The organism is Rhizobium sp. R711 (assembly GCF_002211365.1).
In the GTDB taxonomy this organism is placed as follows: Bacteria; Pseudomonadota; Alphaproteobacteria; order Rhizobiales; family Rhizobiaceae; genus Rhizobium.
Genome location: NZ_LOKZ01000034.1, coordinates 168,318 through 224,564, shown reverse-complemented (window position 1 = coordinate 224,564; position 56,247 = coordinate 168,318). Strand labels below are relative to the sequence as shown.

Annotated in this window: 55 protein-coding genes and 1 pseudogene (2 of these 56 running past the window's edge); 31 read left to right on the top strand and 25 right to left on the bottom strand. The window is 60.8% G+C overall.

Annotated elements, in window-relative coordinates:
• Positions 1-432 carry the 5' portion of a cysteine hydrolase family protein gene (locus ATY80_RS21745; RefSeq protein WP_088694382.1) on the bottom strand. It extends 126 nt beyond the left edge of the window, so 432 of the gene's 558 nt are visible here — the first part of the coding sequence; its start codon is at positions 430-432; the stop codon falls past the left edge of the window.
• A gap of 68 nt (positions 433-500) precedes the next feature.
• On the bottom strand, positions 501-1,535 hold the full coding sequence (locus ATY80_RS21740) for a LacI family transcriptional regulator (protein ID WP_088694381.1): 1,035 nt from the start codon (positions 1,533-1,535) through the stop codon (positions 501-503).
• Positions 1,536-1,988: 453 nt separating this feature from the next.
• Between ATY80_RS21740 and ATY80_RS21735 the strand changes: the two genes are divergently transcribed.
• The 10 genes from ATY80_RS21735 (at position 1,989) to ATY80_RS21690 (ending at position 14,189) form a co-directional block, all read left to right on the top strand.
• Positions 1,989-3,224, top strand: a complete 1,236-nt coding sequence (locus ATY80_RS21735; RefSeq protein ID WP_088694380.1) for an ABC transporter substrate-binding protein — start codon at positions 1,989-1,991, stop codon at positions 3,222-3,224.
• Between the two features lie 211 nt (positions 3,225-3,435).
• Positions 3,436-4,338 carry a sugar ABC transporter permease gene (locus tag ATY80_RS21730; RefSeq protein WP_088694379.1) on the top strand — a complete coding sequence of 301 codons (903 nt, stop codon included), beginning with the start codon at positions 3,436-3,438 and terminating at the stop codon, positions 4,336-4,338.
• A complete protein-coding gene (locus ATY80_RS21725) occupies positions 4,331-5,266 on the top strand; it encodes a carbohydrate ABC transporter permease (protein WP_088694378.1) in 936 nt (311 codons plus the stop codon). Before ATY80_RS21730 ends, ATY80_RS21725 begins: the two co-directional genes overlap by 8 nt.
• 3 nt (positions 5,267-5,269) lie before the next feature.
• Positions 5,270-6,355, top strand: a complete 1,086-nt coding sequence (locus ATY80_RS21720; protein ID WP_088694377.1) for an ABC transporter ATP-binding protein — start codon at positions 5,270-5,272, stop codon at positions 6,353-6,355.
• A gap of 120 nt (positions 6,356-6,475) precedes the next feature.
• Positions 6,476-8,941, top strand: a complete 2,466-nt coding sequence (locus tag ATY80_RS21715; protein ID WP_088694376.1) for a glycoside hydrolase family 2 protein — start codon at positions 6,476-6,478, stop codon at positions 8,939-8,941.
• Between the two features lie 42 nt (positions 8,942-8,983).
• Positions 8,984-9,745 carry a sugar phosphate isomerase/epimerase gene (locus ATY80_RS21710; protein WP_088694375.1) on the top strand — a complete coding sequence of 254 codons (762 nt, stop codon included), beginning with the start codon at positions 8,984-8,986 and terminating at the stop codon, positions 9,743-9,745.
• A gap of 8 nt (positions 9,746-9,753) precedes the next feature.
• Positions 9,754-10,887: a Gfo/Idh/MocA family oxidoreductase gene (locus tag ATY80_RS21705; RefSeq protein WP_088694374.1), complete on the top strand. Its 1,134-nt coding sequence runs from the start codon at positions 9,754-9,756 to the stop codon at positions 10,885-10,887.
• A gap of 85 nt (positions 10,888-10,972) precedes the next feature.
• A complete protein-coding gene (gene mgrA / locus ATY80_RS21700) occupies positions 10,973-12,004 on the top strand; it encodes an L-glyceraldehyde 3-phosphate reductase (RefSeq protein WP_088694373.1) in 1,032 nt (343 codons plus the stop codon).
• Between the two features lie 95 nt (positions 12,005-12,099).
• Positions 12,100-13,713: a glycoside hydrolase family 43 protein gene (locus ATY80_RS21695; protein WP_088694372.1), complete on the top strand. Its 1,614-nt coding sequence runs from the start codon at positions 12,100-12,102 to the stop codon at positions 13,711-13,713.
• A gap of 164 nt (positions 13,714-13,877) precedes the next feature.
• Entirely contained in the window at positions 13,878-14,189 is a 312-nt protein-coding gene (locus ATY80_RS21690; RefSeq protein WP_088694371.1) for an RcnB family protein, read from the top strand.
• 49 nt (positions 14,190-14,238) lie between these two features.
• Here the strand turns inward: ATY80_RS21690 and ATY80_RS29075 are convergent, their stop codons facing one another.
• From ATY80_RS29075 to znuA, 3 genes and pseudogenes are all read right to left on the bottom strand, one after another.
• Entirely contained in the window at positions 14,239-14,406 is a 168-nt protein-coding gene (locus ATY80_RS29075; protein WP_189637230.1) for a hypothetical protein, read from the bottom strand.
• Positions 14,403-15,606: pseudogene (locus ATY80_RS21685) on the bottom strand (GTP-binding protein). Before ATY80_RS21685 ends, ATY80_RS29075 begins: the two are co-directional and overlap by 4 nt.
• A gap of 79 nt (positions 15,607-15,685) precedes the next feature.
• Entirely contained in the window at positions 15,686-16,672 is a 987-nt protein-coding gene (gene znuA / locus ATY80_RS21680; RefSeq protein ID WP_088694370.1) for a zinc ABC transporter substrate-binding protein ZnuA, read from the bottom strand.
• A 101-nt stretch (positions 16,673-16,773) separates the two neighbouring features.
• Between znuA and ATY80_RS21675 the strand changes: the two genes are divergently transcribed.
• The 4 genes from ATY80_RS21675 (at position 16,774) to ATY80_RS21660 (ending at position 19,294) form a co-directional block, all read left to right on the top strand.
• Positions 16,774-17,733, top strand: a complete 960-nt coding sequence (locus ATY80_RS21675; RefSeq protein ID WP_088694369.1) for a metal ABC transporter ATP-binding protein — start codon at positions 16,774-16,776, stop codon at positions 17,731-17,733.
• Positions 17,726-18,541 (top strand): zinc ABC transporter permease subunit ZnuB, encoded by an 816-nt coding sequence (gene znuB / locus ATY80_RS21670; protein WP_088694368.1) that lies wholly within the window; start codon positions 17,726-17,728, stop codon positions 18,539-18,541. Before ATY80_RS21675 ends, znuB begins: the two co-directional genes overlap by 8 nt.
• Positions 18,538-18,936 carry a Fur family transcriptional regulator gene (locus ATY80_RS21665; RefSeq protein WP_088694367.1) on the top strand — a complete coding sequence of 133 codons (399 nt, stop codon included), beginning with the start codon at positions 18,538-18,540 and terminating at the stop codon, positions 18,934-18,936. Before znuB ends, ATY80_RS21665 begins: the two co-directional genes overlap by 4 nt.
• A gap of 157 nt (positions 18,937-19,093) precedes the next feature.
• A complete protein-coding gene (locus ATY80_RS21660) occupies positions 19,094-19,294 on the top strand; it encodes a hypothetical protein (protein WP_088694366.1) in 201 nt (66 codons plus the stop codon).
• Between the two features lie 152 nt (positions 19,295-19,446).
• Here ATY80_RS21660 and ATY80_RS21655 read toward each other — a convergent pair whose 3' ends face one another.
• Together ATY80_RS21655 and ATY80_RS21650 are read right to left on the bottom strand one after the other, a co-directional pair.
• A complete protein-coding gene (locus ATY80_RS21655; RefSeq protein WP_088694365.1) occupies positions 19,447-19,974 on the bottom strand; it encodes a gamma carbonic anhydrase family protein in 528 nt (175 codons plus the stop codon).
• A gap of 12 nt (positions 19,975-19,986) precedes the next feature.
• Positions 19,987-20,682: a fumarylacetoacetate hydrolase family protein gene (locus ATY80_RS21650; protein ID WP_088694364.1), complete on the bottom strand. Its 696-nt coding sequence runs from the start codon at positions 20,680-20,682 to the stop codon at positions 19,987-19,989.
• Between the two features lie 166 nt (positions 20,683-20,848).
• On the opposite strand from ATY80_RS21650, the gene dusA reads away from it, so the two are divergent.
• Positions 20,849-21,877, top strand: a complete 1,029-nt coding sequence (dusA, locus tag ATY80_RS21645; protein WP_088694363.1) for a tRNA dihydrouridine(20/20a) synthase DusA — start codon at positions 20,849-20,851, stop codon at positions 21,875-21,877.
• Positions 21,878-22,282: 405 nt separating this feature from the next.
• Here the strand turns inward: dusA and ATY80_RS21640 are convergent, their stop codons facing one another.
• The 3 genes from ATY80_RS21640 to ATY80_RS21630 all read right to left on the bottom strand — a co-directional run bounded on the left by ATY80_RS21640 (position 22,283) and on the right by ATY80_RS21630 (position 23,716).
• Positions 22,283-22,495 carry a cold-shock protein gene (locus ATY80_RS21640; RefSeq protein WP_007533154.1) on the bottom strand — a complete coding sequence of 71 codons (213 nt, stop codon included), beginning with the start codon at positions 22,493-22,495 and terminating at the stop codon, positions 22,283-22,285.
• A 433-nt stretch (positions 22,496-22,928) separates the two neighbouring features.
• On the bottom strand, positions 22,929-23,132 hold the full coding sequence (locus ATY80_RS21635) for a hypothetical protein (RefSeq protein ID WP_088694362.1): 204 nt from the start codon (positions 23,130-23,132) through the stop codon (positions 22,929-22,931).
• A 104-nt stretch (positions 23,133-23,236) separates the two neighbouring features.
• Entirely contained in the window at positions 23,237-23,716 is a 480-nt protein-coding gene (locus tag ATY80_RS21630) for a hypothetical protein (protein WP_088694361.1), read from the bottom strand.
• Between the two features lie 628 nt (positions 23,717-24,344).
• Between ATY80_RS21630 and ATY80_RS21625 the strand changes: the two genes are divergently transcribed.
• Together ATY80_RS21625 and ATY80_RS21620 are read left to right on the top strand one after the other, a co-directional pair.
• Entirely contained in the window at positions 24,345-25,451 is a 1,107-nt protein-coding gene (locus tag ATY80_RS21625; protein ID WP_088694360.1) for a transposase, read from the top strand.
• Between the two features lie 364 nt (positions 25,452-25,815).
• Positions 25,816-27,315, top strand: a complete 1,500-nt coding sequence (locus ATY80_RS21620; RefSeq protein WP_088694359.1) for a mechanosensitive ion channel family protein — start codon at positions 25,816-25,818, stop codon at positions 27,313-27,315.
• 608 nt (positions 27,316-27,923) lie between these two features.
• Here ATY80_RS21620 and uvrB read toward each other — a convergent pair.
• The 6 genes from uvrB to ATY80_RS29755 all read right to left on the bottom strand — a co-directional run bounded on the left by uvrB (position 27,924) and on the right by ATY80_RS29755 (position 34,774).
• The gene (gene uvrB, locus ATY80_RS21610) at positions 27,924-30,851 is read right to left on the bottom strand and encodes an excinuclease ABC subunit UvrB (RefSeq protein WP_088694358.1); all 2,928 of its coding nucleotides are present in this window, start codon (positions 30,849-30,851) and stop codon (positions 27,924-27,926) included.
• Positions 30,852-31,012: 161 nt separating this feature from the next.
• Complete coding sequence (locus ATY80_RS21605; RefSeq protein ID WP_245306916.1) at positions 31,013-31,951, bottom strand: hypothetical protein; 939 nt, start codon at positions 31,949-31,951, stop codon at positions 31,013-31,015.
• A complete protein-coding gene (locus ATY80_RS29765) occupies positions 31,842-32,324 on the bottom strand; it encodes a hypothetical protein (protein WP_245306915.1) in 483 nt (160 codons plus the stop codon). Before ATY80_RS29765 ends, ATY80_RS21605 begins: the two co-directional genes overlap by 110 nt.
• A gap of 462 nt (positions 32,325-32,786) precedes the next feature.
• Complete coding sequence (locus ATY80_RS21600) at positions 32,787-33,185, bottom strand: VOC family protein (RefSeq protein WP_088694475.1); 399 nt, start codon at positions 33,183-33,185, stop codon at positions 32,787-32,789.
• A gap of 355 nt (positions 33,186-33,540) precedes the next feature.
• Positions 33,541-34,176: a hypothetical protein gene (locus ATY80_RS29760; protein ID WP_245306914.1), complete on the bottom strand. Its 636-nt coding sequence runs from the start codon at positions 34,174-34,176 to the stop codon at positions 33,541-33,543.
• A gap of 73 nt (positions 34,177-34,249) precedes the next feature.
• Positions 34,250-34,774, bottom strand: coding sequence for a hypothetical protein (locus ATY80_RS29755; protein ID WP_245306913.1), 525 nt, complete (start codon positions 34,772-34,774; stop codon positions 34,250-34,252).
• Positions 34,775-35,042: 268 nt separating this feature from the next.
• On the opposite strand from ATY80_RS29755, the gene ATY80_RS21590 reads away from it, so the two are divergent.
• The gene (locus ATY80_RS21590; RefSeq protein WP_088694357.1) at positions 35,043-35,396 is read left to right on the top strand and encodes a DMT family protein; all 354 of its coding nucleotides are present in this window, start codon (positions 35,043-35,045) and stop codon (positions 35,394-35,396) included.
• Between the two features lie 27 nt (positions 35,397-35,423).
• Here the strand turns inward: ATY80_RS21590 and ATY80_RS21585 are convergent, their stop codons facing one another.
• The 3 genes from ATY80_RS21585 to ATY80_RS21575 form a co-directional block, all read right to left on the bottom strand.
• Positions 35,424-35,756 (bottom strand): metalloregulator ArsR/SmtB family transcription factor, encoded by a 333-nt coding sequence (locus ATY80_RS21585; RefSeq protein WP_189637237.1) that lies wholly within the window; start codon positions 35,754-35,756, stop codon positions 35,424-35,426.
• On the bottom strand, positions 35,749-36,195 hold the full coding sequence (locus ATY80_RS21580; protein WP_088694355.1) for an SRPBCC family protein: 447 nt from the start codon (positions 36,193-36,195) through the stop codon (positions 35,749-35,751). Before ATY80_RS21580 ends, ATY80_RS21585 begins: the two co-directional genes overlap by 8 nt.
• A gap of 211 nt (positions 36,196-36,406) precedes the next feature.
• Positions 36,407-36,793, bottom strand: a complete 387-nt coding sequence (locus tag ATY80_RS21575) for an acyl-CoA thioesterase (protein WP_028744706.1) — start codon at positions 36,791-36,793, stop codon at positions 36,407-36,409.
• Positions 36,794-37,111: 318 nt separating this feature from the next.
• Here ATY80_RS21575 and ATY80_RS21570 point away from each other — a divergent pair, with 318 nt between their 5' ends.
• From ATY80_RS21570 to ATY80_RS21550, 4 genes are all read left to right on the top strand, one after another.
• Positions 37,112-38,929: a methyl-accepting chemotaxis protein gene (locus ATY80_RS21570; protein WP_088694354.1), complete on the top strand. Its 1,818-nt coding sequence runs from the start codon at positions 37,112-37,114 to the stop codon at positions 38,927-38,929.
• 216 nt (positions 38,930-39,145) lie between these two features.
• On the top strand, positions 39,146-40,807 hold the full coding sequence (locus tag ATY80_RS21565; protein ID WP_088694353.1) for an alpha/beta-hydrolase family protein: 1,662 nt from the start codon (positions 39,146-39,148) through the stop codon (positions 40,805-40,807).
• Between the two features lie 718 nt (positions 40,808-41,525).
• Positions 41,526-41,765: a hypothetical protein gene (locus ATY80_RS21555; protein WP_088694352.1), complete on the top strand. Its 240-nt coding sequence runs from the start codon at positions 41,526-41,528 to the stop codon at positions 41,763-41,765.
• A 143-nt stretch (positions 41,766-41,908) separates the two neighbouring features.
• Entirely contained in the window at positions 41,909-43,318 is a 1,410-nt protein-coding gene (locus ATY80_RS21550; protein ID WP_088694351.1) for a pyridoxal-dependent decarboxylase, read from the top strand.
• A gap of 79 nt (positions 43,319-43,397) precedes the next feature.
• Here the strand turns inward: ATY80_RS21550 and ATY80_RS21545 are convergent, their stop codons facing one another.
• Positions 43,398-43,817: a DoxX family protein gene (locus ATY80_RS21545; RefSeq protein WP_088694350.1), complete on the bottom strand. Its 420-nt coding sequence runs from the start codon at positions 43,815-43,817 to the stop codon at positions 43,398-43,400.
• A 125-nt stretch (positions 43,818-43,942) separates the two neighbouring features.
• Positions 43,943-44,989 carry a GGDEF domain-containing protein gene (locus tag ATY80_RS21540; RefSeq protein WP_088694349.1) on the bottom strand — a complete coding sequence of 349 codons (1,047 nt, stop codon included), beginning with the start codon at positions 44,987-44,989 and terminating at the stop codon, positions 43,943-43,945.
• A gap of 276 nt (positions 44,990-45,265) precedes the next feature.
• On the opposite strand from ATY80_RS21540, the gene ATY80_RS21535 reads away from it, so the two are divergent.
• The 3 genes from ATY80_RS21535 (at position 45,266) to ATY80_RS21525 (ending at position 48,662) form a co-directional block, all read left to right on the top strand.
• Entirely contained in the window at positions 45,266-46,597 is a 1,332-nt protein-coding gene (locus ATY80_RS21535) for an extensin family protein (RefSeq protein ID WP_088694348.1), read from the top strand.
• A gap of 380 nt (positions 46,598-46,977) precedes the next feature.
• Complete coding sequence (locus ATY80_RS21530; RefSeq protein WP_088694347.1) at positions 46,978-47,904, top strand: ABC transporter ATP-binding protein; 927 nt, start codon at positions 46,978-46,980, stop codon at positions 47,902-47,904.
• Complete coding sequence (locus ATY80_RS21525) at positions 47,901-48,662, top strand: ABC transporter permease (protein ID WP_088694346.1); 762 nt, start codon at positions 47,901-47,903, stop codon at positions 48,660-48,662. Before ATY80_RS21530 ends, ATY80_RS21525 begins: the two co-directional genes overlap by 4 nt.
• 26 nt (positions 48,663-48,688) lie before the next feature.
• Here ATY80_RS21525 and ATY80_RS21520 read toward each other — a convergent pair whose 3' ends face one another.
• The 3 genes from ATY80_RS21520 to ATY80_RS21510 are packed head-to-tail and all read right to left on the bottom strand — an operon-like array spanning position 48,689 to position 50,403.
• Positions 48,689-49,390, bottom strand: a complete 702-nt coding sequence (locus ATY80_RS21520) for a TIGR02281 family clan AA aspartic protease (RefSeq protein ID WP_088694345.1) — start codon at positions 49,388-49,390, stop codon at positions 48,689-48,691.
• Positions 49,387-49,602, bottom strand: coding sequence for a DUF1289 domain-containing protein (locus tag ATY80_RS21515; protein ID WP_088694344.1), 216 nt, complete (start codon positions 49,600-49,602; stop codon positions 49,387-49,389). Before ATY80_RS21515 ends, ATY80_RS21520 begins: the two co-directional genes overlap by 4 nt.
• Positions 49,603-49,620: 18 nt before the next feature.
• The gene (locus ATY80_RS21510) at positions 49,621-50,403 is read right to left on the bottom strand and encodes an adenosylcobinamide-GDP ribazoletransferase (RefSeq protein WP_088694343.1); all 783 of its coding nucleotides are present in this window, start codon (positions 50,401-50,403) and stop codon (positions 49,621-49,623) included.
• Between the two features lie 138 nt (positions 50,404-50,541).
• Between ATY80_RS21510 and cobT the strand changes: the two genes are divergently transcribed.
• The 3 genes from cobT (at position 50,542) to ATY80_RS21490 (ending at position 53,288) form a co-directional block, all read left to right on the top strand.
• Positions 50,542-51,558 (top strand): nicotinate-nucleotide--dimethylbenzimidazole phosphoribosyltransferase, encoded by a 1,017-nt coding sequence (cobT, locus tag ATY80_RS21505; protein WP_088694342.1) that lies wholly within the window; start codon positions 50,542-50,544, stop codon positions 51,556-51,558.
• 120 nt (positions 51,559-51,678) lie between these two features.
• Positions 51,679-52,059 (top strand): diacylglycerol kinase, encoded by a 381-nt coding sequence (locus ATY80_RS21500; protein ID WP_088694341.1) that lies wholly within the window; start codon positions 51,679-51,681, stop codon positions 52,057-52,059.
• Between the two features lie 653 nt (positions 52,060-52,712).
• Positions 52,713-53,288 (top strand): hypothetical protein, encoded by a 576-nt coding sequence (locus ATY80_RS21490; RefSeq protein WP_088694339.1) that lies wholly within the window; start codon positions 52,713-52,715, stop codon positions 53,286-53,288.
• Between the two features lie 4 nt (positions 53,289-53,292).
• Here the strand turns inward: ATY80_RS21490 and ATY80_RS21485 are convergent, their stop codons facing one another.
• Positions 53,293-54,828: a HAMP domain-containing sensor histidine kinase gene (locus tag ATY80_RS21485; protein WP_088694338.1), complete on the bottom strand. Its 1,536-nt coding sequence runs from the start codon at positions 54,826-54,828 to the stop codon at positions 53,293-53,295.
• 106 nt (positions 54,829-54,934) lie between these two features.
• On the opposite strand from ATY80_RS21485, the gene ATY80_RS21480 reads away from it, so the two are divergent.
• From ATY80_RS21480 to ATY80_RS21470, 3 genes are all read left to right on the top strand, one after another.
• Positions 54,935-55,471: a thermonuclease family protein gene (locus ATY80_RS21480; protein WP_088694337.1), complete on the top strand. Its 537-nt coding sequence runs from the start codon at positions 54,935-54,937 to the stop codon at positions 55,469-55,471.
• Entirely contained in the window at positions 55,465-56,115 is a 651-nt protein-coding gene (locus ATY80_RS21475; protein WP_088694336.1) for a uracil-DNA glycosylase family protein, read from the top strand. Before ATY80_RS21480 ends, ATY80_RS21475 begins: the two co-directional genes overlap by 7 nt.
• A 68-nt stretch (positions 56,116-56,183) precedes the next feature.
• Positions 56,184-56,247 carry the start of an Lrp/AsnC family transcriptional regulator gene (locus ATY80_RS21470; protein ID WP_007533095.1) on the top strand. 425 nt of this gene lie beyond the right edge of the window, so 64 of the gene's 489 nt are visible here — the first part of the coding sequence; its start codon is at positions 56,184-56,186; its stop codon lies beyond the right edge, outside the window.

The window sequence follows — 56,247 nt, the reverse complement described above, 5'->3', positions numbered from 1 at the left end:
GTGGCCGTCGGCAACCAGCGTGACATCATAGCCAAGCGAGACCGCGCGCCTGACAGTCGTGTCGACGCAAAACTGCGTCATGCAGCCGCCGACGATCAGGTGCGTGACGTTCCGTTCTGCCAACCTGTCGGCGAGGTCCGTTTGGAAAAACGAGTCTGAGCTCTTCTTGTGAACGACGGTGTCACCCTTGTCCGGCGACAGTTCCGGCCGGATGGCCCAGCCGTCGGTGCCGACCGCCAGTCGATGACCTGGGTCGCCATCGTGCTGGACGAGGATAACAGGCGCGCCCGCGCGGTGGGCCTCGTCACGAAGTGATTGCAGCCGCGAAACGGTCTCGTCCAGCGCCGCATCGATGATGGGTTGGCGATCGGGCGTGCTCTTGCCTCTGAGAATGGCGTTCTGAACGTCGATGATCAGCAGTGCCGTCGTCATATCCAGTGCGTCTCCGCTGTGATTGTTTGTGCCTCTGCCGCCATCAATAAGGGTTGGCGTGGCGATGTCTACCTGCTCTTCCAGACAGGCTGGCTGATGCTTTGCAACAGTTCCGGTTCGACGCCGTCGATGCGGGCGATGACTGCCTTCGCCATTTCGCGTCCTGCATGGCGGACGTCCTCGTAGGCGGTGATGATCTCGGGACGGATCCAGTTGAGGATCGGCGCCGATTCCTTGGAGACCATGTCGACATCCCGGCCAAGCCGCTTGCCGGCGGCCTCTATACCGGCGTTGACGGCGATGGCGGCGCTTCCGGCCGAGCAAACGATTCCATCCGGTGCGTTCGATGCGCGCATCATGACTTCTACGGCGTTGCGGATTTCCTCCAGCGGATTGTCGATCGTGACGCGCAACGGCACTTCCTCGGCGCCGTAGTCATGTAGTCCGGTCTGAAATCCGATCCGCGTGTGCGTGTAATAGGTCAGCTTGCTTGGAGGCTGGAGCAGGGCGATGCGTTTGCGTCCCCGTCCGACCAGCTTCTCGACAGCCTGATGGGCGAAAGCCTCGTTGTCGAAGTCGTGAAACGGATGGGTGAGACCGGCATCGGTGCGCCCGTGCGTGGCAAAGGGCATGTTGTGCTCGGTGAGCAGGCGGACTCGGGGATCGTCGGGCTCGATGCGGGAGATGATGACGCCGTCGGCCGACCCTGTTTCCAGGATGTAGCGCACGGGCAGCATCGGATCCTTGCTGTGCGAATGCGGCGTGACGACGATGTGATAGGGCGTGCCGGTCAATACCTCCGAGATGCCGAACACCATCTGGCTGCTGAAACCCATGATCTCTTCATCAATGCTGAGTACCAGCGCAATGACGTTGGTCTTGCCGGTGCGCAGGCGTACGCCGGCCCTGTTCGGCTGGTAGCCGAGCTGGCGGGCGACCATGCGAACCCGTTCCTTGGTTTCCGCGCCGATGTCAGGAGCATCCTTGAGCGCGCGCGACACTGTCGTCACGCCGAGCCCGGTCATGAAGGCAATTGTTTTCAGTGTTGGCCGCTCGCGAGTTGCCTCTGCGGTGGCTCCTGCAAAATTCGCTTTGTTTTCCATCCCTCTAGGCCGTCCTGCGCAATTTGGTCCCGCTTATAGTGTCTTTTCGAAGCGCTGTAAGCACAAAGAACGCTAGCTGCTCCTCCTCTGAACAAGCAAAATCTGTAACGATACAGTTGAATTGTCGAGGGTCTTTTTTCGCGATGGTGTTGTCTGTGCTCGCAATGGTTGAAATTGTGAATTTTGCCCGGATTTTTTGCAGGTGCGAGTGAATGATTAGACGGTCGCTCTAAGCCTATTATAAATAATGCATATAGATCAATAGTATACGTTTGATTGTGCAGCTGCTCAATCGGTCGCTCATCATTATGGCATGCTGTCGAAAACGCTGCGTTTTGACAGGCAATGGTAGCAAATGGCAGCCAAAGGGAAAATTTTCGAGGCGGGCTGTTGCACCCAAATATCGATTGAACTAAGTTTTTCCGGCAACGTTTCAGTGAGGGAGGAGAACTCATGAATTTTCGTTTGATGGCGGCTGCGCTTGCCGCTTCCGTCGTGTTGCCGCTCGGTGCGGCCAACGCGACCGATCTTGAAGTCACCCATTGGTGGACATCCGGCGGCGAAGCTGCTGCCGTGGCGGAACTCGCAAAGGCATTCGATGCGACCGGCAACAAGTGGGTTGACGGTGCAATCGCCGGTTCCGGTGGTACCGCGCGTCCGATCATGATCAGCCGCATCACCGGCGGCGACCCGATGGGTGCCACGCAGTTCAACCATGGTCGCCAGGCGGAAGAGCTGGTCCAGGCTGGCCTGATGCGCGATCTGACCGATGTCGCCACCGCCGAGCACTGGAAGGACATCATCCGTCCGTCAAGCCTGCTCGATTCCTGCACGATCAACGGCAAGATCTATTGCGCCCCGGTCAATATCCACTCCTGGCAGTGGCTGTGGCTCTCGAACGCGGCCTTCAAGAAGGCCGGCGTCGAAGTGCCGAAGAACTGGGATGAATTCGTCGCCGCTGCTCCGGCGCTTGAAAAGGCCGGCATCGTTCCGCTCGCCGTTGGTGGTCAACCATGGCAGGCCGCAGGCGCATTCGACGTCCTGATGGTCGCGATCGCCGGCAAGGATACCTTCCACAAGGTATTCAAGGACAAGGACGCCGAAGTCGCTGCCGGTCCCGAGATCGCTAAGGTCTTCAAGGCCGCGGATGATGCGCGTCGCATGTCGAAGGGCAGCAACGTTCAGGACTGGAACCAGGCAACCAACCTCGTCATCACCGGCAAGGCCGGCGGCCAGATCATGGGTGACTGGGCGCAGGGCGAGTTCCAGCTTGCTGGTCAGAAGGCCGGTACCGACTACACCTGCCTTCCGGGCCTTGGCGTGAACGAGATCATCTCCACCGGTGGTGATGCCTTCTACTTCCCGCTGCTCAAGGATGAAGCCAAGTCGAAGGCGCAGGATGTCCTCGCCAAGACGCTTCTCGATCCCAAGACGCAGGTTGCCTTCAACCTGAAGAAGGGCTCTCTGCCGGTTCGCGGCGACGTTGACCTCGGAGCCGCGAACGACTGCATGAAGAAGGGCCTCGATATCCTGGCCAAGGGCAATGTGATCGAAGGCACGGACCAGCTTCTGTCGGCTGATAGCCAGAAGCAGAAGGAAGACCTCTTCTCCGAGTTCTTCGCAAATCCGTCGATGACGCCGGAAGCCGCTCAGAAGCGCTTCGCTGAAATCATCGCTTCTGCCGACTGATCGTCGCATTCCGATGCTGTTGCGATCCGGCTCCGTTTGACGGAGCCGGATTTGCCCGGAACTCCCATCGTGATCCGGGTGGCGGCAGCGCTCGAGGCTGACGCGCTGATGCGCAATCGCCGGTCTCGATATGGGAGTGAGAGGAGGAGGCGACCGGCAGACGGTTCGCCGCTCTGGATCACAGAGGAATTGCGATTCAGGAGGAATTACAATGACGGGTCAAGCGAAAGCAGGCCGGCCAAATCAGTTACTGCGCAATCTGAATTCGAAGATTGCTTCCATCCCCATGATCCTTACCGCCCTTGTTATCTTTCTCGGCGGCACGGCTTGGACGGTGGTCTATTCATTCACCAACTCGAAGCTCCTTCCTCGGTTGAGCTTCGTCGGTTTCGATCAGTACAAGCGCCTCTGGGCTGCTCCGCGCTGGATCGTTTCGATCGAGAATCTGGCCGTTTACGGTGTTCTCTCCCTAATTTTTAGCCTCGTGATCGGCTTTGTCCTGGCGGCTCTGATGGATCAGAAGATCCGGTTCGAGAATACGTTCCGTACGATCTTCCTGTACCCATTCGCCCTGTCGTTCATCGTGACGGGCCTCGTCTGGCAGTGGGTGCTCAATCCCGAGTTCGGCGTGCAGTCCGTCGTCCGCTCGCTCGGCTGGTCGAGTTTCACCTTCGATCCGCTCTATACGCCCGAAATCGTCATCTATGGCATCCTGATCGCCGCGCTTTGGCAGGGAACCGGCCTTGTGATGTGCCTGATGCTGGCCGGTCTGCGTGGCATCGATGAAGACATCTGGAAGGCTGCGCGCGTCGACGGCATCCCGATGTGGAAGACCTATCTCTTCATCGTCATTCCGATGATGCGGCCGGTGTTCATCACGACGCTCGTCATCATCGCGAGCGGCATCGTCAAGGTCTACGACCTCGTCGTGGCGCAGACATCAGGTGGTCCCGGCATCGCGTCGGAAGTGCCCGCCAAATACGTCTACGACTACATGTTCCAGGCTCAGAATCTGGGGCAGGGTTTCGCCGCCTCCACCATGATGCTGATCACCGTCGCGATCATCATCATTCCCTGGGCCTATCTGGAATTCGGAGGGCGTAAACGTGCCTGATGCTATTGCTCTCAAGACCGCCGATGGCCGCGCGTCCGGCAAGTCCGTCTCGGGGCCGAGTGGCCCGAAGCCCAAGCGGGTCATTTCTCCGCGCAACATCATGCTCTACGGCACGCTCTTCGTTGCCGCAGCATATTACCTGCTTCCGCTCTACGTGATGATCGTCACGTCGCTGAAGGGCATGCCGGAAATCCGGCTTGGCAATATCTTCTCGCCGCCGGTCGAAATCACCTTCGAACCCTGGGTAAAGGCCTGGGCAACTGCCTGCACCGGGCTCAACTGCGACGGTCTCTCTCGCGGCTTCTGGAATTCGGTCCGTATCACGGTTCCCTCGGTGATCGGTTCGATCGCCATCGCCTCGGTGAACGGTTATGCGCTCGCCAACTGGCGTTTCAAGGGTTCCGAGCTGTTCTTCGCGATCCTCGTCGTCGGCGCATTCATTCCCTATCAGGTAATGATCTATCCGATCGTTATCGTGCTGCGTGAAATGGGGATCTACGGGACTCTAACCGGCCTGATCATCGTGCACAGCATCTTCGGCATGCCGATCCTGACGCTGCTGTTCCGGAACTACTTCGCATCGCTGCCGCAGGAACTCTTCAAGGCGGCTCGTATCGACGGGGCAGGATTCTGGCAGATCTTCTTCAAGATCATGCTGCCCATGTCGCTGCCGATCTTCGTCGTCGCCATGATCCTGCAGGTCACCGGCATCTGGAACGACTTCCTGTTCGGCGTCGTCTTCACCCGGCCGGAATATTACCCAATGACCGTGCAGCTCAACAACATCGTCAATTCTGTCCAGGGCGTGAAGGAATACAACGTCAACATGGCCGCAACGATCCTGACGGGTCTGGTGCCGCTCGTTGTCTACTTCGTATCGGGACGACTTTTCGTCCGTGGCATCGCCGCCGGCGCAGTGAAAGGCTGATCCATGAATTCCAGTGTTTCCATCCGCGATCTGTCTTTGAATTTCGGCGCGATTAGCGTTCTCAAGGACCTCAATCTCGAAATCAATGACGGGGAGTTCCTCGTCCTTCTCGGCTCGTCCGGTTGCGGCAAGTCCACGCTGTTGAACTGCATCGCCGGCTTGCTCGACGCCTCCGACGGCCAGATTTTTATCAAGGGCAAGAATGTTACCTGGGAAGAGCCCAAGGATCGTGGCATCGGCATGGTGTTCCAATCCTACGCGCTCTATCCGCAGATGAGCGTCGAGAAAAACCTCTCCTTCGGTCTTCAGGTCGCCAAGGTGCCGCAACAGGAGATCGACAAGCGCGTGGCGCGCGCCGCGGAAATTCTGCAGATTCAGCCGCTCTTGAAGCGCAAGCCAGCCGAACTTTCGGGCGGTCAGCGCCAGCGCGTCGCAATCGGTCGCGCACTGGTACGCGATGTGGATGTGTTCCTGTTCGATGAACCGCTGTCGAACCTCGACGCCAAGCTGCGCTCGGAACTGCGCGTCGAAATCAAGCGCCTGCACCAGTCGCTGAACAACACGATGATCTACGTCACACACGACCAGATCGAGGCGCTTACCTTGGCTGACCGTATCGCGATCATGAAGAGCGGCATCATCCAGCAGCTTGCCGATCCGACCACGATCTACAACAAGCCGCGCAATCTCTTCGTTGCCGGCTTTATCGGTTCGCCGTCGATGAATTTCCTACGCGGTGAGATCACCAAGCAGGGGGATCAGACGTTCTTTGCCGCGAACGGCGTGAACTTTTCGCTGGCGCACTACGACACACCGGAAGTGCTGCAGGCGGGCCGCAAGGTCATTCTCGGTGTTCGTCCGGAACATGTGAAGGTTAACGAGAACCTCGGCGCTGAAGTCCACGATGCTACGGTCGATATCGAAGAGCCGATGGGCGCCGACAACCTGCTGTGGTTGAAGCATGCCGGCCACACAATGTCGGTACGCATCAATGGCGCGCGCCGCTTCAGCCCCGGCACAGCCCTCAAGCTCGGCTTTGATATGTCGCTGGCGTCGATCTTCGATGCGGAAACCGAGCTTCGTCTTTAGACCGCAATGCGGGCGGAGCTATCGTTCCGCCCGTTCTTTTAATCGGCCATCTGGCCACCAAGTTCGGCTGCGGCTCGCTGGTGCGGGCATTCCCAAGCGTAGCCCGATCGGGATAATGTTATGACATCCTTGCCGAAAAACGGGTTCAACCTCGACCTCTCCGGATCGTGGACGCTTAGCTCCGCCGATGGGGACATCACGACGTCGATCACGCTGCCGGGCGATGTGCACACGGCGCTGCATGCTGCCAAGCTCATTCCCGATCCCTATTTCGGCCGCAACGAGGAAGTCGTTCAGTGGGTGGCGCATCGCGACTGGGTGCTTGAGCGCAGCTTCACGCTGTCGGAGCCTGATGGCGATTGGTATCTCGATATCGACTATCTCGATACCGTGGCTGCCGTCTTCATCAACGGCTCGCCGGTTCTGCTCGCAGATAACAGCTTTCGGCGCTATCGACCTGATGTTGGCGGCCAGCTGAAAACCGGCGACAACATTATCCGTATCGTCCTGCATTCGAGCATTGCCGCCGGTGTCGACCGGCAGGCCAGGCAGCCCTTTTACATTCCATATCATCCCGGCAACTCGCCGATTGCGAATGGCAACATGCTGCGCAAGCCTCAGTGCCATTTCGGCTGGGACTGGAACATCGCGATTGGCCCCCTTGGGCTCTACGGCACGATCGCGCTGCGCAAACTCGAGACGGCTCGCATCGAACACGTGACGACGCGGCAGGTGCACAATCTGAACGGTTCCGTGGATCTGCAGGTTACTGCGACACTGTTTGCGGAGAACCCCGGTATCGTGCCGATCCATTTCTCGCTTGATGGTGAGCGCGTTCGCCTGGACGTCGGCGTCGGAGCCGGAGAAACGGTCGTCAATCATGTTTTCGAGATCGAGAAGCCGCGGCTCTGGTGGCCTTCCGGCAGCGGCGAGCAGGCGCTTTATGCACTGACGGTCGATCTGCCAACGGATGCGGTGACCAAGCAGATTGGTCTTCGCACCCTCGAACTCATCACGACGCCTGACGCTGCCGGTAGCCGTTTCGCGCTGAAGGTCAACGGCCGCGAAATCTTCTGCCGCGGTGCCAACTGGATCCCCGCGGACGCGCTCTTCTCGCTGTCGTCGCCCGAAAAGACCGAGGACCTTTTGCAATCGGCCAAGTCCGCCAACATGAACATGATCCGCGTTTGGGGCGGCGGTTTCTACGAGCATGATCATTTCTATGATCTTTGCGACCGGCTCGGCCTGATGGTCTGGCAGGACTTCATGTTCGCCTGCAATCTCTATCCGTCGACCGAGGACTTCCTCGACAACGTCACGCTTGAAGTCGACTATCAGGTTCGCCGCCTGAATTCGCATCCGTCGATCGCGCTCTGGTGCGGCGATAACGAACTGGTGGGCGCGCTCACCTGGTTCGAGGAATCGCGCAAGGACCGCGACCGCTATCTCGTCTCGTACGATCGCCTCAACCGGACGATCGAGCAGGCGATGAAGAAGGCGGCGCCGGATGCGATCTGGTGGCCGTCGAGCCCGGCTTCCGGCTATCTCGATTTCGGCGATGCCTGGCATGCCGATGGTTCCGGCGACATGCATTATTGGTCGGTCTGGCACGAGAACAAGTCGTTCGACAATTACCGCTCGGTGCGGCCGCGCTTCTGCTCGGAGTTCGGTTTCCAGTCCTATACATCGCTGCCCGTCATCAAGACCTATGCCGACGCCAAGGACATGAACGTCGCGTCGCCGGTCATGGAACTGCACCAGAAGAACGCCGGCGGCAACGAGCGCATCGCCGGCACGATGTTCCGCTATTTCCGCTTCCCGAAGGATTTCCCTAACTTCGTCTATCTCAGCCAGATCCAGCAGGGTCTCGCGATCAAGACGGCCGTGGAATACTGGCGGTCGCTGAAGCCGCATTGCATGGGCACGATCTACTGGCAGCTCAACGACACATGGCCGGTGGCTTCCTGGTCGAGCCTCGATTATGGCGGCCGCTGGAAGGCGATGCACTATCTGGTCAAGCGCTTCTTCCAGCCGGTGGCGGTCGCCGCCATCCCATCGGAAGACAGCAAGCAGATCCGCTTCTCGCTGGTCAACGATACACTTGCCGCGGTCAGCATCGATTTGTCTCTCTCGGTCCTCGATATGAAGGGCGAGCGCAAGCACCTGAAGGATGTTCAGGCGGTCTGCACACAGGATGCCGCGGTCACTGCTGCAACGATCGAGGTGGCTGACCTTCCGGCAGGCACGCTGCTCGCCTGGCGCTTCACCGCCTCGAACGGCATGGGCGGCGAGGGGCACTATGTGCACGGCACCTACAAGGCGCTGGAGCTCGAACCCGCCGGCCTGATGGTCACGCACGAATATGTCGAGGAGGACGGCTCCGTCTGCGTCAATGTCACCGCCAAGGGACTTGCGCTCTTCGTGATGATCGAGACCGATACCGACGGCAAATATTCCGACAATGCCTTCGATCTGGCGGCGGGCGAGACGCGCCGCATCACCTTCACCCCGGCCACACCGCTTGAGGGCGGCTCACTGCCGGATTTCCGTTTCTACGACCTGCAATCCTGTCAGTCCGTGGATTGATGCTGACTGAAATGTAATGGGCACGAGGCCCGAGGAGGAATAATGACGAAACTGAGTTTCCAGCTTTATAGCGCCCGCAATTTCCAGCCCTATTCGGCGATCTTCGAAAAGCTCGGCAGGGCCGGCTACCAGGAAGTCGAAGGCTTCGGCGGTATCTATGCCGATCTCGACGATGCCGGCCTGAAGAGCCTGCGCGCCGAACTGGACAAGAACGGCCTTGTCATGGCGAGCGGCCACTTCAGCCCGGATTTCCTCGACGGCGAAGTGCAGAAGTCTCTGAACATTGCCAAGATCCTCGGCATGGACTCGATCTATGCCCCGCATCTGGCGGCCGATCAGCGCCCGACCGACGGTGCCGGCTGGCTGGCATTCGGCAAGCGCCTGCAGGAAATGAGCAAGCCTTACAAGGACGCCGGCTATGAATTCGGCTGGCACAACCACGACTTCGAATTCGTGAAGCTTGCCGACGGTTCGTTGCCGATCGAGCTGATCTTCGAAGGCGCGCCTGACATTTCCTGGGAAGCGGATATTGCCTGGGTCGTTCGCGGCGGTGCGGATCCCTTCGCATGGATCGAGAAGCTCGGATCGCGCATCACCTCGGCGCACGTCAAGGACATCGCGCCTGCCGGCGAAAACAAGAACGAAGACGGCTGGGCGGATGTCGGCCACGGTACGCTGCCCTGGGCAAAGCTCATCACGGCGCTGAAGGGCACCAAGACCAAGCACTATGTCGTCGAACATGACAATCCCGCTGATGTCGATCGCCTGATCACCCGCTCGATCGCATCTTTCAAGACCTACTGAGGCACATCATGACCAAGGAACTTGGCGTCGGCATCATCGGATGCGGCAACATCTCCACTACCTACTTCTCGCTGGCCCCGCTCTTCAAGGGCCTGAAGGTTCTGGCTTGCGCAGATATCAACGTGCAGGCCGCCCAGGCCCGCGCCGAGGAGTACGGCGTGAAGGCACAGACGATCGACGAGCTTCTCGCCAATGACGAGATCGACGTCATCGTCAACCTGACCATCCCGGACGCGCATTTCCCGGTTTCGAAGGCGATCCTCGAAGCCGGCAAGCACGTCTATTCGGAAAAGCCGCTGGTTCTGACCCTCGAGCAGGGTGAGGAACTGCGCCGCATCGCCAAGGAGAAGAACCTCTCCGTCGGTTGCGCGCCTGACACCTTCCTCGGCGGCGCGCATCAGCTCGCCCGCAAATACATCGACGAGGGCGGCATCGGCCGCGTCACCTCCGGCGCATGCTACGTCATGAGCCCGGGCATGGAAATGTGGCATCCGAATCCGGATTTCTTCTTTCTGCCCGGCGGCGGCCCGATCCTGGATCTCGGTCCATACTACATCGCCAATCTGATCAACCTGATCGGCCCGGTGAAGCGCGTCGGCGCCATGACCTCCATGGCGTCTGATACCCGCACGATCACCAGCCAGCCGCGTCATGGCGAGGTTATCCCGGTCAAGACGCCGACGACGATCCAGGCGATCCTCGAATTCGTCAGCGGCGCGACGATCACGCTGACGGCGAGCTGGGATGTCTGGTCTCATCGCCATGCCAACATGGAGCTCTACGGCACCGACGGTTCGCTCTACGTGCCGGATCCGAACTTCTTCGGCGGCGTGGTCGAGGCCAGCGGCCGCGACAAGGATGTCAAGCCACTCGACGGCTGGGAGCATCCTTTCGGCATCTTCAACCAGGAGAGCCCGCAGGGACCGCGCGCCAACTATCGCACGGCCGGCCTTGCCGACATGGCGATGGCGATCATCGAGGGCCGCGATGCGCGTTGCTCGCTCGATCGCACGCTGCACGGCGTCGACGTCATGACCTCGATCCTGAAGTCGGGCGAGGAAGGCCGCTTCATCGAACTGACGACGACCTGCACGCAGCCGGCCGCACTCGGCATCGAAGAGGCCCAAGCGCTCCTGAAATAGTGGGCGCTCTTGAAGTAAGCGTCCAAAGGACTATGGTCCGGCGCGGGCGACGAGCCCGCGCCTTTTTGCTTAAAGGATCAGAACGATGAGCTGGCAACCGGCTTCCGACCGCTATTCGAAGATGAAGTACAACCGCACGGGCCGTTCCGGCCTGAAGCTGCCGGCCGTTTCGCTCGGCCTCTGGCACAATTTCGGCGGCGACACGCCCCATGACCGCAAGATCGACATGTGCCGCACGGCCTTCGATCTCGGCATCACCCATTTCGACCTCGCCAACAATTACGGCCCGCCTCCCGGCAGCGCCGAGACCGCCTTCGGAGAGATCCTGCGCACCGAATTTGCCAGCCTGCGCGATGAACTGATCATCTCGTCCAAGGCCGGCTACGACATGTGGCCGGGTCCTTACGGCGAGTGGGGCAGCCGCAAGTATCTAATCGCCTCCTGCGACCAGAGCCTGAAGCGCATGGGTCTCGATTATGTCGATATCTTCTACTCGCACCGCTTCGATCCGGATACGCCGCTCGAGGAAACCTGCGGCGCGCTTGATCATATCGTGCGCTCCGGTCGCGCGCTCTATGTCGGCATCTCGTCCTACAACTCGCAACGCACCCGCGAAGCTGCCGCCATCCTCAAGGATCTCGGCACGCCGTGCCTGATCCACCAGCCGAGCTATTCCATGCTCAACCGCTGGGTTGAGGACGACAAGCTGCTCGACACGCTCGACGAGGTCGGCATGGGCTCGATCGTGTTCTCGCCGCTGGCACAGGGCATGCTGACGACGAAGTACCTCGGCGGCATCCCTCAGGACAGCCGTGCGGCGCAGAACCACTTCCTCAAGAAGGACTTCATCCGCCCTCAGATCATCGACAACATCCGCAAGCTCAACGAGATCGCGGAACGTCGTGGCCAGACGCTGGCACAGATGGCGATCGCCTGGGTGCTGCGCGGCGACCGCGTGACCTCGGCGCTGATCGGCGCGAGCCGCTCGTCGCAGATTGTCGATTGCGTCAAGGCGCTCGACAATCTCGACTTCACTGCCGAGGAGCTCAAGGAGATCGACGTCTACGCTCGCGAGGCGGACATCAATCTGTGGGCCAAGTCTGCAGAACGCGAATAAACCGAAGCGCCCGGAACGACCTTCCGGGCGTTCTTTCTTGGAATTTGATGTACGTAACGCAAGCTGTGCGCATATCTCAGGGAGGAGATTTCAGCATGATCCGCAACCCGATCCTACCGGGCTTCAACCCGGATCCGTCCATCTGCCGTGTCGGGGACGATTATTATATCGCCACCTCGACCTTCGAATGGTATCCCGGCGTCCAGATCCATCATTCACGCGATCTCGTGAACTGGACGATGGTGCGGCGTCCGCTCGAGCGCCAGTCGCAGCTCGACATGCGTGGCAATCCCGATAGTTGCGGCGTGTGGGCGCCCTGTCTTTCCTATGCCGACGGGGTGTTCTGGCTGGTCTATACCGACGTCAAGCGCTTGGACGGCAACTTCAAGGATGCGCACAACTACATTGTGACTTCGCCAACGATCGAGGGCGGATGGTCCGAGCCTGTCTACGTGAATTCTTCCGGCTTCGACCCGTCGCTGTTCCATGACGATGACGGCCGTAAGTGGTTCCTGAACATGCAGTGGAACCACCGCACCGAGAGCTTCGGCGGCGCGCCGAAATCGCCGGCCTTCGACGGCATCCTCATGCAGGAGTGGGACGCGGCCACGAAGTCGCTGAAGGGGCCAATCAAGAACATCTTCGCCGGCAGTTCGCTCGGCCTCGTCGAAGGACCGCATCTCTTCAAGCGCAACGGCTACTACTACCTGACGACCGCCGAGGGCGGCACCGGCTACGATCATGCGGTGACAATGGCGCGTTCACGTGACATCGACGGTCCCTATGTGATGCATCCGAACAAGCACCTCATCACGTCGAAGGACCATCCGGAAGCCGTTCTTCAGCGGGCAGGGCACGGCCAGTATGTCGAAACGCCGGATGGCCAGGTCTATCATACGCATCTCTGCGGCCGGCCGATGCCGCCGAAGCGCCGCTGTACGCTCGGCCGCGAAACCAGCCTGCAGAAGTGCGTCTGGAAGGAAGATGGCTGGCTCTATCTCGAAAATGGCACGACCGTTCCCGATGTCACCGTGCCGGGACTGGCAGGTGCCGTGCCGGTCGAGAAGTCCATGCGCAGCGAATACAGCTTCGATGGCGTCAGCCTGCCTGCCGACTTCCAGTGGCTTCGCACGCCGAAGCCGGAGCGTATCTTCAACCTGACCGACCGGCCCGGACACCTCAGGCTAATCGCGCGTGAAAGCATCGGCTCGTGGTTCGAACAGTCTCTCGTCGCGCGCCGCCAGGAGCACCACAGCTTCCGGGCGGAGACGGTGGTCGAATTCGATCCCGACACCTACCAGCAGGTCGCCGGCCTGACGCACTATTACAACAGGCACAAATTTCATGCGATCGGCGTGACCCTGCATGAAAAGCTGGGACGGTGCGTCACGATCTTCTCCTGTGATGGCGACTACCCGAACAGCCGCCTCAGCTTCCCGGCAGGCAGCGGTGTGGCCATTCCGGCGGAGGGGCGTGTACAGCTTTCCATGGAAATCAGGGACAACGACCTTCAGTTTTTCTGGCAGACGGAAGGCAAGGGGGCGTGGCAGCCAATTGGTCCGGTCCTCGATGCGGGCGTCGTGTCAGATGAAGGCGGGCGTGGCGAACATGGCTCGTTTACGGGCGCCTTCGCCGGGGTCTTCGCCTTCGATACGTCGGGGCGTGCAAAGACGGCAGATTTCGACTGGTTCAACTACGACGAACTTTGATCGATGGCCCGATATCGCCCGGAAATCCGGGCGATATCGCATTTCGAAATTTAGGATATGCTTTTAAGCATCTGTTATGATTACAGAAGTTTAACTTAAGTTTCAGTTTCGGTTCATTTCTTCTGGCCTAGGTTCGTGGCGTGTTCAACACGAGGAACCTCCCAATGAAAAAGCTCACCACCATCCTTCTTGCCGCTACCGTGATTGCCGCTCCGCTGCTGGCAACGACTGAAGCGAGCGCCCAGGATCATCGTCGGCCGGTTGTTGTGGAGCGCGATGTTCACGTCAAGAAGTACAAGTGGACGCGCGGCCATCGCATGACACCCACCGAGCGCCGCCACATGCGCGACGTGCGCGACTATCATCGCTACCGCCTGTCGGCTCCACCGCGCGGCTATCGTTGGGTACAGGTCGATAACGACTTCCTGCTCATCGGCTCGGTCAACGGCGTGATCGCGAATATTGTCATTCGCTAGGCACAACGCCGAATATGTGGAAGGGCGGCTTGAATGCCGCCCTTCTGATTCAATCGGGCGCCTGTCTGCGCAGGAGCCGCTGCATCGCGGCGGCCACCCGAGCAATGGCGCCGGTATCCGCTTCCGCTTGTCGCGGTGCAGCCAATCCCTCGATCGGCGGCAGAGGGTCATATTCCTCGCAGTGACAGCGATAGGTTTTCGGAGCTTGCGTCGTCACGCTACGCGCTCTTCCCAGCTCGCGAAGGTATCCGGCAGCCCGCGCCATTTCTCGGGTGCAAAGGTCTCCTCCGGCACGAGGCAGGCATCGAGTTGCCGCCGTATCCAGTCCTCGTCCATCGGATCGCTGCCAATGAAGACGATCTCCTGCCGGCGGTCGCCCCAGATGGGATCGAGATAGGGCGATAGCGCTGTCATGAAGCGTTCGTCGTCCGGCCATCGCTCGCGCGGCACGGACGACCACCAGAGCCCCATCTTGCCTGTCCGCAGCAGTGCTCCGGCCTGGCTGACTTCGCCGACGTGATGCGGGCGCGTCGCCAGCCAGAAAAAGCCCTTCGCTCTGACGACCCCGGGCCAACCAGTATCGAAGAAGCGCTGCAGTTTGGCAGGTTCGAAGGGCCGCTTTTCCCGATAGACAAAGGAGCGGATGCCGTATTCCTCTGTCTCCGGCACATGGTCGGAAAAGCCGTGCAGTTCCTTGTACCAGAGCGGATGCGTTTCAGCGCTCGCTGTCAAAGCGTCCTGTTCCCAGTACGTCGCGGAAGTCGACCTGGCCGAAATCGGTTTCAAGAAGCCTGGCGTCCGGGTTGAGCCCCACGATGATCTGCCGTGCTGCCTGACATTCAGCCGGCGTCGCAGTGCCGATCTTGTTGAGGATGATCACATCGGCGAATTCTATCTGTTCGACCAGGAGATCGATGATAGTGCGATTGTCGCCATCGCCTGCGGTTTCACCGCGATCGGCCAGAAAGTCCGCGGACGCATAATCGGAGAGCAGGTTGGCCGCATCGACCACCGTGACCATCGTATCGAGCCTGGCGACGTCGGAGAGGCTTGCACCGTTCTCGTCGCGGAACTCGAAGGTCGTCGCGATAGGCAGAGGTTGGGCAATTCCTGTTGATTCGATCAGGAGATAATCGAAGCGTCCCTGTTCCGCCAAGTGGCGGACTTCCTTTAAGAGATCGTCCTGCAGCGTGCAGCAGATGCAGCCGTTCGTCATCTCCACCAGCTCTTCGTCGGTCCGCGAGAGGTTGGCGCCACCATCGCGTACCAGGGCGGCGTCGATGTTGACCTCGCTCATGTCATTGACGATCACGGCGACACGCAGACCCGGACGGTTTCCAAGGATATGGTTGAGCAGCGTGGTCTTGCCGGCGCCCAGAAAGCCCGACAGCACCGTTAGGGGAAGCTTCGTATTCATTCAGTTCTAGAGATGTTATATAATTACATGCGTAATGCTGAAAAAAGGCGGACTGCGAGGTCCGCCTTTGCCGTCTTCCTCAGCTTTCTCTCGAAAGGCAGTCCTTCATGCTGTTGGCAATGCCGTACATGAGGTTGAAATAGAGGTCCGGCCCGGCATCGAGCGTGGCGGCCTCGGGATCGAGGACGCCGGCTTTCGCCTTCGTCCCCTCGATCACCACATCGACCAATCGCGGCTGGAACTGCGGTTCGGCGAAGACGCAAGTGGCGCCGAGTTCGCCGACCTTCTTGTGGATCTCCGCGATGCGTTCCGCACCGGGGATGGTTTCGGGGCTGACGGTGATCGAACCGGCGACCCGTACGTGATAGCGGTTCTCGAAATATTGGTAGGCATCGTGGAAGACGATGAACGGCTTGTCCTTGACCGGTGACACGATACCGGTGATTTCCTTGTCCAGCGCGTCTAGTCGGTCGTCCAGCGTCTTGGCGTTGGCCTGGTAGGTGAGGGCATTGGCGGGGTCGGCTGCGACGAGGGTGGTGGTGATCTCGGCAGCCATCGCCTTGGCATTTTGCGGGTCAAGCCAGAGATGGGTGTCGAATGCCCCATGATCGTGGTCATGATCTGCGTCCGCATGGGCATGATCGTGCCCATGGCCGTCATGATGATCGTCGCCGTCGTGGTCACCGTCATCGTGCGGCTCGAAGGCGCCGCCTTCGCGGAAGTTGAGCTTCGTGAGGCCGGGCGCCTTGTCGAGTTCGGCGACGATGGCATCGGACCCGATCGCCTCCAGCGGCTTCTCCAGAAACGCCTCGAGCCCCGGGCCGACCCAGAACACCACTTTGGCGTTCTGTAGCGCGCGTGCGTTTGACGGCTTCATATTGTAGGTGTGGGGCGAGGCGGCACCATCGACGATCAGTTCGGCCGTGCCGACGCCCTGCATGATCGCCGATACGAGCGAGTGAACCGGCTTGATCGAGGTCACCACGACAGGCGCATCTGCCGTTCTGCCCGCCTCGGCAAAGAAGATGGCGGGGACTGCGAGGGTAAGGGCCATCGCGAATTTCATCCGTGTACTCCGCTTGAATTGCAATTGTTATGTTATTACATCAATTGCGTTATGCTATAACGTGTGCGATAGCAAGTCGCAACAGCACATTCGGAAAAATGATGTTCTCTCCCGCAAATTCCGAAGCGAAGCCCTTGGTCTCGCTTTCCAATGTCGGCGTTCGAAGAAACGGCCGCTGGCTCGTCCGCGGCGTGGATTTCTCCGTTTCGCGCGGCGAGATCGTGACGCTGATCGGGCCCAACGGCTCGGGAAAATCGACGACCGTCAAGACGGCGATCGGCGTATTGAAGCCCGACGAGGGAAGGGTGGAGCGCGCCGCCGGCCTCAAGGTCGGCTATGTGCCGCAGAAGCTGGCGATCGACTGGACGCTACCGCTCACAGTCCGCCGGCTGATGACGCTGACCGGACCTCTTTCCGACGCCGATATGGCGGCTGCTCTCGAAGCTGTGGGGCTGTCGCACATGCTCGGTGCCGAAGTGCAGCACCTGTCCGGCGGCGAGTTTCAGCGGGCCTTGATGGCGCGCGCGATCGCCCGCAAACCTGACCTCCTGGTGCTCGACGAACCGGTGCAGGGCGTTGATTTCTCGGGCGAGATCGCGATCTACGATCTGATCCAGTCGATCCGCAATACGACCGGCTGCGGCATTCTGTTAATCTCGCACGACCTGCATGTCGTCATGGCGGCAACCGATACGGTGATTTGCCTCAACGGTCACGTCTGCTGCCGCGGCACCCCGCAGGCGGTCACCCAGAGCGCGGAATACGTCCGCCTGTTCGGCAGTCGCGCGGCGCAGGCGCTCGCGGTCTACAGCCACCACCACGACCACACGCATCTGCCCGATGGTCGGGTGTTGCATTCCGATGGCTCCGTCACCGATCACTGCCACCCCGACGATGGCCATCATCATGACTATGATGGGCACGACCACACCCACCACGACCACGCAGGGCATGATCACGCCGGTCATAGCCATGACCACAGCCATGTCGGCGGTGATCATCATCATGCCGACGACCATATGCACGATCACAAGCAGCCCGCAGGAGAGCGCCATGTTTGACGATTTCTTCGTCCGCGCTATCCTTGCCGGCGTCGGGCTGGCGCTGACAACAGGCCCGCTTGGCTGCTTCATCATCTGGCGGCGCATGGCCTATTTCGGCGATACGATCGCCCATTCAGCACTGCTCGGCGTCGCGCTGTCGCTGCTACTGCAGTTCAACCTGACGCTCGCGGTGTTCCTAGTTGCGGCGACGGTGTCGATCCTCCTGCTGTTCCTTCAGAAGCGCCAGGCGCTGTCCGCGGATGCGCTGCTCGGTATCCTCTCGCATGCGACGCTGGCGATCGGTCTCGTCATGGTCGCCTTCATGAGTTGGGTGCGCATCGATCTCATCGCCTTTCTGTTCGGCGACATTCTTGCGGTCTCGAAGACTGATATCGTCATGATCTGGGGTGGCGGCATCCTCGTTCTGGCGGCGATTGCCTGGCTCTGGCGGCCGCTTCTGGCCTCCACCGTCAACCCCGAGCTTGCCGAGGCCGAAGGGCTGCAGCCGGAGCGGGCGCGGCTCTTCTTCATGCTGCTGATGGCCGTCGTCATCGCCATTGCCATGAAGATCGTCGGCATCATGCTGATCACCTCGCTTCTGATCATCCCGGCGGCGGCTGCTCGGCGCTTCGCCTCGACGCCGGAGGTGATGGCCATTTTCGCCTCGCTGATCGGCGCCGTTGCTGTGGTCGGCGGGCTGTTCGGGTCGCTGACCTACGACACGCCCTCCGGCCCGTCGATCGTCGTCGCAGCCTTGATCCTCTTCGTTTTGAGCCTGCTGCCGAAGCGCGGGCGCGGGCAGGCCTTGGAAGGACAACGTTCATGAATGCACCTGCTTTGACCAAGAACCAGACTCTCGTTTTCGAGGTTCTCGAAAAGGCCGACGGACCGCTCAGCGCCTACACGATCCTCGACAAGCTGCGCGATCACGGTTTTCGCGCGCCGCTGCAGGTCTACCGGGCGCTGGAGAAGCTGCTCGAATACGGTGTCGTGCACCGGCTCGAAAGTATCAATGCTTTCGTTGCCTGCGCGCATCCGGAGCAAAACTGCCACAGCCACGGCATCGTTGCGTTTGCGATCTGCGAGAGCTGCGGGCATGTCATGGAGTTCCATGACCACGAGGTCGATCACCGCCTCATGGATTGGACGCGCGGCAAGAAGTTCAAGGCAGAGAAGACCACAATCGAAATCCGTGGCCTGTGTGAGGCGTGTGCCGCTTAGACCAACGCCACGCTTACAACCGATATCCCGCAGCGATTGCGTATTTGATTGAATGTAATTATTGATTGTATCTTTGGCTGACTTATGATGTGCGGCGGGGCTGAGGGCTGCGGGATTGCAAAGACGATGGAAGCTCATTGAAGTATGGGAAACATCCATGCCTGTTGACGCGACTTTCGCACCAAAATCTGTAGACGAACTTCTTGAAGGCCTGCTGTCCGTCGCGGCCGGGACGGCAAGGGACCAAGGGACCGCCATTCGCGACGAGATGACCGACCAGCTGGGTTTCATCGCGCAGAAGACCGCCAAGGTCATGGCGCAGCTTGCGGCAAAATCACCGTCAAGGCTGCGGACCTGACGCTGCATCTTCTCGAACTCAATCTCAACAGCGCGCTGGCGGAGTTCGAGTTCCTGCTTTACGCAGCCGCGCAGAAAATCCTCAATGCCGTCTTCGATCTCGTGAAGACGGCCGTCAAGAACGTGACCGGCGTCGGTCTGCTGTTCTGACGCTCAGAGAGGGCGTAGGTCCCGCGCGAAACGCTGCCAGTTGCCGACATACTTCTCAGCGGAGCGGCGTAGCCCGGCGATTGCCGCCTCGTCGAGCGTACGGATAACCCGTGCGGGCGAGCCGACGATCAGAGAGTTATCGGGAAACTCCTTGCCCTCGGTGATCAGCGCATTGGCGCCGACCAGGCAGTTGTTGCCGATCTTCGCGCCGTTCAGCACCGTGGCGCCCATGCCGATCAGGGAATTGTCGCCGATCGTACAGCCATGCACGATGGCGTGATGACCAATCGTGCAGCCTTCGCCGATCGTTACCGGAAACCCCGGATCGGTGTGCAGCATTGCGCCTTCCTGGATATTCGTTGCCGCGCCAACCGTGATCGGTTCATTGTCGCCGCGCAGAACCGAGCCGAACCAGATGCCGACGTCGACGCCAAGTGAAACCTGACCAATGACGTGGGCGTCGGGCGCGATCCAATAGGTGCCCGATGGCGGCAGGTCCGGCGTCAATTCGCCAAGCGCATAGACGGGCATGACGTCTCCCCCTCAGGCCACGTTGACCGAAAGCGTGGCGATGCCGTCGATGCCGCAATCGACGCGGTCGCCCTTCTTCACGGCGCCGACGCCGGCCGGTGTGCCGGTCATGATGACGTCGCCGGGTGCCAGAATAAAGAGCTTCGACAGTTCGGCGATGATCTCCGGCACCTTCCAGATCATCTGGTTGAGGTCGCCATCCTGCGCGCGCTTGCCGTTGAGCTCCAGCCAGATCCTGCCTGACGAGGGGTGACCGAGCCTGGCTGCCGGGACGATCGGTGACACCGGTGCCGAATATTCGAAGGCCTTGGCGACCTCCCAGGGGCGGCCGAGCTTCTTCGCCTCTGCCTGCAGATCGCGACGTGTGAAGTCGATGCCGACCGCGTAGCCGTAGACGCAGCCGAGCGCCTTGTCGGCGGCGATATCCTGGCCGCCGGCCTTCAGCGCCAGCACGCACTCGACCTCGAAATGCACATCGCTTGACAGCGGCGGGTAGAGGAAATCCTTGCCTTCAGGCAGTAGGTTATCGGCGTTCTTCTGGAAAAAGAAGGGCGGCTCGCGGCTTGGATCATGCCCCATCTCGATCGCGTGGTCGGCATAGTTGCGCCCGACGCAATAGACGCGGCGCACGGGGAATGCCTCCGCTGTGCCCTCGACGGGAAGCAGGACGGGGTGCGGAAGCGGGATGACGGTGGCGGGAAGGAACATTGCAAGCTCTTGCTGTTCGTGAGTCCTGGCATCTTAAACGGAAACCAACGGCCGGGGAAAGCGTCGTTCGGCAAAGCAACCGTCATCGTTGCCTTGCATATCCTAACATTGCTGCCTTGCGCGGGGAAAACTGGCGTTTCGCCCGCCTTTAGGCTATGAGCGCGGCATGATGACATCCAATTTCTACGCCGAGGCCTTAAAAACCGGCCGGCCGATCTTCGCCGTTGCGCCGATGATCGACTGGACCGATCGGCATTGCCGCTATTTCCACCGGCAGATCAGCCGCAAGGCGCTGCTCTACACGGAAATGGTCGTGGCCGACGCGATCATCCATGGGCCACGCGAACGGCTGCTGTCCTTTGATGCGGCGGAGCATCCGGTGGCCCTGCAGCTTGGCGGATCGGATCCGGCGAAGCTTGCCGAGGCGGTCAGGATCGCGGCACCTTACGGCTACGACGAGATCAATCTCAATGTCGGTTGTCCCTCCGACCGGGTCCAATCCGGTACTTTCGGCGCCTGCCTGATGCTGACGCCCGACACCGTGGCGGCCTGCGTGGCGGCGATGAAGGCAGTGGCCGACGTGCCAGTGACGGTGAAGTGCCGGATCGGCGTCGACGAGCAGGATCCGGAGGTGACATTGCCCGATCTTCTGGACCGGGTGCTCGATGCCGGCGTCGATGCCGTCTGGATCCATGCGCGCAAGGCTTGGCTGAAGGGCCTGTCGCCGAAGGAGAACCGCGAGATCCCGCCGCTCGACTACGAGATCGTCTACCGCATGAAAGAGGCGCGGCCCGATGTCTTCGTCGGCATCAACGGCGGCATCCAGACGCTCGACGAGGCAGCTGATCATCTGAACCACATCGACGGCATCATGCTCGGGCGCGCGGCTTACCAGAATGCAGCTCTTCTCGCCGATGTCGACCATCGCTTCTACGGCGCGGCGGCGGAGACGGCCGACTGGGGCGCGATCCGCGACTGGATGATGGCCTATGCCGAGCGCCATATCGCCAACGGCGGCAGGCTGCAGCAGGTGGCACGGCATATGGTGGGGCTGTTTACCGGGTTGCCGGGTGCGCGGCGCTATCGGCAGATCCTCTCGACCGATGCGGTCAAGACGGGGGCGGGGCCCGAGGTGATCGCGGCCGCCTTTGCCGCGGTGGATTTCGAAGGCGCACGCGAAGCGGTCGGCGCCTAGCTTGGTGCTGCGCGATGCGCCGCTGACCTGTGAGCAGCGGGCGGCGAAGCTGTGCCCTGGCTGCCGGGCTGGACTCCGTTCGAGATGGCATTCTCACGCCGGCTAAAGAAAAGCTGGCGACGCGCGCCCTTGCGCGGAAAAAGCCTCTTCGACGTCTGTACTCATGCGCCCGTCTCATCTCCTTCGCCTTGGTCCGCACCTGGTTCCCGGACGTGCGGAAGTGCGGATCTTCGGAGCAAGTATCGCACCGTTGCGGAGAGCGGGGATATTCGTGTCCGCGAGGGCATGTCCGTGGAAGGCCACCTGGAGCATCCCTTGCCGGCCGATCCGGCCACCATGCCCGCAAACGAAAACGGCGCCCCTCGCGGAGCGCCGTTCCATCCTGCCGAAACAGGAAATCTCAGATTAGTTAGCCGAGATGTTGACGGCCTTCGGGCCCTTGCCCATGCGATCCGGCTCGGTGTCGAAGGTGACCTGCTGGCCTTCGCGCAGCGACTGGATGCCCGAAGCCTGCAGCGCGGAGATGTGGACGAAAACGTCCTTCGCGCCGCCTTCCGGCGTAATGAAACCAAAACCCTTGTCCTGGTTGAAGAATTTTACGGTGCCCTTAGTGGCCATTGGGATAGTCCTTTTCCCTTAGTCTGTCTGGTATCCATCCCCCCGAGAGGAAATGAACGGCTTTAGCTTTCGCGCGTTCTCATTGAAAAATCGACGCGCGAAGGGTCAGTCGAGTAGTTCACGAACGGGGAAAGAACGTCTACGCACGCGGGTACCCCCCACGCCGCCTTCCTGCCGGAAAGCTTTACCACATCAGTCCAGTCACCGGCATGCAAATGCCCGAGAGCCGCATTTGGTGACAGCATTCGAAGCACAAGGCAAGCGGCAATATTGTGGCACGCGATTCTGGGCAGCGGGAATCGCCAAAGATTCAGACACTTGACGATTGGTAACCATGCACAGATGTTGCTGTCCCGTTTCCGGAAACTGTGCCGGAACGGCACTGCCGCGCCGCGAGCCCTTTCTCGGGCGTATCCGCAAGACGTGTGCAATCCTAACGGGCGGCGCCGCCGCCAAGCTTGTGCTGCACGAAATCGGCGCTGCCGCGGACGTGCGAGACCACCGGTTTGCCGCCGGCATCGGCGACGGCGTAGGCTATGATGGTGACATCTTCCTCGAAGGCCGAGACGTAAAGGACCTGCGCCGGATTGACATAGATCGCGTTGTTGTGGGTGTTCTTGAAGCCTACGAATGCCATGCATGTCTCCTTTCGCATTGCCGGGGCAGATATGCCACGCAGGGATTGATGCAAGTTTAACGAGCCGCGGCCCATCAGGCGCGTGGCGGCCGGCCTTGACGGTGTCAGGGGGCGTCGTGCGGCCGCTGCCCGGCCGCAATCCCGGCGCGAGGGGCTGCGTTGGCAATCTGCGCCTCGATCCTCTCGATCGCGTCGAGGCCACCATGGGCGCGATGGCCGGGCGGCAGGGCGTGGCGGACGATCTCGGTCACCGATTGGTGATATTCCGGCCTGTGCTTCAGCAGCAGGCGGTAGAGGTGGCCGGACTGCGCCGCCTCGTAGACGCTGGCGGCGAAATCGAAGAACTCGTCATGCGCCTTGCGTTCCTCGTCGGTCAGCATGGTGTAGCAGAGCGGCAGCCTGTTGTGGGTGAAGACGAGCAGGCAGGATCTCTTGCGGCGGCAGTTGCGCACGCCGCAGACCCTCGCCGGCAGACCGAGCATCTCGGCGGTGCGCAGGCGCAGGCTCAGCGTGCCGTAGTCGCCGATGCGGTGTTCCCGTTCGCTCATCGTCCCTTCGCCCGTTTTGTCTGCGGATCCCGTCATGTCTGCCCCTCCATCTCTGCGCCCGTCCGCCGGCGGCGGCGCGCGGCTTTGCCTTCACGCGGCTGGTTTCACCCGTGGTTTGATCCTTGCATCGGTTTGCCGGCCCTCGCGGGCGGTATAGTTCGGACGGCGCGCTCGAAAGAGCCTCATCTGAAAAGTGCAAAATGGCGCTGTCGAGCGCCCCGTTCGGCGGTTTATGCCCGCAACTCCGGTCCCTCTGCGGCCTTGCCCGAGGAAGCTTCGCTTCCGCTGGGGGCCATGTGTGCCACACAGGCCGTCCTGGGCTCAACTCGACGCCGCATTCGCGCGGGCGCCGCCGTCCCCGGAGGGAGACCATTTTCTGCGGACCCGGTGTGTGAGTTTTTGCGTCCTACCCTCTCACCCCGCGCCGGTCCCGACTCGGCGCAACGCCTTGCGGTGTATCCGTGACGGGACGAGGGGATGATGGCATGGGGGTGAGGGGCGGGGATGGAATCTTGAGTGAACGACTGATTTTTCTGGAAGAATAGTGCGCGCTATCCGCAATCACCGGCGTCCGCTTCGCGCCGATACCGTTGAAAAACTCGGCATTGCCGGTGCTTGAGACGCGTGATTCAATCCTCTGAGTGATTTGCAGAGGATTAGGCGAATGATGGGATGTCAGGTGGCTCCAGCGCAGCTCTTCTACGACTTCTGCCTTGATGATCACGTTCCCGCCAACCACCTGCTGCGCGGGATCGACCGGCATCTCGAACTCGACAGCGTCCGAGCACAGTTGAGACCTTTCTACAGCGGCACCGGTCGTCCCTCGATTGATCCGGAGCTGATGATGAGGATGCTGATCATCGGCTACTCCATGGGTATCCGCTCGGAGCGGCGCCTTTGCGAAGAGGTTCACCTCAATCTTGCCTATCGCTGGTTCTGCCGCCTCGGACTGGACGGTAAGGTGCCGGATCATTCCAGCTTCTCGAAGAACCGCCATGGCCGGTTTCGGCAGAGCGACATCCGGCGGCATATGTTCGAGACAGTGGTCGAGCGCTGCCTTGCGCAGGGACTGGTCGGCGCGGAAGGATTTGCGGTCGACGCCAGCCTGATCGCAGCGGACGCCAACAAGCAGCGCTCGGTGCCCGGCTCTGAATGGGAAGCCAAAGAAGAGAGCCGCTTCGGCTTGAGGCCGGGCTATATTGCCGCCGACAGCGCCTACGGTTCCGCCGACAATCTCGCTTGGTTGGTCAAGGAGAAGAAGATCGCCCCGCACATTCCCGTCTTCGACAAATCGAACCGGACAGACGGCACCTTCTCGCGTTCCGACTTCACCTGGGAAGCCGAAAATGATCGTTACATCTGCCCGGCAGGCAAGGAGCTGAAGCAGTTCCACCGCACCTACGCAACGCCCAGATCGGGTATCACAGCCAAGGGGACGCGGCTCTACCGCGCCAGCAAAAGGGACTGTGATCACTGCGAACTGAAACCCCAATGCTGCCCGAACATGCCTTTACGCAAAATACCGCGTGATCTCAACGAAGATGCCCGCGATGTCGCCCGAGCGATTGCTGCCACACCCCAATACGAGCAGTCCCGGCATCGTCGCAAGAAGGTCGAGATGCTCTTCGCTCACCTCAGGATTCTCCGCATGGCGCGTTTGAGGTTACGAGGTCCATGTGGTGCGCGGGACGAATTCCTGCTTGCCGCAACCGCACAAAACCTCCGGAGGCTGGCCAAACTCAGGCCACTACATGGCGTGATTGCCGCATGAGAGCAGCATAGACCGATACCTTGCGCTGGGGCGCGGGGCAGAGTGGCATACCTACTCCGCCAAAAAGCAGAAGCAGGCGGATGAGCAGCCAGTCCGACGAGTTTTTCAACGGTATCCGCCAACAGGAGACATAGGCTTCGTGTGGAGCTATAACGGATTTGGGGCCGACAGCCGACCGTCAGCCAAGGGGACACTAACACTAAGAAGCGGACATAAGAGCTCTGGCCACCATGGTCCGGGCCGCAGCCAAGCCTGAGGTTTTCGCAAGCCGCCAGCGCTTGTTCCGGCGGTGGGGCGATGTCAACATAGCCCTGGCTCGTGGCTACGAAAGCCCGCATCCGCGGCTTCTATCGATGGGGATCATATGACAACAGAAGCCGCCCAGATTAGTGCAACCCTGCTGTTGTTTGCCGCCATGATCGTGCCGTGGATCACGCGAAGATGGCCGCTCTGGGCGAGAGCCGCCTGGCGGGTGGCTGTGTTCGTCGCTCTCACCTATGCGGTACTGCAAATGGGAGGCTCGCCGTTTGCCCCGCAATTTGATGCTGCCCAGCCTGGCGACCGAGTATGGCAGCAAGTCATTGAGATCGGATGGTGGCTCGTTGCCGCCCAATGCGCAATTGGCATTGTCCGATTGTTGGTGGTCTTTGAGACCAAGCCGCGAGAAACGCGGATCGTTTCCGATCTGATGGCTGGCCTCATCCATCTTCTGACCCTGTTCGCCGTTGTCAATTTCGTCTTCGCCGTGCCGGTCGGTGGCCTCCTTGCCACCTCCGGCGTCATCGCGATCGTGTTGGGCCTAGCACTTCAGAGCAGCTTGTCAGACGTATTTTCAGGGGTCGCGGTCGGGATAGAGCGCCCCTATAGTCCCGGCGATCTGGTCTGGGTGGAAGGCGGGATCGAAGGCCGCGTCGTACAGGTAAATTGGCGTTCGACACATATCGCGACGTTGAACGGGGACGTCGCCATCGTCCCCAACAGCGTGATGGCAAAGGCGCGTCTGGTGAACCACAGTTTGCCGACGAAGGTGCGTCGCGTTTCCATCACGGTGAGGGTCGCAGCAAATGAACGGCCCGATCGCTGCATGGCGGTTCTGAACGCGGCGGTCAAAACCTGCGTGTTATTATCGGCGACGCCGCCTCCAAGCGTGGCCCGCTCCGAGCTTCAGGGCGACGGCGTGGCCTATGACATCAGCTTTACAATTCCCAGCATCGAAGTGTTCGTGGAGGCTCGGACTGAACTGCTGGGCCACATCCAATCCCATCTCCGGCACTCAGGCATTGCGCTTGCCGTTCCGGGCGTCCCGATCGAAGGGCGCTTACAAGTCCCAACGGCGGCAGCCCTTCTCCAGGAATCCGATTGGTTCGGAGTCCTCGCCGATGCCGATCGAAGTCTCTTGGCGGACCAACTGGTCCAAGTGTGGTTCGCCGCCGGCGATCAGCTTATGAAGCGGGGTGACGATCCGAAAGTGCTGTTCATCGTGGCATCGGGTACCGTCGAGATTACTGATGGCCTACCGGGTTCGACCGAAGTGATCTTCAGATTGGGGCCGGGCGGAAGCCTTGGGGCAATCGGCATGATTACAGGAACGCCCTACGCAGCAACGGCTACCGCATTGACGCCCGTGACCGCTTACCGCCTCGACAGAAAGGGCGTAGGGGACGCTATTGCGGCGCGCCCGGATCTGGTCAAGAGCCTAGAAGTATTGGCTCGCAGAGGGCAGGAACTGAACCGCAGGGACGTAGTTGCGCGCCAGGCCGACTATGCTGAACCGCCCGAGATGTTTCTGTCGAAGCTTCGTAGTTTTCTGCGAAAAATTTCTGAGAGCCCGCGCGACGAAGACCAACGGCGACACCGCTCGTAACCTCGCCAGAGCATCCTCAGCGCCGTCCCGACCTTTCGCGGTGTGGTACGGCACCCGCTGGGCCGCGGGGAGTCCGACGTGTGGTTCTGCCTGCATTGCGATGGGAGGATCACAGGCACGCAGATCGCCGAAAACCTTTGGCATTTGTCCGGGGTTTGGGGCGTCGCCTCTCGATATCTTTGAAACGGCGTTCTGGTCTGAAGATGAAGGCAAGTCTTTCCTGCCGGTGAAAAAAAGCGGTACAGTCAGCCAAGATAAGCCAACAAGCAGAAATCGCACGAGCTTGATCTATACTATGGAACTTCAGCACAGCGGATGATGCTCTGATTTTGTACGTTGGCGACTAATTCATCAGAACGAGACAGGAATCGGCGGAGACCCCGGATCAGGTTCGGGGTGACGGCGAGGGAGAGGTCGGCGTTCCGGCCTCAAAGTTTTCCTTGGTACGCTCGTCGCTACCCTTCCGTCATGCCGGGCTGACCCGGCATCCAGCAGCGCCGCGTCTGTGGGCGCAAGAGAGTCTTTCGCTCTCAAGGACTTGAGTGCGCTGGACCCCGGATCAAGTCCGGGATGACGGGCAGGCGGATGACCCGCAGGCATGAGGGCGCTCACCGGCCCGGCCGCCCTGTTTTGCCCTTGGTGCGGCCCTTGCGCTTCTGCTCGGCCGGATCCTCGTAGCTCCCGACGCCCGTCTTGCCGCGCACCAGCGGGCGGACGTCGTCGTGGTCCGGTTGGCCTTCCAGCAGCGGTGAGAAGCGCTTCGTGCTCTTGGCGGCGTCAGGCTTGTCAGGGAGGTGGCCGGTGACCGGTTTCTCGGTGCGGCCGACGGTCATTTCGTCGAGCGTGTTGCGGCGGAAGAGGCTCGTTCCCCGGGTCGAGTCCGAGGAGGCGGGGTCGGCGACGTCGCGGCCCATCGCCTCAAGCGCGGGCTTGCGGAAGAGCGGCGTTGCGGTGTCGGTGCCCGGGCCCATGTCGTCGAGGCCGGGCTTGGCGAAGAGGGATGCCCCGCCTGCGGCCGGCTTGCCGCCCTTGCGGCCGCCGCCTTCCTGCGAGCGGGCTTCTTCCCGCGCCATCGGGTCGTCCATGACGGCGAGTTCGGCGGCCTTGAGGCGCTTGATCTCGTCGCGCAAGCGCGCGGCCTTCTCGAAGTCGAGGTCGGCGGCGGCGTCGCGCATCTGCTTTTCCAGCGCGTTGAGATGCGCCTGCAGGTTGGCGCCGACAAGGTTTCCGCCGTCGGCGAAGCCCTTGCCCGAGGCGCCCGAGATGTCGGCGCGGACGTGGTCGCGTTCGTAGACGCTATCGAGGATGTCGGAGATCTTCGCCTTGACGCTTTCCGGCGTGATGCCGTGTTCCTCGTTGTAGGCGACCTGCTTTTCACGGCGGCGGGCGGTCTCGTCCATGGCGCGCTGCATCGAGCCGGTGATGTTGTCCGCATAGAGGATGACCTTGCCGTCGACGTTACGCGCGGCGCGGCCGATCGTCTGGATCAGCGAGGTTTCGGAGCGCAGGAAGCCTTCCTTGTCGGCATCGAGGATGGCGACGAAGCCGCATTCGGGAATGTCGAGGCCTTCGCGCAGAAGGTTGATGCCGACGAGGACGTCGAAGGCGCCGAGGCGGAGATCGCGGATGATCTCGATGCGCTCGAGCGTGTCGATGTCGGAGTGCATGTAGCGGACGCGCACACCCTGTTCATGCAGGTATTCCGTCAGGTCCTCGGCCATGCGCTTCGTGAGCACGGTGCAGAGGGTGCGGTAGCCCTTGGCCGCCGTCTCGCGGATCTCGCCGAGCACGTCGTCGACCTGACTGCGGGCAGAGCGGACCTCGACCGGCGGGTCGATCAGGCCGGTCGGGCGGATCACCTGTTCGGCGAAGACGCCGCCTGACTGTTCCATCTCCCAGCCGCCCGGGGTAGCCGAGACGGCGATCGTGTCGGGGCGCATGGCGTCCCATTCCTCGAAGCGCAGCGGCCGGTTGTCCATGCAGGAGGGCAGGCGGAAGCCGTATTCGGCGAGCGTCGCCTTGCGGCGGAAGTCACCCCGGTACATGCCGCCGATCTGCGGGATGGTGACGTGGCTTTCGTCGATGAAGACGATGGCGTTGTCGGGGACGTATTCGAAGAGCGTCGGCGGCGGGTCGCCGGGGTCGCGGCCGGTCAGATAGCGCGAATAGTTCTCGATGCCCTGGCAGGAGCCGGTGGCTTCGAGCATTTCCAGATCGTAGCGGGTGCGCTGCTCCAGGCGCTGAGCCTCCAGCAGGCGGCCGGCCTTTTCCAGTTCGACGAGGCGGTGCTTCAACTCTTCCTTGATCGACTTGATGGCGGCGTTCAGCGTCGGGCGCGGGGTGACGTAGTGCGAGTTGGCGTAGATCTTCACCGATTTCAGGTCGCCGGTCTTGGCGCCGGTCAGCGGGTCGAATTCGGTGATGGCGTCGATCTCGTCGCCGAACATGGAGATGCGCCAGGCGGCATCCTCCAAGTGGGCCGGGAAGATTTCGATAGTGTCGCCACGGACGCGGAAGGAGCCGCGCTGAAAATCCATGTCGCGGCGCTTGTATTGCTGGGCGACGAGGTCGGCGAGCAACTGGCGCTGGTCGAGGCGGTCGCCGACATTCATCTGGAAGGTCATGGCGGTATAGGTCTCGACCGAGCCGATACCGTAGATGCAGGAGACGGAGGCGACGATGATGCAGTCGTCACGCTCGAGCAGCGAGCGCGTTGCCGAGTGGCGCATGCGGTCGATCTGCTCGTTGATCGAGGATTCCTTCTCGATATAGGTGTCGGAGCGCGGGACGTAGGCTTCCGGCTGGTAGTAATCGTAGTAGGAGACGAAATACTCGACCGCGTTGTCGGGGAAGAAGTTTTTGAACTCCGAATAGAGCTGGGCGGCGAGCGTCTTGTTCGGCGCCAGGATCAGGGCCGGGCGCTGCGTTTCCTCGATCACCTTGGCCATGGTGAAGGTCTTGCCGGAGCCGGTGACGCCGAGGAGGACCTGCGAGCGGTCGCCATTGTCCAGGCCCTCGACGAGGTCCTTGATGGCGGTCGGCTGGTCGCCGGCGGGCTGGTATTCGCTGTTCATGCGGATCTCGATGCCGCCTTCGGACTTGTCCGGCCGGGCAGGGCGGTGCGGCGTCCAGATCTTGCCGTTCTTGTGCAGCGGGTTGCCGCTCTCGATCAGCTTGGCGAGCGCGTCGACTGTGGCGGTGACGGCGGTGCCGGCCTGCAGCGAGGCGGCTTCCTCCAGCGTCGTATCCATGCCCGCGACCGGGTTGAGGCCGGCGGCGGCGCGGGTCTTCGGGTCGGTCGAGCCGCCCATGGACGTGCCTCTTGCCGACTTCGAGGCGGCGATCTCTACCTTCTTGCGGTGCTTTCCGGCCTTCGAGGCGATCTGGCGCTGCGTCTCGACGCTTGACGCCTCGGCATCGGCCTCCAGCTGCTTCACCCAGTCGGCGACCGAGCCGGACAGGGGAGCGCCAAAGGACGACTGCGGAGCTTCCTCGAAGCCATTCGGGGCGGTGGATTTCTTCGGAGTTTTGGCCATGGCCGGAATATGGCGAGAGTCATTGGGAAAGTGAAGAGGCAAACAGTACAAAAGGGAAACAGACTTTGCCGATTTCGCCGCGCTCGGCCTCGGTCTCGCTCTCGCAGCCTGACCCGCCGGGCACAGGGGTCAGCGGTGTTCGTACCGTGAGATCGGCGTACCTAGAGGCTGCGGAAGAAAGCCAGCGACGGCATGAAGAAGTATTCGCCGCCCTTCATGGTCACTGCCTGAGGCGGTGCCGTCGTGGTGGTCACCGTTGATCCGCCCCATTGGACCGGACAGTGGATATCGGGGCGGGGGGTCGGGCTCTGGCCGATCACCAGGTCGAGACCGGGGCTACCTGCACCTGCCGGCAGCCGGGGAAAGCCCGGATTGTTCGCCCATGCCCCCTGCGCGAACTCGAACTGCTGCGCGATGTCGGCATTGAAGGCCATGAACAGCAGGCCGACATCCTTGCTCGGCTTGTTGTCGATCCGGCCGTCATTGGGCTGATCGGTGCGCACGCCGTAGGTCTGGCCGCGCCGCGCCATGATGTGCAGGCGCTCGTCATTCACCGGTTCGAAGCCGCCAGAGCCGCGCGGGTTGACCTTGCGGATATGGCCGAAGAATGGACACTTGGCGCCGTTCGGATCGCTATTGTAGTTGAAGTCGTTGGGAACGGGATGGTGGTTGCCGTCAGCGAACTGGGCTGTCAACGGCGTGCCGTCCTCGAAGCGACCGACCAGTATGGCGCCAGCCCGTTCGGCGTCGTCGCCCTTCAGTTTCAGCCGCTTCGCCAGTGCCTTCTCCTGCTTCTTGAATAGCGTGACGTTCTGCTCGAGCTTGCGGAACACGAAGTCGCTGCCGAAATGCTTCGCCGGATCGGGCGCCGCGGTGTCTGGGACGATGACGCGGTTCAGCCCGAAGGCCGGGTCCCAGTTGCCGGTGCCGTCGGCGGTCAGCCGCTCGTCGTCTATTTCCTCGGTGAGAAACAGCGGCTGGCTGCGGCCGTCAACATAGCCGAAGTGCTCGATGCCGTCGCCGTTCTTGTTGTGCAGGCCGTGGCCGTTTTCCTCGCCGAGGATCTGAACGCCGTGGGCGGCCTGGATCAGATGATGCACGGCCGCAAGCCTTGTTGCGCGGCCCGGACATCTGGTCGCCGACCAGGATGACGGCGTGGAAATGCGGGTCCCAGCTCGCCGGGGCTGGGTCGTTCAGCGCGGCGTTCTTCATGCCCGCGAGGAACAGGCCGTCCTGCGGGATCTTCGGGTCGGGGATCTGCAGAGCCGCGTAACCGTCGCGCGTGATGCCGACGCCGATATAGGGAGTGCCCTTCGTGCCGGCGGCCTTGAACGCCTTGACCTCCATCAGGTGAGCCCGGGCGGATTTCAGCAGCGTGCAGCCGCCGGCCGGATCGGTGAATTTCAGGAACAGGATGGTCAGGAATTCGCGCGTGTGTTCCTTGACTATGTTCGGCTGGAGTTCGTCGAGCATCACGGCTGCGTCTCTTGCCGCGCTCTCTCAAGAGAGCGGCTGAGTAAGATCAAAAGACATGGCTTCTCCTCCACAGGGGCTTGCCGGCCTAGGATGTCAATGCGCATGGCGGAAACTGTTCAGACCGACGATTGATCTACTGTCGTCGTGCAACGTGTTTCAGGTCTTAATTCATCGATTTTTCGCAAGCGGTATCATCGCCGCCAGATGTCTGACGGGCACATTGCCGGTATAGCTGTGATCTATTGTGCTTGCTGTGTGGGCTGCATATGCAACTTTTAATACTTGTCTCATAGTTAACCGTTCACCGCAATAGCTATTTAGAAGCAGATGCTTGGCGGAAATTCCGTGCCAGACTGGGGGCGTTCGCACTATATTGAACGCGGTGGTTGCAACCGTGTGCGCCCACTGGACGGATTGCCGATTGGGGGCGACGACGGCAAATGGGATGGTACAGGGGTATTATTGTGGACGTTCGAGACGCAGTGCCGGCTGAAAGAGTTCAACGAAATTTCCGGACGGGTCTATCAGCAGGATCTGCGATCCGCCCGGTCCCGTGACGATGTCATTGCGGAATTGGACGCCGGCGGTGCGCAGGCGTGCCGCTTCCGCAGGCAGGTCGTCGACGATGAGATGTATACGATTCCAACCGCCGGATCGGGGCTGTGCGCCGTCCGGCATCGGTCGTGCCGCCGAACTCGTCGGTCCGCTGAGCAACAGTCGCAGCGCTCCGCGCCGCACATCCGCGAAAGCGGGGGCGTAGTTTGACAGAACTGAAAAGCCCAGATGAGTCGTGTACCATGTGATGGCTGCCTCGACATCATCGACCATGTAACGGACATTGACGGTCGTTTCCGACATTTCCTCCTCCCATCGCTCAGCAGGCGCGTCCTGCCTGAAGGCGTCGCCGTTGTACGTCACCGTCCATTTTATCACTTGAAAAGTGTCGCGGAATGGAAAAATGGAAATCATTTTGCCGAGGGCAGCATGCTGGAGGCGCTGCAACGGCCAAAAAGCTTTGGTGTTATGCCAGCCGTCGGCGGCGAACACCTCGATTGATCGCCGCAGCCTCAAGGGCCGAATGATTGAAACAGCGGTCGCCCGGTCCGTTGTTGTCCTTCCGGATCGCCGGGATGCGGGGCGGCTTGCGGGCCGCCGCCAGCGGTTGCTAATGGTATTTGTTGTCGAACACCGGAACCCTGAGGCAGGGCGAGCCTCAAACGATGACCGGCATCAGGAAGCGAACGAATTCGGATTCTTTCGTGGCTCCGTTCATTTCGATCAACGGAAATGTCCTCTCGCAGATAGTATTGCCCTGGTTGCCGCCAAGTAGCGTTACTGCAGTGTTCGTCCAGGAGACCACGAAGCCAACATGGCCGTTGCCGGTAGCCCAACTTGGATCAGCGAAGGGTGCATAGCGGCGAACCGCAATGGCGCCTGGTTTCGGCCCCTTCAACACAAGGAATTGATTCTTCTTGTTCCGGGAGAAGGATCGTGCACCGGGATGGTCGGTGCCGATGTGACCGCTGGTAACGAGGCAGTAATTGCCGAAGGCGGCACACCAATCAACCTCGTCGCCACCGGCGACCTCGAACCACGGTGCGCAAACTTCGAAGTAGTTAAGGATGCGTGGGTTTTCTCCGGGATCCGGCCACTGACTGCGTTCGCGCACGGGAAGGGCGGCTTCGCGGCGCGCGATGGTCATCCAGTCCTGCGTTGCCGACGCCGCCGACGACGCCACACTGAGGGTCGCACCGATCAGTGGTGCGGGCGGCGCATTCGGCCTGATCGTGCCTGGCTTCCATCCCTCGATGATCTGGATGAATTTCGCGATCTTGCGGAAGTCGTCCATCTTCAGGCCGGCAAGGACCGCCGTCAGCGCAATGCCTGTATTGTCGTGGATGAACTGCGCGTAGTCTTCGGACTCATTCTCGTTCGGGGGCGCATAGCGGAAGATAGCGTCCTTGAGTGTCCTGGATGTAGGAAGTCGTTTGGAGCAGGGCGATGACCGCCGCCTTTCCCGTGTCCTCGTCTGGAAAGATCGCAAAACTGCCGTCGTCGCCAATGGCGCCGCAATTGATGGAAAAATCGCCCTTGCGGATATTGCCCGGGTTGCAGTTGCGCCAGGAGCGGGAGCCGCCTTCGCGGATTTCGTCGCGGCCATCCGCGTCGGTATAGAGGATCGTTTTTGGTGCGTCGCGCGGGCGTGGACGAACGGTCCATGCGCGCCGGCGGGTGGGTGGGGCAGGGCTGTCCATGTTGGCGACGGGCGGCGTGCTCGGTAGAGTTTCGCTAAGGCTAGCTCCGTCCGAGGAAGATAATGCGAGGTCGCAGGTGACGGTATAGGTACCGCCGGCATCGACGATCGGGCCGATCTTCATTTTCGCTTGCGCCAGAGCCGCGAGCACTCCGGTCAAACTGGTTTTGCCTATATCTGTGATTGTGTCCATGGCGCGTCCCCTCCGGCAGACGACTGGTAAAGGCGATCCGGACCGGCGACGCGGGGCGGTGTTGCGGCAATTCCTTCCGCTGCAGCGTATCGGACTGTCGATCTGCGGATTCACACTAATCAATATCAACCACTGATTGTGTTTCGAGGGGCTTGCGAGTGCTGCCGCCGCCTGTGTGCTGCCTTGAGGCGGCAAGTCGGCGCAGCCCCTTGCAGAGTGAAAATTTGGCGATACATGCTGCCGCCAGTTTCAACTTCGGGAATCACACATGCCCTTTGTTTTCAACCCAACCGCCGTCTGGCCGGTTGTCATGCTTTTCGCGTCCAACATCTTCATGACCTTCGCCTGGTATGGCCATCTTAAGCACAAGGGCGCGGCGCTGTTTATCGCCATCGTCGTCAGCTGGGCGATTGCCTTCTTCGAATACTGCCTTGCTGTGCCGGCTAACCGGATCGGTTCGGCAGTCTATTCGACGGCACAGCTGAAGACGATGCAGGAAGTGATCACGCTGCTCGTGTTCTCGGGCTTTTCGGTATTCTGGTTGGGCGAGAGCCTGACGTGGAACCATGTCATCGGTTTCGCCCTGATTGCGATCGGCGCATCGTTCATTTTTCGCGGCTAGACCTGGCCGCTAGCTGGCGCGATGTGCCTATCGTTCCACGAAGGCGCGCAGGCGCTCGAGTGCGTCGTCCCATTGTCGTGAGACACCGTCGAGATAAGCACGCATCTCGCCGATGCGATCGGGTTGGAAAGCGTAATGGCTTTCCCGCCCGACCTTGGTGGAGCGGACGAGGCCGGCCTGTTCCAGCACATGCAGGTGTTTCGTCACCGCTTGCCGAGTGAGCACAGTGCCGACCGAAAGCCCTGCAATCGAGCGTTCGCGCCCATCGCTGAGGGTCGTCAGCAGCGACAGGCGCGTTGGGTCTCCGAGGGCGGCGAACAGGATTGCCGCGTTCTCGCGGTGGGGTTCGACGTTATCGATCGACGTATTCCTTGATGTTTTTCATCTGTTCGGCCCAGCCGCCGTCGTTCATGCGGAAGGCTTCCTCCCGGCGGTGCGGCGGGACCTTGTCGAAGCCCGATTCCGTAACCGTCAGGCGTGAACCCAACGGCGTCGGTTCGAGGCGGAATTCGACGAGTGTCGGCGGCTCACCGGAATAGTCCACATCAGGATCGATGGCGTAGGGATGCCAGGCGAAGGAAAAGAGCTCAGGCTCCTCCATGCGCTTGACGGTCGCCTGCCAGCGAATGTGCTCGTAGCCGGGATAGGTGATGTGGCCTGTCGAATTTTCGCCCGGCACGAAGGGGCCGTCCAGTTGGACGCGGAACCATTCGCCGAACTCACGGTGATCGGTGATGGCCTTCCAAACGCGTTCGACCGGAGCATTCAGTTCGATGATCTTCTCGATGCGATCAGACATATAAGCAACCTCCTGGTTGCCTTTTTATCGCATGACAGCAGCGAAATGGCAACCAAAAAGTTGCGTGTTCTTGGCCGAGGACATCGTAGATGCGGAAAATGAAGCTGACCTGGTAGACCAGTCAGCAGCCGCGCCAGGCTAAGCGAGATCACCATCCCCATCACCACCTTGATGTCGAGAAAGACCCGGGCGAAGCGACCGCCTCCATCGCCTACTCGGCGGGGACCGGCTTCGGCTTTCCGCTCTCGTCGAGCGCGACCATGATGAAGGTCGCCGCCGTCACCTGTTCCATGTTGTTGTAGCGGGCGCGCGTCGCCCATGCCTCGACCGAGAGCGTGATCGAGGTGCGACCGACAGCCACGATCGTTGTGTAGACCGAGAGCGTATCGCCGATCTTCACGGGAAGGGCGAAGGCCATCTCCTTGACGGCAGCGGTGACAACGCGGCCCTTGGCACGCTCGGAAGCCATGATGCCCGAGGCAAGGTCCATCTGCGCCATGACCCAGCCACCAAAAATGTCGCCTGCCGGATTGGCGTCGGCAGGCATCGCCACGGTGCGAAGAGTCAGCGCGCCGTTCGGCTTGGCGTTGTCGGTCATGGAGGGCTCCTGTTCGGGAAAGGGATAACGATTCCGGAAGGACCGTAGCGCAGAAGGCTCGGAAGCGAAACGCGGTGCTGTCGAGAGACGGTCGGTTCGTCGCTGGATCTGCTACTATGGTTCTACGAGAAGTTACCTAGCGCGGTTTGTATCGGCTTTCCCTTATCGATAAAAATCAATGCCTTGCATAGAAAATTGGGCCAATGGCAAGAATGCTCACCCTACGGTAATTAAGCAGATTCTAATTTACATTCACGATCCGGTAAGGCCCACATAGCAGTATTTCATTATGATCAAATTCTGAACTGCCGGGGCTCAATGCGTAACGTCAAGATTTCCACCCGCCTCTATTCTCTCGTGGGGCTGGCGCTGACCATTCTGGTACTCGCCATCACATTCTTCCTCAACTATTCACACTCCAAGCTGGAGAGCGAACGCAAGCAAGGTCTTGCACAAATGGATGCGACCGCGATCGCCATCTTCCAAAAATACTACAAGCTGGAACAGTCCGGCGCCATGACCCGGGAGCAGGCGCAGACCGCGGCGAAGGACGTGATCTCGGCCATGCGCTACGGTGGCAACGGCTATTTCTGGATCAACGACATGCATCCGACGATGATCATGCATCCGATCAAGCCGGAGCTGAACGGAACGGACCTGTCCCAAAACAAGGATCCGACCGGTAAGTTCATCTTCGTCGAGTTCGCCAATACCGTGAAGAAGAGTGGCGAAGGCTTCGTCGATTATTACTGGCCGAAGCCGGGTGCGGCCGATCCGGTGCTCAAATATTCTCATGTGGTCGGCTTCGAGCCCTGGGGCTGGGTGGTTGGCACCGGTGTCTATGCCGATGATCTTGCAGCGCTCTATCGCCAGAACGCGATCTGGGCTGCCGGTGCCTGCATCATCGGGGCGATCATCATCATCGGCGTTGCCTTTGGTATCGTTCGTAGCGTGACGTCGCCGATCGCCCGGCTAAAGGGCGCGATGAACGCGATTGCCGAGGAACGCGACGCCGCCGATATCGTCGATCACGATCGGCGCGACGAGATCGGCGCAATGGCGAAATCTCTCCTTGTGTTGCGGGATTCCGTCCGCGAGCGGGTGCTGATGCGCGAGCGCGAGAGTCAGCACCAGTTGCAGATCGAGGAGGAGCGTCGCGGCAACGAGGCAAACTGGCGCTCGGCAGCGGATCGCCAGACCTTTGCCATCCAGTCGCTCGGTGCCGGACTTGAGAAACTGGCTGCCGGCGACCTGACCGTGTCCATCGGCGATCTCGGTGCGGACTATGCCAAGCTGCGCTCCGACTTCAACTCGGCCGTCGATGCGCTGAACGGCGTTATCCAAGCGATCGCGGAATCGACGCGCGTCGTCAACGGCAGCGCCGGCGATATCAGCGAGGCCACGAACAATCTGTCGAAGCGCACCGAGCAACAGGCGGCTGCGCTGGAAGAGACGGCGGCGGCACTCGACGAGATCACCGCGACCGTGCGGACCGCCTCGGAACGTGCAGCGGAAGCCCGCGAGATGGTGGCGGAAACCAAGACCAGCGCCGGCAAGTCGGGCGACATCGTCCGCAATGCGGTCACGGCGATGAACAGGATTGAGGATTCATCGAACCGTATCAGCCAGATCATCGGCGTTATCGATGAGATTGCCTTCCAGACGAACTTGCTCGCGCTCAATGCCGGCGTCGAAGCCGCACGTGCAGGCGAGGCGGGACGCGGTTTCGCCGTCGTCGCACAGGAAGTGCGCGAGCTTGCGCAGCGGTCCGCCAATGCCGCGAAGGAGATCAAGGTGTTGATCAGCACCTCGGCAAGCGAAGTCGGCAACGGCGTGATGCTGGTGCGCTCCACTGGTGATGCGCTGCTCGAAATCGAGGAGCTGGTCAATCGCGTCAACAACCATGTCGTCTCGATCGCCACGGCGGCGCGCGAACAGGCCACGGGCCTCAACGAGATCAACACCTCGGTCAACCACATGGACCAGATGACGCAGCAGAATGCCGCGATGGTAGAGGAAACGACGGCTGCTAGCCAGACACTGGCCGAGGAAAGCCGACAGTTGAGCACCTTGCTTGCCAATTTCAAGCTGCGCGCGAGTGGCAACAGCACGAGGCGGATGTCCCGCGCCGCCTGAACGGCGGATTGGCAACAAGCGGAGGCTCCCGGTAGTGATCGGGAGCTTTTTTGTATGGAGCCTACCTGTTCGTGCGTCCCTTGAGTTTGCGCTTTCAGATAGTAAGGTGCATGGCGTCCCGTAGCGGATCGCCTGCCGACTTTGATGGTGACGTGAGCGAGGCGGGGCGCAGGTGCAGCCGGTTGATATCGGTGTCAGAAGCGTGAGAGGGAGCGCATGAAACGTTTGCTGCTGCGCCTATTCGTGTCGCTTTCGACGCCGGGGCTGGCGCTTGGCTTCATCTTCTTTGCCGCGTCGCTGACTCCGAGCCTCATGCCACGATCCTTCTTCGTTCAAGGTGCACTGTCCGGCATCGCCGCCGCCGTCGGGTATCTGTTCGGGGTAACCTTTACCTGGCTGTGGAAATACCTGGAACTGCCGATGTCGGCCGGGCGAAGACTGCCCGGCAACCTGATCGTTTGCGGACTTGGTGTTGTGTTGTCCGTCCTCGTCCTGTGGCGCACGGCCGGCTGGCAGAATTCGATCCGCGACTTGTGGCACATGGAGCGCGTCGACACGGCTGAGCCCTTCAGCGTCGCCTTCGTCGCGATCGTTACTTTCTTCATTGCCGTTCTGGCCAGTAGGCTGTTCCGGTTGACGTGTCTGTTCCTGTCGGAATGGCTATCGCGCTTCGTGCCGCGCCGCGTCTCTCAGGTGATCGGGGGTATTCTTGCGATCGCGCTTTTCTGGTCTGTGGTGGATGGCGTCCTGCTGCGCGCGGCGTTGCATCTGGCCGATAGTTCGTTCCAGAGGGTCGATGCGCTTCTGGAAGATGGCGTCCCCAAGCCAAGCGATCCGGCCAAGACCGGAAGCGCCGCCTCGCTTGTCACTTGGGAGGGACTTGGGCGTCAGGGCCGCAATTTCATCGGATCAGGGCCGACAGCTGCGCAGATCGCTGATTTCTGGAAGACGCCGGCGCGCGAGCCGCTGCGAACCTATGTCGGCCTGAATAACGCGGAAACGATCGAAGAGCGGGCAAAGCTCGCGCTCGATGAGATGAAGCGCCAAGGCGCGTTTGAACGTTCGCTCCTGGTCATCATCGCCCCGACGGGAACCGGCTGGATCGATCCGGAGGCAATGGACACGCTCGAATATCTGCATCACGGCGATGTGGCGAGCGTCGGGCTTCAGTATTCCTATCTGACCAGTTGGTTGTCGCTGCTGGTCGAGCCGGAATACGGTTCTGCTTCCGCCAAGGCATTGTTTCGGGAAGTGTACGGCTACTGGACGACGTTGCCAGGGGACAAGCGACCGAAGCTCTACCTGCACGGCCTCAGCCTCGGAGCGCTGAATTCCCAAGTCTCGGCCGATATTTTCGACATCGTTGCGGATCCATTCCAGGGGGCGTTGTGGAGTGGGCCGCCTTTTGAAAGCAGGATGTGGCGAGACGTGACGGCGGCGCGCAATCCCGAATCGCCTGCATGGTTGCCGCGGTTCCGCGACGGATCTCTCATTCGGTTCACAAACCAGACGAACCAGCTGGATATTCCCGGCGCAAAGTGGGGGCCCATTCGCATCGTCTATCTGCAATATGCCAGCGATGCCGTGACGTTCTTCGATCCCTATTCTTTCTATCGCGAACCGGCATGGATGCGGCGTCCGCGTGGGCCGGACGTTTCGCCGAGCCTGCGTTGGTTTCCCGCGCTGACAATGCTGCAATTGCTGGTCGATCTGGCGATCGCAACGAGTTCTCCGATGGGGTACGGCCACGTCTATGCGCCGCAGCACTATATCGATGGCTGGGTTGCCGTGACGGACGCGAAGATCGATGGAGAGAAGCTCGATGCGCTGAAGCGGCTGTTCGAGACCCGGTCGGTGCAGGCAGGCGCAGGCGACTAGTTATCCACAGTCTGCGTCCCAAACCGGGAAACGCTGTGCATTAACCATGTCCGTTAGCGTTTCATTTAGCGTCTCGTATCAGTTTGCGCCGCAGTGGCTGGGAAACCACAGCATTGAGGCTCGAAACAATGACCTACAGCGGCTTGCTTCTTACTGCCATCGTGGCTGGTTTGATCACAATTCTGGCGGCCGGCAGTCGTCCGGCGACTGAGGCTGCGTCCAATTGGCCGCAGATGGACGTTATGAAGACTGATCGGATCGTTACGGGCAGTGTTCCTGCACGATAAAATGAACGTGCGTCAGATCTATCCCTTGCCTGCGCCGGTGGACGTATCAAATCGGCACCCCGGACGTCTCCCAGCGAGGCGTCGCAACTGATATTCAGACTTTGTTAGGCGTTAGCGACGCGAGGCCTTTTGCAACCTCGGCGGATGACCTAAGCCGATATCATGGGAGAGAAATCATCATCCGAGTCACGGCCGTGCCTGATCGATCTGGTGATCGTCGGCGTGGTCGCGGGACTTCTGGCTTGCCTTTTGCGCGGCGGCAATATCGGTGCAATCGCGCCGGTGGGCCTTGGAACAGCCTTGTCCTGGTATTTTCTGGGCTTCCCGATCATCAGGACAAGAAATCGCTCGCGCTAATTGGTCATTTCGAAGCAAGAGCACGTTAAGAGTCAGGGGCTTAAGCGGGTAGGGGTTCTTAAGGCAATTTACCCATGTGTAGTTCCGATCAACGTTATGATGTCATTTGCGACCCGCTCGACCTCTGGATGGTGTGGGACAACGAGACTGAAGAGCCTGCATCCTTCGGCGGGCAGATATTGCATGGCCTGACAGAAGGCCACGCCATTGAAGTCGCCAAAATCATGAACGAGTTGTACGGTAACGAGAAGCGCGATGCGGCTCGTTTATCCAACGATGACCTTGGCCAGACTACGTCTCGCGGCGGGTGCTGATGTTCTCGGGTGCCACTATTGCGCGTTATGGCGCCGTGCTGGCACGGGCATAAGGTTCAGGTTATTCTCCGTCGCCACAGGCTTTGACAGTGATGTTGTGTGCGAATTCGGCAGGCGCACGGCATGGCGGGGAGGCGGATGCGGTGAGCACCAAGGAATTGTTCTCGATTGCCGCTGCTCACGCGGCTCGTTTTCGCGAGACGACTAACAACCGTCTCCATCGTCCTTTGCGTGACTATGACGCCGCCGTGGAAGCGTTTGGCGCCCCGCTGCCTGAACTGTCGGCGCCGATGATCGACGTACTCGACGAGCTGGTGGCAACGGCGGAACCTGGGTTGCATTTGATGACAGGGGCGCGCTTCTTCGGCTGGGTCATTGGCGGCTCCCATCCCATGGGAGTTGCCGCGGATTTCCTGACGAGCGCGTGGGGGCAGAACGCCGGCAACCACGCTGTGTCGCCCTCAGCGGCGGCCGTCGAAGCCGTAGGGGCACGCTGGCTGCTTCAGCTGCTAGACCTTCCGGCGGGCTCCTCGGTGGGCTTTGTCACAGGCGCGACTGTGGCGAATTTCACTTGCCTTGCGGCCGCCCGTGGCGAGGTGCTGCTGCGGGCCGGCTGGGACGCCGACGCCAAAGGGTTGTTCGGAGCGCCGCCGATCACAGTGCTGATTGGCGATGACGCGCATACGACTGTGTTCTCCGCCTTGCAGTTTCTCGGTCTCGGCCACGACCGCGTGGTGCGGGTTGCGACGGACGATCAGGGGCGCATCCTGCCGACGGCGTTTGAGCAGGCTGCCAGCGAGGTTACCGGGCCTTGCGTCGCCATCCTCCAGGCTGGGCAAATCAATACGGGCGCCTGCGATGATTTCTGCAGGCTGATCCCCATCGCCAAATCGAAGGGCGCGTGGGTCCATGTCGATGGAGCATTCGGCCTCTGGGCCCAGACTTCCGCACGGCGACGCCATTTGACCGCCGGTGTCGAGCAGGCTGACAGTTGGGCGACCGATGGGCATAAATGGCTTCAATCGCCCTATGATTGCGGCTATGCGATCGTGCGCGACGAGCTCGCGCATCGGCGGGCCATGACGATTTCGGCGAGCTATCTGCCGCTTGCCAGCGAGGGCGAGCGTGACCCTTCACATTATGTGCCGGAACTGTCACGCCGCGCGCGGGGTTTCGCCACATGGGCGATGATCCGACATCTGGGGCGCAGCGGCATCGAAGCTGTTGTCGATGGAGCGTGTGACGCCGCGGCAGGCGTGGCGCGAGCACTCGCAACGGAGCCTGGAATTGCGATCGGCAACGATGTCCAGCTCAACCAGGCGATCGTGTGCTTCGGAGCGGACCTGCCGCCCGAACAGGCCAATGATCTGACGAGGCGAGTGATCGGTGCCTTGCAGCGGGAAGGCGTCCTGTTTGCCGGCGGAGCAACATGGCGCAGTAGGCAGGTTATGCGTCTATCGGTCACCAACTACCAGACGAATTCGGTTGAAGCCTTGACGGCGGTCGAAGCCATTTTGAGAGCCTACCGGGAAGAACGGCGCTCTGCCGTGTGACCGCATCGTGACATGCTCTGCCGCTATGCTCTTAGTGGGTTTGGGCAATGCTCAGTCGCCGTTTGCAAGAACTGCAATGCTACCGGCTGCGGTCCCTTAGCCAGCGGTCAATCGAGAGGGCGCCGGCGCCGGTGGCCGCGAGCACAAACATGCCACCCGCGATGGCTAAATCCTTTTCGAAATGAAGGAGTTCGTTCTGATCGCTGAAGTTGGTGTGAAAGAGTGTGGCGGTCGCCACGCAAAACAGACCCAAGGCCGAAGCGCCGATGCGGGTCAAAAATCCCGTGGCGATGGATAGACCGGCGCAGATCTGGAGAGCGATCGTCGCCACCAGCAGGGGAACACTCAAGCCGAACTGTGCGGCCATATCGACCGCACCCGAAAAATTCAGTGCCAGCGAAACGCCCTCATGCAGAAAGATCCAGGCAAGCAGCAGCCGACCGATCAACAGGGCAACATCGCGTACGTTCGCGCCGACCGAGGGTTTGCTATCCGCCATCTCTTGCTCCCGTGCCCGCGCCGCCAGCGACCTCTGAGCAGCGTGGCCCCATTATAGTTCATCGACGAGGATACGTCGCCAACTCTTCAAAGAGAACGGCGCTGCTTTCACGGATAAGAACCGGGTTAGGCAGCATCCATCTTTTGATTGCCGATGCAGGCAGGATCCTGGTGCACCTTGAAGCGGTTCTTGCCGTCAGTCTTGGCCTTATAGAGCGCGGAGTCGGCACAAACGAAGATGTCGGAACGCAGCGATTGATCGAAGAAGGCCACCCCCACGGATGCGCCGACATGCATTCTGGAGCCATCCCGTTCGACGGAGCGGTTAAGGCTTTGGATAACCGTTTCGGCGAGCTTGGTGACGCTCTCGGCGCTATCGTAGCCGGTGACAATGACCGCGAATTCATCGCCGCCAATGCGGGCCACGAGGTCTGCCCCTTTACATGCCGCCTGCAGGCGTTCTGCCGTTTCCTTGAGGCACTCGTCGCCGGCCTGGTGACCGAACGTGTCGTTGATGCCCTTGAAGCCATCGAGGTCGATGAGAAGCAAGGCCATGGTGGTTTCGCCGACAGCGTGCCGGGGCAGGCGCTGCAGGGCAGTCTGAAACTGTGCGCGGTTCGGCAGGCCGGTCAGGATGTCGAATTCCGCAAGATAGCGGATCTGGTCGAACATCATCTTTTCGGCCGTGATGTCGAGTTTCATGCCGAAGATGCGGACAGGGACATCGCCCTCACATTCGACTGTAGCCGTAATGCGGATCCAACGGGTGTTGCCCTTCGGCGTGACGATCTCCGCGTCGAGTGTAAAGCCGCTTCGCTCCTCAATCGCGCGACTGCGCCGTCGCACGAGCTCGGCCAGCGATTCCTGGGAGTAGCATTTCAAGATTTCCGAGCGATCGAGCTCGGCGTGGTATGGCATGTCGAAGAGGTCGTAGACCATCTTGGTCCAGACAAGGCTGTTGTCCGGCAGGCTGCATTCCCACACACCGATCCTTGCGGCTTCCGAGGAGCGATCGAATATCTTGCGGCTGTGGGCGAGGGCGACTGCGTGCTGATCGAGCCGCTGCTGCTTTTCTGCGAGGGCGCGCTGGAGCGCCTCGATGGCGGCCTCGCTCTTGCGCCGGAATGATGGCAGGCGGTCGGCGATTTTAGCGAAAGCAGCAAAAAATTTCATGCCCAACCCAACGTTAGACGGCCTAATCCTACAATCGTTGGAATGACTTAAGATTTCGTTTTGCGCGTCGTGCGGCAACTTGCCGTGCCGAATGTGGACATGCCCAAACCGGGACATTCGAACGCCTGGGATGAACCTGTGCGTGTGTGTGTTCCGGCTCGGTTTCCGCTTCAGGACGGGGGATGGCGGTGGTCCAGGTAAGCTTTCGTTCACCGTTCTTCATTAAATTTCGGCCTAAGTTTTAGATCCCTGCCGTTCTTCGGAAGCGATGAGAGCATGGCCTTTGTATCCATTCTTCGGCAGTACGTGCTGCCAGTGTTGCTCTCGACGGCGCTGGTGACGTGTTCGACCGATGGCCTTATCCCGCCCGGCGAGGTGGACAACGGTACGCGGGTGGGGTCGATCTCTCCGCCTGAGCGTCGCGTCGCGGCGGCCCGGATGCAAACGGCACCAACTGAACAGGCCTATCCGGTTGCCAATACGCCGGTCAGCGATGCTGCCGGATCCGTCGACTATCTCAACACACCCAATCTTGCCGGAACGGGACAAACCCGCGTCCAGCGCCTGCCGCAAACGCTTCAGGCGCCGGCGCAGCCTAGGCGGCTGCCGATGATCGATAGCGACGAGGCAATGGCGGGCGCACAAGGTGCGGCCGGCTCGCTTCGAAGCCAGCCTTCGACCTGGGGCGGCACGCAGCAGCTCGCCGTGCCCGAGGGCGGTGTCAACATGGATGCTGAACTTGGCGCGGAGCCCGTGGTTGGCCTTGCCGAGGAGCAACAGCAGCAGATCGCCGAGGGGCAATCCGATCAGCCCGTTGTCGACGGCATCGGTACCGAAAATCCGACCCAGCTTAACCGTGCGCGTATCCCGGCGCCCGCAGCACAGGCGCGGATGGGCAACGCGCCTGTGTGGACCGATGGAAGGCCGGTCGTCGCCCCGGCGCGCGTGCCGGAGGAGAACGAGGAGCAGGAGGTCGCCATGCTGCGACCGAACAACCCGACCGCGCCGATGATGAGCGAACCAGCGGCTCCTGTGGATCCGAGCATGATGCCGGCCTCGGAACTTGCCTGCCGTCGCGAATTGAAGCGGATGGGTGTCGTCTATACCGAGAAGCCGCCGATCTCGCAGGGGCCCGCCTGCCAGGTGCCATATCCGATCTCCCTGGAGGGCCTTTCCGGCAACATCGGCGTCCAGCCGGCGGTGACGCTGAATTGCCAGGTGGCGCTCGCTTTCGCCAAATGGGTCAAGAACGAACTCGCGCCCTCCGCTCGCTTTCGCTACTGGTCCGGCATCAAGACCATTCAGCCGCTCGGTGGATATAGCTGCCGCCGTATGAACAACAGCCGGCAGCGCTACAACCCGATGTCTGAGCATGCCCGTGGCAACGCGATTGACGTCGGCAAGTTTGTCCTGAAGAGCGGTCACGCGATCGACGTGCGCAAGAAGGGGCTGTTCTCTTTCCGGGAAGGAAGGTTGCTGCAGGCCGTGCGCAGCGACAGCTGCAAGTATTTCAACACGGTGCTGGGACCGGGCAGCAATCCGGAGCACTGGAACCATTTCCACTTCGACCTGCGAGCACGCCAAAGCGGCAGGGTCTACTGCGATTGAAAAGGAAAGGCCGGCTCGAGAGCCGGCCCCAAGGCGAACGCGGCGTGGGCGGCGCCGCCCAACCGGGTCAGGTCATGTAATTACTGGTAATGCACTCTACTGCATGTCGAGGAAGCAAAAGGAGCGTAACGAGATCGCTCAGACGGCTGCTCCGCAAGGGGTGCGGCGGGACGGAGAGCGCTTGCTTGCCTCGCCGTCTTTATGGATGAGAAATATCACCGGCTGATGACATCTTGCCGCCGCCAGGTTTTCCATAGGGCCGAACGCGGGCATTTTCACGCAAGTGAATACTCTGTTCATCTTCATCGGGATGTCAAAACTACTTGAAGCGGCTATATAGCGCCCAGCAACTTCCGCCGCAGATGTCAGAAGAGCCCTTTATGGCCCCGATTATTTCCATCCGAAATCTCACCAAAACCTATGCCAACGGATTTCAAGCGCTGAAGGGCATCGACCTCGATGTCGAGCGAGGCGAGATTTTGGCGCTGCTCGGGCCGAACGGCGCGGGCAAGACGACAATGATCTCGATTGTTTGTGGCATCGCCAATCCGAGTGGCGGCACGGTCATCGTTGCCGGTCATGACGTGGTGAAGGATTTCCGGGCGACGCGCTCCATGATCGGTCTCGTCCCCCAGGAGCTAACGACGGACCAGTTCGAGACCGTTTGGAATACCGTCAGCTTCTCGCGCGGACTGTATGGCAAGCGACCCAATCCGGCGCATATCGAAAAGGTGCTGCGCGATCTGTCGCTATGGGACAAGAAGGACAACATGCTGCGGCAACTGTCCGGCGGCATGAAGCGGCGCGTGCTCATCGCCAAGGCGCTGTCGCATGAGCCGGAAATCCTGTTTCTCGACGAGCCCACGGCGGGCGTGGATGTGACGCTGCGGAAGGACATGTGGCATGTGGTCGAGAAGCTGCGCAAGGCGGGCGTGACGATCATCCTGACCACGCATTACATCGAGGAGGCGGAAGAGATCGCCGACCGCGTCGGTGTCATCAATGGCGGGCAGCTGCTGTTGGTGGAAGAGAAGACGGCCCTGATGGCGAAGCTTGGCCGCAAACAGCTCATTCTGGAACTGAACGAGCCGCTGCAAGCGCTGCCGGAGTGTTTTGCCGGCAACGGCCTCTCGCTCGCCGCGGACGGCAGTCGCCTGATCTACGATTTCGACGCACAGAATGAACAGGAGAGCGTCGCCACACTGCTGACGCGCCTCGGTGAGCAGAACATTCACTTCAAGGATCTTTCGACGCAGCAGAGCTCGCTGGAAGACATCTTCGTGGCGCTCGTGGGAGGAGCGAAATGAACGTCGAAGCCATCAAATCCATCTATTTCTTCGAAATGGCGCGGACGCGCCGGACGCTCCTGCAAAGTGTCGTTTCGCCGGTCATTTCGACATCGCTCTATTTCATCGTCTTCGGCGCGGCGATCGGTTCACGGATCCAGGAGGTGGAGGGTGTGTCCTATGGCGCGTTTATCACGCCAGGGCTGATCATGCTGACGCTGCTTGGCCAATGCATCAGCAACGGCTCCTTCGGGATCTATTTTCCGAAGTTCACCGGCACGATCTACGAGGTATTGTCGGCGCCAGTGGCAATGACCGAGATTTTGCTCGGCTACGTCGGGGCGGCGGCGACAAAGGGGCTGATGATCGGGGTGATCATCCTGCTGACTGCAAACGTCTTCGTGGAGGTCAGGATCGAGCATCCCGTGATGATGGTGCTGTTCTTTCTGTTGACGGCCATCACGTTCAGCCTATTCGGCTTCATGATTGGAATCTGGGCGACCAACTTCGAGCAGTTGAACCTCATTCCCATGCTGGTCGTGCCGCCGCTGACCTTCCTTGGCGGCAGCTTCTATTCGATCAGCATGCTGCCGCCGTTCTGGCAGGCGGTGAGCCACTTCAACCCGGTGCTCTATCTGGTAAGCGGTTTCCGCTGGAGCTTCTTTGGCATCGCCGACGTCAATCCGCTGGTAAGCCTTGGGATGATCTCACTCTTCCTCGTGCTTTGCCTCGGGACGCTGGGCTGGATCTTCCGGACAGGCTATAGGCTGCGGAGCTAAACGCGGATCGGCGGGGGCGGCCGGCCTTAATCGCGCATCCGAAGTTCGTCGGTCTGTATCTGCAATGAGCCGAGGGTAGACAGGAAGCTCATGCCGAGGAGGCTCTGATCGAGCTTGCCATCCTGCGCGACGCTGGCAGGAACGTTGTGGCGAATGATCGGGCCGATCGCGACCTCGGAAAGCGTAACGCGGGCGGCACGGGCGCGGCCATTGGCCGTCATGACGCTCATCGTATAATCGAGGTTGTCGGGCATGATGCCCACTCGCTCGGCATCCTCGCGGGACAGCGCGATCATGCTGGCGCCGGTATCGACCAGCATCGAAATGCTCTGGCCGTTGATCGTGACGTAGGCCTCGTAGTGCCCATTCAGGAGCTTGTGAAGGATCACCTCCTGACCGCCCTCGCTGGTGGTCACGACCACGGCGCGGCCCGGCACGAGACCGGCGAGCAGGCGGTTGCCGACGCCAAGCGCCTCCTGTCGGTAGAGATAGACGGTAGCAAGGCCGAGGATCAGGACGAGCCAGATCATCAGGTTGCGTAAAGTCTCGCTCGCGCTGGTGCGCCGCGCCCAAATGCCCGCGGCCAGCATCAATGCGATAGGAAGCAAATAGACAAAACGGCCGAAATCGTCGGTCCGCATACCGAAGATGCGGCTCGTGTCGTCGCTGAAGATGAGGACCGCGAAACCCAGGCCAAGGACCGCAAGAACAATCGTCAGACGGTTCATACATGCTGCTCCGCGCCGGCCTGGGTGGTCGGCTGTAATGGTATCGTCAGTCCGCTCGCGGCAAGTCGCGCGGGCAACAGGGTCATCAGTCGCCGGCGCTCCTCGTCGGAGAAGGATGTCCAGCCACCGATCTCCGGAAGCGTGCGGCCGCAACCTATGCACAGGCCGGTTCCCGGGTCGATCGAGCAGACATGGATGCAGGGTGTTTGCATGCGTTCTATATCGAGATTTCACGAAGCCATGGCAAGGGCGCAGAGGGCGGCGATTTCCGAAATCTGCTGGGTCGCGCCGAGCGTGTCGCCCGTGTGCCCGGCCAGTTTGCGACGGACGATGCGGGTGAAGGTCATGGCGGATAAACCACAGGCGAGAAGGGCACAGACGAGGGGCAGGAGACCGAAGCTCGGCCAGAGCATCAGAGCCGACAAGAGGCAGCCGGAGACGAGCGCCATATGCATCGCGCCTTCACCCGGCTGTCCGGCCGCCGCGGCGACGCCATCGGGTTTGGCCGGCGGCAGCCGATGCCAATGCCAGACGATCGCGGCGCGGCTGATGCAGGCAATCGCCGGGATAGCAAGCGCTGCGGCCAGGGGCGGCGCTGCGCGCGCGATCGCGGCGAGTGCCGCCGCTCGAAGCGCGAACGACAGGATCAGCGAGATCGCGCCATAGGTGCCGATGCGGCTGTCCTTCATGATCGACAGCGCATGATCGCGGTCGCGCCCACCACCGAGGCCGTCGGCGCAGTCGGCAATGCCATCCTCATGCAGCGCGCCGGTCAGTGCCGCCTGGACGGCAAGCGCGCAGAACGCCGACATCAGCCGGTCGGCGTGCAGGCCAAGCATGAGCAGGAAGACTAGAGCGGGCAGGAGTGCAATGAAAATGCCTGCCATGGGGAAGGTGCGGGAGGCTCTGTCCAGCTTGCCGTTGAAGCCGCCGAAGGCGAAAGACGGCATCGGAATGCGGCTGAGGAAGGCAACGGCACGAGCAAGGTCGGTCGCATAATTTCCGATGTACATTTTGACCCTGACTCCGCGACCATATGCAGCGCTTTAGGAGTTGTTCGCCTCGGCGCCTGCCTTTAAGAGAGTGGCGACGAAAGAAGCTGATTTGCAGCAAAAAAACAAGTTACCGACCAAGACAAGGAAACCGCATTCATGAGCGTTTCAGGCATGCCATTCGACGATTTTCGGGCACTTCTACGCGATCTGCCGGGACCGGATGCCAGGGCGCTGGCGGCCGCGCGCGAGCGCGATGCGCAGTTGACGAAGCCGCCCGGCGCGCTCGGACGGCTCGAGGAAATCGCCTTCTGGCTCGCAGCCTGGACGGGCAGGGTACCCGCGGTCAACCGGCCATTGGTGGCCATCTTTGCCGGCAATCACGGCGTCACCAGGCAGGGCATCACGCCGTTCCCGCCCACCGTGACACAGCAGATGGTCGAGAATTTCGCGGCTGGCGGCGCCGCGATCAATCAGATCTGCGTGGCCTATGACCTAGGTCTGAAGGTCTTCGATCTGGCGCTCGACTATCCGACGGGCGACATTACCGAAGAACCTGCATTGTCCGAGCGTGACTGTGCGGCGACCATGGCATTTGGAATGGAAGCAATTGCTGGCGGCACCGATCTTCTTTGCATCGGCGAGATGGGGATCGGCAACACCACGATCGCAGCGGCGATCAACTACGCCCTCTACGGTGGCACGGCGCGTGATTGGGTTGGTCCGGGTACGGGCTCCGAAGGCGACATGCTGGAGCGCAAGATCGCGGCCGTCGAGAGAGCGGTTGCGCTGCACAGCGATCATCTGGGCGATCCGCTGGAGATCATGCGCCGCCTCGGCGGGCGCGAGATTGCGGCGATGGCCGGGGCGATCCTTGCGGCGCGTGTCGAGCGGATCCCAGTTCTGATTGACGGCTATGTCGCGACCGCCGCCGGCGCCATCCTGAAGGCGGCCAATCCCTCGGCGCTTGATCACTGCCTGATCGGCCACGTCTCCGGCGAGCCGGGACATTTGCGAGCAATCGAGATGCTCGGCAAGACGCCGCTTCTGGCGCTTGGCATGCGGCTCGGCGAGGGGACGGGCGCGGCCCTTGCGGCCGGGATCGTCAAGGCAGCCGCCGCATGCCATTCCGGGATGGCAACATTCTCGCAAGCAGGCGTCAGCAACAAGCATTAAGCCTTCAGGCTCGTGACAGGTTGATGACAGAGTTCTTGCCGCGGGGACCGTGAACCGGTATTCGCAATTTCTGACCGATGGCGGCAATGGCCCGCCATCGAAGGACGACGAGGGCACTTGATGAAACCTGCCGTGACAAAACTCACCGGCATCAGCCACTTCTTTGCAGCCGCCAGCTATTCGCTGGGCGGTTTCAGGCGGCTTATCAAGGAGGCCGCGTTCCGGCAGGAACTGCTGTTTTTCGCGGTTTCGATGATCCTCCTGATCGCCGTTGGCGCCACGTTGGCGGAGATGATGATCGCGACCGTGCTGTTCCTCGCGCTCTTCGCCGTCGAGGCGCTGAACACCGCGATCGAGGAGGTCATCGACAGGATTTCGCCGGAGATCTCGATGGTCGGGAAGCACGCCAAGGATCTCGGCTCCTTCGCGGTCGTCTGCATGATCGCGGCGTGCGGTTTGTTCCTGCTGTTTACGATCGGGAAGCATTTGTTGTTTGGCTAACGACATCGCAACCAGCAGTGGCTTTTGGTTGTGTGTCTAGCCGTGATACATCGTGCAATTGCATTCGAAATATGACCGTTCTATCCCCGGGCGGAAAGTGGGGGATGCAATGGCGACTTTACCGGAAAAATCGGACCAATATCTTGGCGAGCGGTTCGAAGCCGCAGAACGCAACAGGCATGCCGTCCTACTCCTCGAAGCGGGGGTGGGCGCAACCGCCGCAGCATTTGTCGGCGCGGGTATGGCGCAGGCAGATGGAATTCTCGGTGGTTTCGGGGTGGGCGCGCTCATCGTTTTGGCGGGGATCGCGGTCGGAGGGTTCCTAGGCTTTCTGTTTTCCGTCCCCCCGTGTTTTGGCGAGAGACAATTCGGCGACCCTAGCTGCTGCTACGGCGTCAACAAACCCCTGCAAATCCGAAGGCCGCGGTGCTCGACTATCAAAATGCGACGTTGCCTGCAGCCGGAAAAGAGCGGCTTCTCGGATCCAATACCAACCTGGAACGCATCTCCGAGTGGCTGAGGACGATGCTCGTTGGTGTCGGCCTCACCGAGGTTGACTCGCTGGGTGATCGATTTCGCGATTTCAGTGATTTCCTAGCAGAAAGGGTAATGATCTTCAGAGATGGATCGTCGTCTGCGGGATTCTGCCAGCAGTGGGGCCGCTTCTTCTGGTCGCGGGCTTGGTCAGCGGCTTTATATTCTTCTATTTGTATACTCGCATCTATCTCTCACCGCTGTTCCTTTACGTTGAAAAAATACTAACTGATCCTGGGGCCGAACGGCTGAAACAGGAAATGGTGAACGAGGTCAAGAAGGTCGCCACATCACTGCCGCAGGACAGCCCAATGATAACGTATGCATCTCGGGCATCGAGCCTGTCTGTTAACGACAGTCTCAACGTTATTGCAAACTTGCTTTACCAGACAGGAGGATATCTGACGGCTACCGAACTGGGGAATAAATTGACGGCAACGCCGGCAGTGAAACTATCGCGATACTGGTTCTTGATGGCTGTTGCCTATGGTCAGAAGCATCATTATTTGCCGAACGACGCATCCCCCGATGAGCGGCGGATTGCGCGAGATGCTGTCCTGCACGCTGCGCGCAAGGCGGTCGAGCTCAGCGAAGCTGCGAAACGGGCTCTAAAAAACTTGACTGATCCGACCAGCATCGACAATGACCTGCAGGACTTCGAAGATGATCCGGATTTCAACGGGATCGTCGACTAGACTTTTATGCAAAACTCCGGCGCCTGCGTGAAACCGCTGGCGCATCCTCGACGGCCGGGACGGTCTGCAGCACACGTTTGGCGGGCAGGATGGCGATGACTTCGGTGCCCTCGCGCAGCTTCGACTTGAGGATGAACTGGCCGTCGTGCTTGGCGAGGATTGCCTGAACAATCGGCAAGCCGAGGCCGGTGCCTTGTTCGGCGCTCTTGATCGCAATCGAGCCCTGGCCGAAAGCTGAAAGAACAACCGGGATCTCTTCTTCAGGAATCCCGGGACCGTTGTCCTTGATCGAGATGTATTGGCCACCGCCTGCGGTCCAGCCGACCTTGACGTGGATTTCGCCGGCTTGCGGCGTGAACTTCACGGCGTTCGAAAGCAGGTTGAGGATGACCTGTCGCAGCGACTTCTCGTCTGCCCAGACGGCCGGCAATTCTGGCTCGAACTGCTGGGAGATGGTGATGTTCTTGCCGCGGGCTCGCAACTGCACCATGCCGATGCAGTCTTCGGAGATGTTCAGCAGCGAGATTGCCTCCTCGCTGAGCTCGTACTTGCCGGCTTCGATGCGCGAGAGATCGAGGATCTCGTTGATGAGGTTCAGCAGATGTTCGCCCGATCGGTGGATGTCGCCGGTATATTCCTTGTAGGTCGGATTGTTGAGCGGCCCCATCACCTCAGCCGACATGACCTCGGAGAAGCCCAGGATGGCATTAAGCGGCGTTCTCAGCTCATGCGACATGGATGCGAGGAAGCGGGACTTTGCAAGGTTTGCTTCTTCCGCCCGGCGGCGGGCTTCATCCGACATGGACTTTGCGACTTCCAACTCGGCGATCAGATCGTCCTTCTCGGCCTGGTAGGCGAGGATCTTGAGGTTGGACTGGAACAGCCGGTCGCTGATGTAGTTGAAGAGGATGACCGTCGTGGTGAAGACGGTCGTCAGGCTGATCTCGAGCATTTCGCGGGAGAGGCCGGCCTTTGCAATCAGTCCCAGAACGACGGGTGCGAAGGTAATGAGCACCGACGGCGTCAGCATGAAATTCGACATCGCCGTGATCGAAAGCGCAATAAGCAGTGTGGCGCCCTTGTAGAGCAGGAAGCTCGAGGGCTCGCAGGCGGTGCAGTCCTGCAGGGCGAACACTACCCAGCAGCAGCCGACCATGAATTGCCCAAGCAGGAGAACGCGGCGCCATTTGCGCGCTGTCGTTGCATTGATTTCCTGGCCTCTGGCCCGGCGCGCTAGAAATACATTCGTGGCATGGCCCGTCAGCGTCAGCAGCGCCCACAGGAAGATCTGGGTGTTCTCAGTGAAATAGACGCCGAGAGCGGCCATGATCGTGACAAAGAGTGGGACGATCGATGCGCCCTGGAGGACCGCGTTGATGTACATGACGAGCACGTCGCGATCGAATGCGCCGCTTCCGGCATGGCTCGACTGGAGGCGCTCCCGCGTCAGCCGGACAGCCTTCGACACTGGCTTGTTCCGGTGACTGCGTGACTTGTCGACGATGTTCTTATCGGTCGATGTGCTAACGCCAGTACTCATTGTGTACGTTGAAACTTGATCCGCGGGTGTCTACACCCTAAACGGCAATTCTTAAGATGATGTTAGCCATCTTTGCCAAGGATTTGTTTTTTAAGGAGGCGAAAGCGTGACGCGCGGTTTGCGAGTGATGCGCGACGGCGTGACGGCGCTGGCTCTGTTGGCATTCCTGTGGTTGATCGCGGCCAAGCTGAACGACAGGGCCGAGACGGACCATGCTGGCCAATTTCATGCTGTTGACGGCGATAGTCTGAATCTCGGCAGCGAGCGTATGCGGCTCTACGGCATCGATGCCCCCGAGCTCAGCCAGACATGCGAGCGGGAAGGCGCGCGATGGGCTTGCGGTCGGGAGGCGAAGAAAGCGTTGCAAGCGCTTGTTCGACCCGGCGATACGCGCTGCGGTGGAACCGAACGGGATCGTTTTGACCGCATGCTGGTGATCTGTCATGCCGGCGGCATCGACCTGAACGCGGAAATGGTGCGCAAGGGCATGGCAGTATCCTACGGTGCTTACCTTGATGAGGAGACGCAAGCAAAGGTCGAGAAAGTCGGGTTGTGGGCGGGTGCGTTCGAAATGCCCCGCAGCGTGCGCGACCACGCGCCGCGATCGGATACCCGCGGCATCATGGGGCCGCTCGGATGGTGAGCGGGAAGGCTCCGCCAGACGAGCAGGCGCTCGATATTCTCCGGCAGGAAATTGCGGCCTGTCGCATCTGTCGGGATACGCCGCTTGGCGGCGCGGACGCTCGCTTGCCGCACGAGCCGCGGCCGGTCGCGGTGGTATCGTCGAAGGCGAGGATATTGATCGCGGGGCAGGCACCAGGTCTTAAGGTTCAAGAGACTGGCCTGCCATTCAACGATGCATCCGGCGATCGCCTGCGGGACTGGCTGCAGGTCGATCGAGAGACGTTCTATGACCGCGACTGTTTCGCCATCGTGCCGATGGGCTTCTGTTTTCCCGGTTATGATGCCAAGGGCAGTGATTTGCCGCCGCGGCGCGAATGTGCACCGCATTGGCGGAGCAGGGTCATTTCGGCAATGCCGCAGATCGAGCTTATCCTTGCAGTCGGCCAGTATGCGCAGGCTTGGCACATGCGCACGGAACGCCGCCAAAACATGACCGAGACGGTGCGGGCTTGGCGGACGACGCATTCACCGACACATCTGCCGTCAATCCTGCCGTTGCCGCATCCGAGCTGGCGCAACACCGGTTGGATCAAGCGTAACTTATGGTTCGAGGAGGAGTTGCTGCCCGTGCTGCGGGAACGGGTCGGCGCGCTGCTGCGCTGAAAAAAAATTCTTTTAACCTGCCGGAATCGCGCTATACAGAGAAAATAAATTCGAAGGGGCTTTTCCAGATGGACCGTCTTGACCGCAAAATCCTGCGTCTCTTGCAGGAAGATTCGACTTTGGCTGTTGCCG

Excerpts from the sequence above, each read along its gene's own strand:
- ATY80_RS21740 (WP_088694381.1), bottom strand. The coding sequence starts at position 1,535 with ATGGAAAACAAAGCGAATTTTGCAGGAGCCACCGCAGAGGCAACTCGC.
- ATY80_RS21735 (WP_088694380.1), top strand. The coding sequence starts at position 1,989 with ATGAATTTTCGTTTGATGGCGGCTGCGCTTGCCGCTTCCGTCGTGTTG.
- ATY80_RS21730 (WP_088694379.1), top strand. The coding sequence starts at position 3,436 with ATGACGGGTCAAGCGAAAGCAGGCCGGCCAAATCAGTTACTGCGCAAT.
- ATY80_RS21720 (WP_088694377.1), top strand. The coding sequence starts at position 5,270 with ATGAATTCCAGTGTTTCCATCCGCGATCTGTCTTTGAATTTCGGCGCG.
- ATY80_RS21715 (WP_088694376.1), top strand. The coding sequence starts at position 6,476 with ATGACATCCTTGCCGAAAAACGGGTTCAACCTCGACCTCTCCGGATCG.
- ATY80_RS21710 (WP_088694375.1), top strand. The coding sequence starts at position 8,984 with ATGACGAAACTGAGTTTCCAGCTTTATAGCGCCCGCAATTTCCAGCCC.
- ATY80_RS21705 (WP_088694374.1), top strand. The coding sequence starts at position 9,754 with ATGACCAAGGAACTTGGCGTCGGCATCATCGGATGCGGCAACATCTCC.
- mgrA (WP_088694373.1), top strand. The coding sequence starts at position 10,973 with ATGAGCTGGCAACCGGCTTCCGACCGCTATTCGAAGATGAAGTACAAC.
- ATY80_RS21695 (WP_088694372.1), top strand. The coding sequence starts at position 12,100 with ATGATCCGCAACCCGATCCTACCGGGCTTCAACCCGGATCCGTCCATC.
- ATY80_RS21690 (WP_088694371.1), top strand. The coding sequence starts at position 13,878 with ATGAAAAAGCTCACCACCATCCTTCTTGCCGCTACCGTGATTGCCGCT.
- znuA (WP_088694370.1), bottom strand. The coding sequence starts at position 16,672 with ATGAAATTCGCGATGGCCCTTACCCTCGCAGTCCCCGCCATCTTCTTT.
- ATY80_RS21675 (WP_088694369.1), top strand. The coding sequence starts at position 16,774 with ATGTTCTCTCCCGCAAATTCCGAAGCGAAGCCCTTGGTCTCGCTTTCC.
- znuB (WP_088694368.1), top strand. The coding sequence starts at position 17,726 with ATGTTTGACGATTTCTTCGTCCGCGCTATCCTTGCCGGCGTCGGGCTG.
- ATY80_RS21665 (WP_088694367.1), top strand. The coding sequence starts at position 18,538 with ATGAATGCACCTGCTTTGACCAAGAACCAGACTCTCGTTTTCGAGGTT.
- ATY80_RS21660 (WP_088694366.1), top strand. The coding sequence starts at position 19,094 with ATGCCTGTTGACGCGACTTTCGCACCAAAATCTGTAGACGAACTTCTT.
- ATY80_RS21655 (WP_088694365.1), bottom strand. The coding sequence starts at position 19,974 with ATGCCCGTCTATGCGCTTGGCGAATTGACGCCGGACCTGCCGCCATCG.
- ATY80_RS21650 (WP_088694364.1), bottom strand. The coding sequence starts at position 20,682 with ATGTTCCTTCCCGCCACCGTCATCCCGCTTCCGCACCCCGTCCTGCTT.
- dusA (WP_088694363.1), top strand. The coding sequence starts at position 20,849 with ATGATGACATCCAATTTCTACGCCGAGGCCTTAAAAACCGGCCGGCCG.
- ATY80_RS21640 (WP_007533154.1), bottom strand. The coding sequence starts at position 22,495 with ATGGCCACTAAGGGCACCGTAAAATTCTTCAACCAGGACAAGGGTTTT.
- ATY80_RS21635 (WP_088694362.1), bottom strand. The coding sequence starts at position 23,132 with ATGGCATTCGTAGGCTTCAAGAACACCCACAACAACGCGATCTATGTC.
- ATY80_RS21630 (WP_088694361.1), bottom strand. The coding sequence starts at position 23,716 with ATGACGGGATCCGCAGACAAAACGGGCGAAGGGACGATGAGCGAACGG.
- ATY80_RS21625 (WP_088694360.1), top strand. The coding sequence starts at position 24,345 with ATGATGGGATGTCAGGTGGCTCCAGCGCAGCTCTTCTACGACTTCTGC.
- ATY80_RS21620 (WP_088694359.1), top strand. The coding sequence starts at position 25,816 with ATGACAACAGAAGCCGCCCAGATTAGTGCAACCCTGCTGTTGTTTGCC.
- uvrB (WP_088694358.1), bottom strand. The coding sequence starts at position 30,851 with ATGGCCAAAACTCCGAAGAAATCCACCGCCCCGAATGGCTTCGAGGAA.
- ATY80_RS29765 (WP_245306915.1), bottom strand. The coding sequence starts at position 32,324 with ATGCTCGACGAACTCCAGCCGAACATAGTCAAGGAACACACGCGCGAA.
- ATY80_RS21600 (WP_088694475.1), bottom strand. The coding sequence starts at position 33,185 with ATGTCGGAAACGACCGTCAATGTCCGTTACATGGTCGATGATGTCGAG.
- ATY80_RS29760 (WP_245306914.1), bottom strand. The coding sequence starts at position 34,176 with ATGGACGACTTCCGCAAGATCGCGAAATTCATCCAGATCATCGAGGGA.
- ATY80_RS29755 (WP_245306913.1), bottom strand. The coding sequence starts at position 34,774 with ATGGACACAATCACAGATATAGGCAAAACCAGTTTGACCGGAGTGCTC.
- ATY80_RS21590 (WP_088694357.1), top strand. The coding sequence starts at position 35,043 with ATGCCCTTTGTTTTCAACCCAACCGCCGTCTGGCCGGTTGTCATGCTT.
- ATY80_RS21580 (WP_088694355.1), bottom strand. The coding sequence starts at position 36,195 with ATGTCTGATCGCATCGAGAAGATCATCGAACTGAATGCTCCGGTCGAA.
- ATY80_RS21575 (WP_028744706.1), bottom strand. The coding sequence starts at position 36,793 with ATGACCGACAACGCCAAGCCGAACGGCGCGCTGACTCTTCGCACCGTG.
- ATY80_RS21570 (WP_088694354.1), top strand. The coding sequence starts at position 37,112 with ATGCGTAACGTCAAGATTTCCACCCGCCTCTATTCTCTCGTGGGGCTG.
- ATY80_RS21565 (WP_088694353.1), top strand. The coding sequence starts at position 39,146 with ATGAAACGTTTGCTGCTGCGCCTATTCGTGTCGCTTTCGACGCCGGGG.
- ATY80_RS21555 (WP_088694352.1), top strand. The coding sequence starts at position 41,526 with ATGTGTAGTTCCGATCAACGTTATGATGTCATTTGCGACCCGCTCGAC.
- ATY80_RS21545 (WP_088694350.1), bottom strand. The coding sequence starts at position 43,817 with ATGGCGGATAGCAAACCCTCGGTCGGCGCGAACGTACGCGATGTTGCC.
- ATY80_RS21540 (WP_088694349.1), bottom strand. The coding sequence starts at position 44,989 with ATGAAATTTTTTGCTGCTTTCGCTAAAATCGCCGACCGCCTGCCATCA.
- ATY80_RS21535 (WP_088694348.1), top strand. The coding sequence starts at position 45,266 with ATGGCCTTTGTATCCATTCTTCGGCAGTACGTGCTGCCAGTGTTGCTC.
- ATY80_RS21530 (WP_088694347.1), top strand. The coding sequence starts at position 46,978 with ATGGCCCCGATTATTTCCATCCGAAATCTCACCAAAACCTATGCCAAC.
- ATY80_RS21525 (WP_088694346.1), top strand. The coding sequence starts at position 47,901 with ATGAACGTCGAAGCCATCAAATCCATCTATTTCTTCGAAATGGCGCGG.
- ATY80_RS21520 (WP_088694345.1), bottom strand. The coding sequence starts at position 49,390 with ATGAACCGTCTGACGATTGTTCTTGCGGTCCTTGGCCTGGGTTTCGCG.
- ATY80_RS21515 (WP_088694344.1), bottom strand. The coding sequence starts at position 49,602 with ATGCAAACACCCTGCATCCATGTCTGCTCGATCGACCCGGGAACCGGC.
- ATY80_RS21510 (WP_088694343.1), bottom strand. The coding sequence starts at position 50,403 with ATGTACATCGGAAATTATGCGACCGACCTTGCTCGTGCCGTTGCCTTC.
- cobT (WP_088694342.1), top strand. The coding sequence starts at position 50,542 with ATGAGCGTTTCAGGCATGCCATTCGACGATTTTCGGGCACTTCTACGC.
- ATY80_RS21500 (WP_088694341.1), top strand. The coding sequence starts at position 51,679 with ATGAAACCTGCCGTGACAAAACTCACCGGCATCAGCCACTTCTTTGCA.
- ATY80_RS21485 (WP_088694338.1), bottom strand. The coding sequence starts at position 54,828 with ATGAGTACTGGCGTTAGCACATCGACCGATAAGAACATCGTCGACAAG.
- ATY80_RS21475 (WP_088694336.1), top strand. The coding sequence starts at position 55,465 with ATGGTGAGCGGGAAGGCTCCGCCAGACGAGCAGGCGCTCGATATTCTC.